This is a genomic window from Xanthomonas nasturtii (assembly GCF_001660815.1).
In the GTDB taxonomy this organism is placed as follows: Bacteria; Pseudomonadota; Gammaproteobacteria; order Xanthomonadales; family Xanthomonadaceae; genus Xanthomonas; species Xanthomonas nasturtii.
This window is the reverse complement of sequence record NZ_LYMI01000003.1, coordinates 1-57671: the sequence shown is the minus strand read 5'-3', so window position 1 is coordinate 57671 and position 57671 is coordinate 1. Positions and strand designations below refer to the sequence as shown.

The following is a 57671-nucleotide window of genomic DNA, read 5'->3' as shown; positions in this document are numbered from 1 at the left end:
GGCCACCCACATCTGATGCTGACCGACATCGCAGGCGATGATGGTGTCGGCCGGGGCCACTTCGCTCAGGCGCTTCAGCAGCGCCGGGGCATAGATGTCGGTACCGGGCGCGTCGTAACGCGCGCCGAATTTTTCGCGGTTGGCAAAACAGCGCGTGCGCCAGGCCTGGCAGTTGCCACGTGCCGCACTCAATGCTTTCAGACTGGTTGCCACATCGCCGGGCACCGCGATATCGGCGGTGCGCAGCTTGGAGATTTCATACGCGTCGGCATCCAGATGGATGACGCGCGCAAACGGGGCAAACTCGCTCAATTTGCCGGTGGCACGGTCGTCGAACCGTGCGCCCACCACCACCAGCAGGTCGCATTCCTGGATGGCCATATTGGCCGCACGGGTGCCGTGCATGCCCAGCATGCCCAGGTAATCCGGATGCGCATGCGGCAACGCGCCCAGGCCGCGCAAGGTCAGCGCGGTCGGGATGCCGGTGGCTTCGACGAAGCGACGGAATGCATCCACAGCGCCGGCCAGTGCAATCCCGCCACCGCCGTACACCACCGGGCGCTCGGCACCGGCGATCGCCGCCAGTGCGTCGGCCAGTTTCGCATCCGCCGGTGCCGGCGGCGGCAACACCGCGGCCGGAACATGCACCGGCAGATGCGAGGCATCGGCCACCTGCACGTCCTTGGGCAGGTCGATCAGCACCGGCCCGGGACGTCCTTCGCGCGCGATGCGAAACGCCTCGCGCACCATTGCCGGAAGGTCCTCCACACGCCGCACCAGAAAGCTGTGCTTGACGATCGGCATGGTCATGCCGAACACGTCCAGTTCCTGGAACGCGTCGGTGCCCAGCAACGGCGTGGCGACCTGGCCGGTCAGGCACACCATCGGCACCGAATCGAGCATCGCGTCGGCGATGCCGGTGACCAGGTTGGACGCGCCGGGGCCGGAGGTGGCCACGCATACGCCGACCCGGCCGCTGGCACGTGCATAGCCATTGGCAGCGAGTGCGGCGCCCTGCTCGTGACGGACCAGGATGTGCTTGAGCCTGGAATCCACCAGGGCGTCGTAGAACGGCATGATGGTGCCGCCCGGATAGCCGAACAGCGTTTCCACGCCTTCGGCTTCCAGGGCCTGCGTCAGCCAGCGCGCGCCGTTGCGGGGCGCGCTGTGTGCGGAGGTGTTCATGCGTTGCGGACCTTCGGTTTAAGCGGTGGGGGAGGCGGCGGCGTTACGCCGCCTGTTGATTCGCGGGTGCGGCGGCGGCCTGCTGCTGACCGTTGAGCCACACCATCTTGGCGCGCAGCTTCTTGCCCACTTCCTCGATCGGGTGCTCCAGATCGGCCTGCTTGAACTTGCTGTAGTTCGGCAGGCCGGCTTCGTACTCGGCCACCCAGTTCTTGGTGAAGGTGCCGTTCTGGATGTCGGTCAGCACGTCCTTCATGCGCGCCTTGGTGCTGGCGTCGATCACGCGCGGGCCGCTGACATAGTCGCCGTATTGCGCGGTTTCGGAGACGAATTCCAGCATGCGGGTGATGCCGCCTTCATAGAACAGGTCCACGATCAACTTCAATTCGTGCAGCACTTCGTAGTACGCGATTTCCGGCTGGTAGCCGGCTTCCACCAGCACTTCGAACCCGGCCTGCACCAGCGACGAGGCGCCGCCGCACAGCACGGCCTGCTCGCCGAACAGATCGGTTTCGGTCTCTTCCTTGAAGGTGGTCTTGATGATGTTGGCGCGCGCGCCGCCCAGGCCGCCGGCATAGGTCAGCGCGAACTGCTCGGCCTTGCCGCTGGTGTCCTGGTACACCGCATAGATGCACGGCACGCCGCGGCCGATTTCATATTCGCGACGCACCAGCGCGCCCGGGCCCTTGGGCGCGACCAGCACCACGTCCAGATCGGCGCGCGGGGTGATCATGTCGAAATGCACGTTCAGGCCATGCGCGAACAACAGACAGGCACCCTGTTTCATGTTCGGGGCGATGACCTCTTCATAGAGCTTCTTCTGCACCATGTCCGGGGTCAGGATGGCGACCAGGTCGGCGCTCTTGACCGCCTCTGAGGGCGCCACGACGGTGAAGCCGTCGGCCTGGGCCTTGGATTCGGTCGGGCCACCGGCACGCAGGCCGACAGTGACGTCGAAGCCGGAATCGCGCAGGTTCAGCGCATGCGCGCGGCCCTGGCTGCCGTAGCCGATGATCGCGATTTTCGGTTGGGTGTCGTTGCTCATGAAGGTGTCCTTGCGGGGTTGGCAGTGGAGATTGCAGTGGAAAGAGATCAGCCGGCAGTGCAGACACTGGCCGGCTGAGCAAAGCGGGGATGCGCGACGGCACTGCACATGCAGACGCTGCCAGCAGCGCAGGGATGGGCGTTGCTGGTAGATGTTCTGGCGATGTTGGTGATGTCGTTCATGTCATTCGAAACTTTTGGTGGTCCCTGAAACGCGAAACCCCGCGCCGTTGCCGGTGCGGGGTCTGATCGAAGCCTTGTGTGTCTGTTGCCTACACGAAGTCTCGTCCCGCACCGGTTGGCGAGGTAATAAGTACGAGCACGAGAAGCGAGGCTGCCAACGCGCCGGAAGGCGCGGACATCAGGGCGTTCGAGGTGGTGGGGCGGTGGTGCATGGAGCTGAGATAACCATCGCGGCAGCCAGGGTGTCAACCCTTGCGCATGAAACCGCTGCATCGATCTGCAGAGATGCGTGCAAAGCCGTGCGGCAGCAGCATGGTTACCACTGAAACAGCATCGGCCTGACACAACAAGCGCCGACGGCGGTCACCATCTGCGCGGCATTCAACGTGCCGGGCAGCGTGTACCGAACGAGGCAGCCCGGCCCGCTGGTATGGTTGGCGTCTCACACGTTGTGTCCGGGGATTTTCTGTCATGCGTTGCGTACCTGTGTTGTTGGTGTCTGCCTTGGCGCTGCTTGCGCCACCTCTCAACGCTGCCGATCGGATCACCGGGCAGCCCTTCGCCACCCGTTCGGAAGTCATCGCCCCGCACGCGATGGCCGCCACCTCGCAACCGCTGGCCACCCAGATCGCGTTGGATGTCATGAAGAACGGTGGCTCGGCGGTGGATGCGGCGATTGCCGCCAACGCCGCGCTGGGCCTGATGGAGCCGACCGGCAACGGCGTAGGCGGGGACCTGTTCGCGATCGTGTGGGACCCCAAGACCAGCAAACTTTACGGTTACAACGGCTCGGGCCGCTCGCCCAAGTCGCTGACCCTGGCCGAGTTCCAGCGGCGCGGCCTGAAGGACATTCCGCCGACCGGCCCGCTGCCGGTGTCGGTGCCGGGCGCGGTGGACGGCTGGTTCGCCCTGCATGAGCGCTTCGGGCGCAAGCCGATGGCGCAGAATCTGGCGCCGGCCATCCGCTACGCGCGCGAAGGCCATCCGGTGGCCGAAACCATTGCCTATTACTGGGACCGTTCGGTGCCGCGCCTGTCGCAGTACCCCGGCTTCAAGGAGCAGTTCACCATCGACGGCCACGCCCCGCGCAAGGGCGAGCTGTGGAAGAACCCGAACCTGGCCAATACGCTGCAGCAGATCGCCGATGGCGGCCGTGATGCGTTCTACAAGGGCGCCATCGCGCGCACCATCGGCGCCTATTTCAAGGCTAATGGCGGCTACCTCAGCTACGAGGACATGGCCAGCCATCAGGGCGAGTGGGTGGAGCCGGTCAGCACCAACTATCGCGGCTACGACGTCTGGGAACTGCCACCCAACAGCCAGGGCATTGCCGCCTTGCAGATGCTCAATATTCTGGAAGGCTACGATTTTTCCAAGATCCCGTTCGGCTCGGCCGAGCATGTGCACCTGTTCACCGAGGCCAAGAAGCTGGCGTTTGCCGACCGTGCGCGCTTTTATGCCGACCCGGCGTTCCAGCCCGCACCGCTGGCCAAGCTGGTGTCCAAGGACTACGCGGCCCAGCGCCGCGGGCTGATCTCCATGGACAAGGCACTCAAGGAAGTGCAACCGGGCACGCCCAAGCAGCTGGAAGAGGGCGACACCATCTACATGACCGTGGCCGATGCCGACGGCATGATGGTGTCGCTGATCCAGTCCAACTACCGCGGCATGGGCAGCGGCATGGCGCCGCCGGGGCTGGGCTTCATCCTGCAGGACCGCGGCGAGATGTTCGTGCTCAAGAAGGATCACCCCAACGGCTACGCGCCAGGCAAGCGGCCGTTCCAGACCATCATCCCGGCCTTCGTCACCAAGGACGGCAAGCCGTGGCTGAGCTTCGGCGTGATGGGCGGGGCGATGCAGCCGCAGGGGCATGTGCAGATCGTGATGAACCTGGTGGACTTCCATATGAATCTGCAGGAAGCCGGCGATGCACCGCGTATCCAGCACGAAGGCTCCACCGAGCCCACCGGCCAGGCCACCGCGATGAGCGATGGCGGCGAGGTCAACCTGGAAACCGGTTTTTCCTACGACACCATTCGCGGGCTGATGCGCAAAGGCCACCGGGTGATCTTTGCCGACGGCCCGTATGGCGGTTATCAGGCGATCGCGCGCGACCCGGCCAACGGCGTGTACTACGGTGCCTCGGAAAGCCGCAAGGACGGCCAGGCGGCCGGATACTGAGCGCACTCACGTAAATGCGGGCGCTACTCAATTCCTTGCGCAGCGCGCCGCTAATCAAGTGATGGAGCAGGAGCCCTCATGAATTCGATGCAACAGCCCGACCCGCCGTCGCAGACCCAGGCGGCCCTGCTTCCGGACGCGCCGGTCGCCTTGCTGCGGCTGTCTGCCGAGGCCTGCCTGGTGGCCTGCAACCGCGCCGGCCTGGATGTACTGGGCAAAACTTCAGCCGAACTGCAGGGTGCGCCGGCGTCGGTGTTATGGGGATTGAGCGCAGCCGATCTGGTCGGCGAAGACGGCGTGTGGGCCGCCCCGGGCGACGACCCGGCCCGGCGCGTGCGCTACGTGCGCGATCGCGAGCACGGCGGCTGGATGCTGTCGCTGCCGCACGTGGAAACCGCGATCCTGCTGCGCGAGGCCACGCGGCTGGCCGATGGCAGCCGCCCGGTGCCGATCTCGCCCCTGTTGCAGCCGTTGGTGGCGCGCCTGCACGCCGAACATGAAGACCGCACGGTGCTGGAGCGCACCGCGCAGGCGCTGGCCGGCTGCGAACTCGAACTGCTGTTGCCGCCCGGGTTGGCGGACACCGACATGGGCCGCCGGCTACAGGCCGGCTTCGGCAATCTGGCCGAAGCGATCCGCCAAGCCGTGGCGCTGTCGGTGCAGATTGCCGCCGAAGTGCCGCCGCTGGTGGCCGAAAATGACGAGATGGTGCGTCAATCGCAGGCGCAGACCGAGGCGCTGGACGGCGCACGCACGGCCGTGGAGCGGTTGTCGTCCAGCCTGCAGGACGTTAATGCTGAACTGGCGCAAGTGATCGCGCTGGCGGCCAGCGCCGACGACAGCGCGCGCCAGGGCGTGGCCGCGGCGCACGCGCTGGGCCAGGCCATGCATGAAGTGGAACGCCGTGCGGCACGTGCGGGCGAGGTCATCGAGGTCATCGACTCGGTGGCGTTCCAGACCAATATCCTGTCGATCAACGCCAGCATCGAGGCCGCACATGCCGGCGATGCCGGCCGCGGCTTTGCGGTGGTCGCCACCGAGATACGCCGTCTGGCCGAACGCGCCGCCGCGGCGGCACGCGACGTGCGCGCGATCCTGGCCGAGACCAGCGCCGCAGTGGGCGAGGGCGCGGCCTCCGCGCGCGGCACCGAAGCAGTGCTCGATGGCATCACCCGCGTCCTCGGGCAGGCCAGCAGCGCGATGACCACGGTGGCCGGGCGCATCCAGGCGCAGGACGGCGAGATCCGCGGGATCGAACGCGCGGTGGATGGCGTGGTGGCCCTGGGCCGCAGCAATCTGCAGCACGCCGCGCATGTGGCCGAACGCAGCGAAGCGCTGGAGCGCGGTACCGAAACCCTGCGCGATTGCGTGGGCTTGTTCCGCTTGCCGCCGGACCCGCTGCAGGTGCCCAGGCACGCGCGGGTCAAGGAACTGGCGGTCGCCACGGCCGGCAAGATCGGCACCGCCCTGGCGCAAGCCATTGCGCGCGGTCAGATCGACGAAGCGGCGTTGTTCGCGCGGACCTATACGCCGATCGCCGGCGTGGAGCCGCCCAAGTTCAGTACCGACTTCGACGCGGTCTGCGATCAGGTGTTGCCGCCGCTGCAGGAGCCGTTGCTGGATGCGCACCCGTGGATCGTATTCGCCATCTGCGCCAATCCCGACGGCTACGTGCCCACCCACAACCTGCGCTTCACCCAACCGCTGACCGGCGATGCCAAGCGCGATCTGGTCGGCAACCGCACCAAGCGCAAGTTCACCGACCGCGTCGGCCGGAGCGTCGGTGCGCACACCGACCCGTACCGCCTGCAGGTCTATCGCCGCGACACCGGGCAGATCATGTTCGACCTGTCGGCCCCGATCTTCGTCGGTCGCAAGCACTGGGGCGGCTTGCGGGTGGGGTACACCCTGGAGTGACCGTCCGCATCCGGCCGGGCCCTGGCTGTCGTGCGTCAACGCGGCAACCCAAAAAAAGCCGCCGGAATCGGCGACAGGGAGCGCGCGCAGGTTTCTTGTTGTAGTGCAGGCAGGCTAGTTGCACGGTGTGCCGTGGAAATGTCTGCGCATGTCACCGGGGAAGTGCCGAGCGTTGCGTTCAGCCTAGGGTGGTGTGCAGCGCTCCGGCGGATGTGGCCGCCGTCACCACATTACCGATGTGTTGCAGGCCGCGATCTGGTTGCGTTAACAAGTGCCGCGAACCCGAGGGCGCCGTTTGTTCCATCGGCGGGAAACTCACGCCGCGCGGTTTGCCTTCGGATTTAGATCGACCAGAGCAATGCGGCCTGCCGTATGGCCCCGCGTGCTTTTCAGGTTGCTCTGCAGCATTGCGCATGCGTGTCTGCCGCCAGCGGAGGCGATGTGGTTTAATCGCCGCCGAAGTGGGGGTACCGCGGCGTGCTGCGGTTGAGATAGTCCCTTCGAACCTGATCCGGCTCATACCGGCGTAGGGAAGCTTCGTTAGATGCGAGGGTCCGTGCCTGCACGGTCACCTGAGTGTTGAGCGCCGCCGCTTCGTCCGCACTGCGACTTCTTCGCAGAGCCAGCGCCATTGGTGCTGGTTTTCCAGCACACAGGACGAACGCCATGCATGCCGCGCCCACCGTTTTGCAGCAACAAGCCCAGTCGCTGTCCCAGGCTGTGACCCAGCCGATTCCCGGTTCACGCAAGATCTTCGTGCAAGGCTCACGCGCGGATCTGCAGGTGCCGATGCGCGAGATCGCGTTGACGCGTACGCCCACCTTGTTCGGTGGCGAAGACAATCCGCCGCTCAGCGTCTACGACACCTCCGGGCCTTACACCGATCCACAGGCGGCCATCGATCTGGCTGCCGGTCTGGCGCCGCTGCGCACGCAATGGATTGCCGAGCGCGGCGATACCGTGGCGCTGGACGGATTGAGCTCCAGCTTCGGGCGCGGCCGTGAGCACGATGCGCGGCTGGATGCGGTGCGCTTTCCGGCGCGGCGCTTGCCGCGGGTGGCGCGCGAAGGCGCCAACGTCACCCAGATGCACTACGCGCGACGCGGCATCATCACCCCCGAGATGGAGTTCGTGGCGATCCGCGAAAATCAGCGCCTGGACGCGGTGACCGATGCGATCTTGCGCAAGCAGCATCCGGGCGAGTCGTTCGGTGCGGCGATCCAGCACCGCATCACGCCGGAGTTCGTGCGTGACGAGATTGCACGCGGCCGCGCGATCTTGCCCAACAACATCAATCACCCGGAAAGCGAACCGATGATCATCGGGCGCAATTTCCTGACCAAGATCAACGCCAACATCGGCAACAGCGCGGTGTCTTCGGGCATCGCCGAAGAAGTGGAAAAGCTGGTGTGGGCGATCCGCTGGGGCGGCGATACGGTCATGGACCTGTCCACCGGCAAGCACATCCACGAAACGCGCGAGTGGATCATCCGCAATTCGCCGGTGCCGATCGGCACGGTACCGATCTATCAGGCACTGGAAAAGGTCGACGGGCGTGCCGAAGAACTCACCTGGGAGATCTTCCGCGACACCTTGATCGAGCAGGCCGAACAAGGCGTGGATTACTTCACCCTCCATGCCGGTGTGCTGTTGCGCTACGTGCCGCTCACGGCCAAGCGTGTCACCGGTATCGTCTCGCGCGGTGGGTCGATCATGGCCAAGTGGTGCCTGGCCCATCACAAGGAAAACTTTCTTTACACCCACTTCGAAGACATCTGCCAGATCATGAAGGCCTATGACGTGGCGTTTTCGCTGGGCGATGGCCTGCGCCCGGGCTGTATTGCCGATGCCAACGATGCGGCGCAATTCGGCGAGCTGGAAACGCTGGGTGAGTTGACCACGCTTGCCTGGAAGCACGATGTGCAGACCATGATCGAAGGTCCGGGCCATGTGCCGATGCAGTTGATCAAGGAGAACATGGACAAGCAGCTGCGCGAGTGCGGCGAGGCGCCGTTCTACACCCTGGGGCCGTTGACCACCGACATCGCGCCCGGCTACGACCACATCACCAGCGCGATCGGCGCGGCCATGATCGGCTGGTTCGGCACGGCGATGCTCTGCTACGTCACACCGAAAGAGCATCTGGGTCTGCCCAACCGGCAGGACGTGCGCGACGGCATCATGGCCTACAAGATCGCTGCGCATGCGGCAGACCTCGCCAAGGGGCACCCGGGTGCGCAGGTACGCGACAACGCCTTGAGCAAGGCGCGTTTCGAGTTCCGCTGGGACGACCAGTTCCACCTTGGCCTGGATCCAGAGAAGGCCAAGGAGTTTCACGACGAGACCCTGCCCAAGGACGCGCACAAGCTGGCGCACTTCTGCTCGATGTGTGGGCCGCACTTCTGTTCCATGAAGATCACCCAGGACGTGCGCGATTACGCGGCCGAGCACGGCATGGCCGCAGAGCACGCGGTGTCGGCGGGGATGCAGGAGAAATCGACGCAGTTTCTGGAGCAGGGCGCGCAGGTTTATCGCGCCTTGTGATGCGTTACATGCAGAAGTTTCAGAAAGTAATGCGGTGCCCGCTTAGCAGAAATTCAGCTTAGTGCTGTGCAGATCCTGTCGCGGTGCGCAAGTGCCGCGGTACTGCTGCGTTGCAAGCGATTACTGCGGATCAACGTTTCAGCGGATTTAGCTGAATCGCAGATAAAAAAACGCGCCAGAAGGCGCGAAGGGTACGTCGTAATTATTTGAATTCGTCGGCGAGAGAGAGAGAGCCTGACGCTGCCGCCTGTTGTAGGAAGCAACGAGGCATAGCGTAAAATTTGCACCAAATGGATGCATGACACAGTTGGTCGTACTCCTTTGCTGAATTTGGCGTTTCGCGCATTGCGTGATGCGCTCTTTCGTAGTTCTTGCATGTCGATGCGTGTTTTTTTGCCAATGAGTGTTCCTCCCGCTAATGCAGTGCCATCGGGCCGGCTACGTGTCGGCCAGTGCGTGGTCGACATTGCCTCGCGCGAAGTGCATGCACCGGGCGCCAAACGGCCGCTACGCCTGGCGCCAAAATCCCTGGCCGTGCTTGTGACCCTGGCGCGACAGCCAGGCCAGGTAGTCACACGCGAGCAGCTGCTTGCCGAGGTGTGGCCCGATACCTTGCCGACCAACGATGTGGTGACCCAGGCGGTCACGCAGCTGCGCAAGGCACTTGCCACGCATGGCGGGCAGCGCTCGGAGCATATCGAGACGATTGCCAAGACCGGCTATCGCCTGATGGCGACGGTGGCATGGGAAGCGCAGGCACACGCATCGACAACGCTGCCGCAGGACAACCTTGGTTCACGCGCGCCGGAGTGGGCAGAAACCGGCAATGGTGGGGCGTCTGCCCCCAACCCCTCCGGTGGCGGCGCCCAACCCTCCCCAGGCGCATCCGGCCAACCCGTAGCGCCGATAGCAGCGGCGTCGCTGGCATCGCGGCAGCGGCGCTGGATGGCGCTGGCCATCGCCAGCGCGGCATTGTTGGTGGTGCTGGGCCTGGCGGTACGTACCGTCTGGCTGCGTGCCCCTGCTCCTGAGGCCGCGCAGGCGTCTGCCGTACTGGGCAGCCCCAAGCGGCCGTATCAGGTGATTACCGCAGGCGGCGGCTTCGATCTGACGCCAAGCCTGTCGCCGGATGGCGCGATGGTGGCGTATGCCTCGCTGACCCGCCATCGCCCCGGCACCTCGATCCTGGTCAAGACCACGGACAACGCCTACCCGCGCGTGCTGGATACGCCTGCGCCGGGCGTCTCCGATCGCCTGCCGGCGTGGTCGCCGGATGGGCGCGAGATCGCTTTTTCCAGAAAGGCGCCCGATGGCAGCTGTCGGGTCATGATCGCCGCCGCCACAGTGGCTGCGGCGGCACGCGAAGTGGTGCGGTGCGACGGCGCGGACATGCTGAGTTTCAGCTGGTCGCCGGATGGGCGCGCGCTGGTGTTCGGCAGCATGACCGGCACGCGCGGCGCCGCACGCATACGGCGCCTGGATCTGGAAACCGGGCGGTGGCAGACGTTGGACTATCCCGCGCAATTGCATGACTTCGACTACGCGCCGCGTTATTCGCCCGATGGGCATTGGATCGTGTTCCTGCGTAATCCGCAGCTGGGCGATCTGTGGCGGATACCCGCCCAGGGCGGCAGTGCCGAACGACTCACCTACGACAATGCCGATATCCGTGGCTGGAGCTGGTTGCCCGATGGCAGCGGCCTGATCTTCGGGCGTCGTGTGGACAGCGAGGCGCGCTTGTATCGGCTCGATTTGCACGACCGCAGCCTGCACGACCTGGGCGTGGACGATGCGCAGGCGCCGGACGTGGCGCAGGGCCATCTGGTGTTCGTGCAACGCAAACCGCAATTCGGCGTGTATCAGGTCATTGCCGACACCATGAATGGTGGCTACATCCGGCGCCGCCTGTTTCCTTCCGGCGGGCGCGACGATCAGCCGATGATCGCGCCGGATCGGCGTCAGTTGATTTTTGCGTCCAACCGGTCTGGCACGTATGGATTGTGGTGGGGCGATGTCACCAAACCCGGCTCGGTGCGCCTGATCGAAGGGCTGCGTCCGGATGCGCGTCAGGCCGCCGACTGGTCTGCCGATTCGCAACGCGTGCTGGTCAGCGGCAGCGATGCCGGCGGGCATGCGGCGCTGTTCGAAGTGACCCCGGGCAGCGGCAAGGTGGTGCGACTGCCGGTGCCGCAGCCGCGCCCGTTGCAGGCGATCCACCTTCCCGATCCCGACCAACTGCTGGTGCTTGCCGCCGCAAACGACGGGCATACCTTCGCCACACTGTACGACCGGCGCAGCAGTCCCTGGCGCGCGCTGGCATCCCTGCAGGATGTTTCGCAGATGCGGCTGGACCGGGGCAGCGGGCAGGTGTTGCTCACCCGGCTAAGTGGTGGCGGGTTATGGCAAATCGCGCCGTCGCTGGACGCCGGGACCTTGCAGGTGATCGACCCGCGGCAGCCATCGCGCTGGCGTTATCGCAGCTGGGCGCCGGGCATGCATGGTCAGCTGCATTACCTGACCTCCACCGACACTTGCGCGACGTACGACGGTGAGCTGCGCAGCGGTCGCGGGCAGTGCCTGGATGTGGCCAAGTTCACCACGATCAATGGTTTCAGTCTGGACCAGCACGATGGCGCGCTGTACGTCGCCCTGGCCGAAGAAGATGGCAGCGCGATTGCCTACATGCCGCTGCCGCAGCGCTCTTCGGCACCTGTTGGCGTCATCGCCAACCTGTTGTGGGCGTTGAGAAAAATTGCTTCGTAAGTTTTTCGGAAAGGCTTCGTCGCAATTTCGGTACAGCTTCGTCAGAACTTCCTGACTGACGCCAGATTCGGCAAAACACTACGCCCTCTTTTGTACAAGGGGCTGCCAACATGCAACAGGTCATCACCGCCGACCGCGGGCTTGCGGTCGCGCTGGATAGCGCCAGCGAGTCGACATCGACCACCTGTCTGGCAGTCTCGCGGCTCGGCAGCATCCGTACCAGCGCAGCGACCTTCACCGTATGGGTGCAGTTGCGCGGACGTGCATGGGTGGAATCCAAGGAAGGCCGCTTCCGTTTGCGTGCCGGCGACTGGATCGCGTTCGACAAGGACTCACACCCCACCGTGCAGGCAGACCGCAGCGCACTGTGCGTGGGCGTCAGCCTGGATGGCGACAGCCTGCAATCGCTGACCGAGTTGACCGACGCCACGCTGTATCCGGGCCGCAGCCAGTTGGCGCGCAACGATTTGCGCATTGCGTTGCGGCTATGGCGTAACGCTGCCGCGCAGAGCGGTAGCGCATCGGCACGCCCGCTGCTGCTGCATCTGGCAGCGATGCAGCGCGACTTCACCGAGCAGGAGCAGCGTTGTCCGGGGCGCTCGCGTAGCCGTCGTCGTCAGGTGTTCGGCCGCATGCAGCGTGCACGGCTGTATCTGGAAGGCAACAGCGACAGGGTGGTGCGTATCAGCGAGTTGGCGCAGCTGACCAACTTCTCCAGTTGGTATGTCTCCAAGACGTTTCAGAGTCTGTATGAAGAGAGCCCGCAGGCGTTGTCGGCACGCCTGCGCCTGGAACGCGCATCGGATTTGCTGCGCGATACCTCGATGATGATCGGCGAGGTTGCGGCAGCAAGCGGCTTCGACAATTGCTGCAGCTTCGCACGGGCGTTTCGTGCGCGTTTCGGTGTCTCCGCATCGCATTACCGCGACCAAACTTCGAATCCGCCAGATTCGGCAAAGCCAGGGAACGTGACGCGCAAAGCGACGGCGTTCACGCAATCGTAATTTGCACGGGGGCGCTTAACGCGCCACTAACGAACCCTGGAGAGATTGATGAACCTTCGCACCTCCGCAGTGCGGCTGGGCCTGTTGCCCGCCGGTATTGCGATCGCGTTGACGCCGGCTTTTGCCGCCAACGCACAAGAGCAGTCCGCCCCGTCGACCACGACGCTGGACCGCATCGAAATCACCGGCTCGCGCATCCGCTCGGTCGACCTTGAAACCGCACAGCCGGTGTTCACTGTCACCCAGCAGGACATTCAGAAGTCCGGCCTGGTGAGCGTTGGCGACATCCTCCAGAACCTCTCGATCGCCGGCACCCAGACCTTCAGCAAGGCAGCAGTGCTGAGCTCCAACGCGGAGCAGGGCGGCCAGTACGTCAATCTCTACAACCTGGGTGAGAACCGTACCCTGGTGTTGGTGAACGGCAAGCGTTGGACTAGCAGCCTGGCTGGTTTGAGCGATATGTCGACCATTCCCAGCTCGTTGATCGAGCGCATCGAAGTCCTGAAGGACGGCGCCTCGGCGATCTATGGCTCCGACGCAGTGGCCGGCGTGGTCAACATCATCCTGCGCCAGAACTACGAAGGTGCCGAAGCGTCGGCGTACTTCGGTCAGAACGGCCGCGGCGACGGTTCCAAGGAGCAGTACTCCTTCACCGCAGGCACCACCAACGAGCGCTCCTCGCTGGTGTTTGGCGTCAACTACACCCAGGAAGATCCGGTGTGGGCCAAGGACCGCGCGCTGACCCGTTACTCCTCCGGGCCGAACCATATCGAAGACAGCTTGAGCGCGACCGGCCCGTGGGGTCGTTTCAACGATCCGCGTGCAGTGGGTACGCCTGGCGCTGGCAACTATCTCGATACCGACGGCAATGTCGTCGGTGCTGGCGAGGGTGCATGGTCCCCCAACCAGTGGGTGCTCAACCATACCGGTTCGTTTGATGGCAAGGGCGTCGGCGCCGATTCGCGCAGCCTGTCGAACTATCACGTTGGCGCTGGCGTGGATGACTACTACAACTCCGTCGACCAGATGATGTTGCAGCAGTCCAGCAAGAACAAGTCGGTCTTCACCAGCGGTAGCTACAACATCACCGACAGCATCACCTTCAAGTCGACCGCGATGTACTCCGAGCGTGAGTCCCTTCGTCAGATTGCCGGCTACCCGCTGCAGGCGACCTCGCAGCCGCAGTTCCCGGTGGCAATCAGTGGTAGCAGCTACTACAACCCGATCGGTCAGGACATCAATAGCTGGTTCCGCCGTACCATCGAGTTGCCGCGCACCACCGAAAGCAACGTCAAGTCCACCCACTTCGACGCCGCGCTCGAAGGCGTGTTCGACGTCGGCAGCCACGGCTGGAACTGGGACGTGGGCTTCAACTACAACAAGTACGATGTGACGCAGGTTTCGCGCGGCAACATCAACTTGCTGGCGTTGCAGAAGGCACTGGGTCCGTCGTTCCTCAATGCACAGGGTCAGGTGCAGTGCGGTACCGCAGCGGCTCCGATCGCGCTGGGTACCAGCAATGCGCTGGGCCAGTGCACCCCGTTCAATATCCTGGGTGGCCCGTCGGCCTCCACGCCGAACGCGCTGCAGTACATCAATGCATTGGGCCAGGCCACGCAGCAGAGCCTGAGCAAGCAGTGGACCGCCAACATCACCGGTGGCCTGTTCGACTTGCCGGCGGGTGAGCTGGGCTTTGCGGCCGGTTTCGAACATCGCGAGATCAGCGGTTACGACTACCCGGATCAGCTGTCCAGCGCCGGTTACACCACCGACCTGGCCGCACAGGCAACCGAAGGTCGCTACCAGACCAACGAAGCCTATCTGGAGCTGTTGATTCCGGTGTTGAAGGATCTGCCGGGCGCCAAGGAACTGTCGTTCGACGTGGCTGCGCGTTACAGCAACTACAGCCGTTTCGGCGACACCACCAACAGCAAGTTCAGCTTCACCTGGAAGCCGATCGACGACCTGCTTGTGCGTGGTACCTACGGCACCGGTTTCCGTGCGCCGACGCTGGCCGACACCTTCGGTGGCGGCTCGCAGACGTTCGACACCTTCACCGACCCGTGCGATGCCACCTTCGGCTCGCTGGGCAATGCGGGTGTGGCAGCACGCTGCGCCGGCGAAGGCCTGCCGGCTGGTTTCCGTCAGACCGATACTGCAGGCAACCCGGTGACGCGTCGCGACGTGCAGGGCAATGCCCCGTTCAATTCGGGCGTCGGCAATGCCGAACTCGAGCCGGAAAACAGCATCACCCGTACCGTCGGTATGGTGTACAGCCCGCATTGGGTGCAGGGTCTGGATTTCTCGCTGGATTGGTACCGCATTTCGATTTCCAACATCATCACCGCGCTCTCGGCCAATGATGTGTTGAACAACTGCTACCTCAACAGCCTTGCCAGCTACTGTGCCGACTACGGTCGCGACGCGGTCACCGGGCAGGTCACCACGCTGAGCCGCGGCAACGTCAACCTGGGCCGTCTGGAAACCGAAGGCTACAACTTCGGTGTGCGGTACCGCATGCCGGAAACCGCGTACGGCAAGTTCGCTGTCAACCTGGATACCAACTACCTGGCGACCTACAAGTCGCAGGCAGAAGCCGGTGCCCAGTGGGAAAACTCTGCCGGCTACTGGAACTTCCCGCGCGTGCGCGCCACCTTGGGCCTGGACTGGTCGCTGGGTGCGTTGTCGGCCAACTGGAACCTGCGTTACTACGGCGGTTTCCGCGACTACTGCTGGGACGCAGCGGCTGGCATTGAATGCAACGATCCGGGCTACCAGACTTCGAACCCGGCATGGGGTGGCGGTACGGGCGCCAACAAGAAGGGCTCGATCTCCTATCAGGACGTCTCGGTCACCTGGCAGGCTCCGTGGGATGGCAGCGTGACCGTTGGTGCCCGCAATATCTGGAACAGGCAGCCGCCGATCACCTATTCGATCACCAACAGCAGCACCGCGGCGATCGATCCGATGCTCGACTACGACCGCTTCCTGTTCGTGCAGTACAACCAGCGCTTCTGATCACCGAAGCGTTGTAAGTGAGTCGAAAAAGCGGGCCGAAAGGCCCGCTTTTTTTGTGTTTGTCACTGATCGTCTCTCAACGCTGCGTGCCTATGCGACGCGATGATGATCAGGAACGTGGTTCGCTGCCGGTACGGCGCGTACAAGATGCTTCCAGAGCTTTGTCGCAAACGCATCGCGCACGACACGGCACGTGCGCGCGTGGTTTACCATCGTCCGGGTGCGCAGGTAAGAATTCGATCGCCGCAACACCAGGTTGATTTGGACAGCAGTGACTTCAGGCACTGCATGCCAGCGGTTCGTTGCTGATCGCGCGGTTGCTGACGTTGCCATAAGTCAGTGCGCCTCCGACGCCCGTCATGCATCCTACGGGTGTCCCGTGACGGCGAAATGCCAAAGAAAAAGGCGCGATGTCATCGCGCCTTTTCGTTATTTCCATCGCTGCCTTCACCGCCGCCGCTTACGCCTCAGCAAGCCCCAGCAACGTATCGGCCTGTTCGCGCCAGGCCGGTAGACGAGCGATGACGCCGACCTTGGTCAGATACTCTTCGTCCACGGCTTCGCCACTGGCCAGGGCCGTGGCCACATGCACTGCACCGGTGACCCAGAAGCTGCGCAGGCTGGAGCGTTGCGGATGGCGATGGAACGCCACCGCTTCGATGATCGGCATCGGCAGGCCCCACAGGCCGAGCAGGTACGCGCCGGCTTCGGTGTGGCCCAGGCGTTCGTCGCCGCCTTCGGCTGGCGGCTCGCGCTCGTCGCGCACGCCGGGCAGCAGCAGGCCAATGTCGGCCAGCAGCGCTGCGGTGGATCCAAGTTCGGCGCTGGTCGGCGGCAGCACCTTGGCGGCCAGGCGCGAGGAGAGCAGGGCGCGGCGCTGCATCGCACTGCGCTCGGCCGGGGTGAGCGTCTGGATCGAAAACACTTCGCTGGCCAGCACCAGATCGCGCAGCGTCGCCACGCCCAGGCGGGTCACAGCCGTGCGCAGATCGGTGATGCTGCGGCCGCCGGAAAAGAACGCCGAATTGCACAGTTGCAGCACCTTCGCCGCAATCGCCGGGTCGCCGGCGATGAGCTTGGCGATGTCGGCGGCATCGGCGCCATCGTCTTCTTCCAGCGCGTGCATCAGGCTCAGATACAGGTGCGGTGGCGAAGGCAGTTTTTCGATGCGCCCGATAGCCGCGCGCAGGCGCGGGTTGCTGAGCAGATCGCGCAGCTCCTCCAGGCTGGTCACCGCTTCAAGCAGCACTTCCGGTGCCAGCGGCATCGGCAGGAAACGATGCGCAACGCCGATGATGCGGGCCGGCGGCGTGCGTTGGCCGTCCTGCGCATCGATCAGGGCGACACGAATGGTGTCCGGACGCAGCGTGCGGATCTGCCCCAGCAAGGTGGCGGCAGTCAGGTCCGGCAAGATCGGTGCAACGATGACCGCGTCGAACGGCGACAGCGCGGCAGCTTCGATCGCCGAATTCCCATCGGCCACCTGCTGCGCCTGCCACTGGTCGCCGAGATCGGCAACGTAGTCGACAAGGTCGGACGGAAGACTGGCTTCGTCCCCAACAAACAGAATACGCAAGACACTTCCCCAGAAGTCACCGGTGACAGACACCGGCCAAACGCTGTCGGCAATGTACCCAATCTGCCGCCGGCGGTCACCGGGATCACGCCAAAAGCGTGATCCCGATCGCCCTGCATGTGCAGGGCTGCATCACGGTCGATGGATCAGGGTGCGTCGGAATTGTAGCGTTCCACCGACTCCACCAGAATGCGCTTGGCCTCGGCCGCACCGCCCCAACCGTCCAGCTTGACCCACTTGCCCTTCTCCAAATCCTTGTAATGCTCGAAGAAATGGCCGATGCGTTCCATCCAGTGGCTGGACACCTGGGCGATGTCTTCGATATGCGCATAGCCGGAGAAGATCTTCTCGATCGGCACGGCCAGGATCTTTTCGTCGCTTCCGGCCTCGTCGCTCATGCGCAGCACGCCGACGGGACGGCAACGCACCACCGAGCCCGGCACCAGCGGCAGCGGTAGCACCACCAGTACATCGGCCGGGTCGCCATCGCCGCACAGGGTGTTGGGAACGTAGCCATAGTTGCAGGGGTAACGCATCGGGGTGGAGAGGATGCGGTCGACGAAGATCGCGCCGCTGGCCTTGTCCACTTCGTACTTGACCGGCTCGGAATCCTTTGGGATTTCGATGACGACGTTGATTTCTTCCGGCAGGTTCTTGCCAGAGGTGACCAGTTCAAGGCCCATGCGGGTAGCTCCAAGGCGTCAGCAGTGTGTGGAGCGCGATTCTACGCGTTCGGCTGTTGCGATGCAGCGACACTGAATGGGCAATGTTCTGACCGGCGCATGCGGCATAGCCCGCATTCATCACGGGCGTCTTCCCGATCGTTGCGGCCTGAGCCGCGGCGCACGCTGAAGGCTCATCCACTGCATAGGAAGTGCCATGTCCAGGCTCGCGCGTCTGCTCCTTGTCTTGCTGCTGTCCCTCACTGCCCAGGTTGCCGCTGCGGCAACGCCCCCGCCGACCTACGTGGATGCGGTGGACTGGCCGGCCAATGGCGAGGGCTGGGAAGCCTTCATCGATCTGGAACAGCGGCTGGAGCGCGATTTCGACAATATCTGCGGCGACACCTTTTGCGGTGGCGAATTCAGCGACTATCAGCCGTTGCGCTTCCGTTGCTCGGTCCATCGCGTCACCGGGGTGGTGCGTAGCTGCATCTGGACCTTCGGCGCCAGCGAGGTCAGCGTCGACCCCCGCAGCGGCTACCTGCGCTCGGATAGCCGCGTCTGGCGCTGCACAGCGCCCCTGAAGGCCGGCACCCGCCTGGACGAGATGTATCGCACGCTGGCAGTGACCAACCCACTGTTCGAGCCGCTGCCGGGCGGCGCGCCGCCGATCTACGACGGTTTGATCGGCTGCCTGTGATGGCTGGCCGAGGCACGGGCTCTGCAGGGCAGGCTGGGCTCTCCAGCCAGAGCCTAGCCCGCGGCGGCGGGCGGGGGTAGGCGCCACCTCGCCCGGCGAGAGCATCGAGCGTATCCCTCAGGCCGCAGTCGCGGATCGGGCCGGCCCAGCGCATTTTCGTAGGCGGGACAGGCGTTGGCGGTGATGCAGGTGACGGGATACCGCTCAGCAATCCGCTGCAGGCGACGAGACCTGCAGCCTTCTGTAACGCACGGCCGCAGGTCTCGTCGCCTGCGGCCACCGCGCCGTTACAGCAGCGGCACGAGCAACAAGGCGACGATATTGATGATCTTGATCAGCGGGTTGATCGCCGGTCCCGCGGTGTCTTTGTACGGGTCACCGACCGTATCGCCGGTGATGGCGGCCTTGTGCGCCTCGCTGCCCTTGCCGCCGAAATGGCCGTCCTCGATGTACTTCTTGGCGTTATCCCAGGCGCCACCGCCGGTCGTCATCGAAATTGCCAGGAACAGGCCGGTGACAATCGTGCCGATCAGCAAGCCGCCCAACGCGCGCGGCCCGAGCAGCACGCCGACCACGATCGGAACCACCACCGGCAGCAGCGAAGGCACGATCATTTCGCGGATCGCCGAGCGCGTCAGCATGTCGACGGCGCGGTCGTACTGCGGCTTGGCGGTACCGGCCATGATGCCGGGGATCTCGCGGAACTGGCGGCGCACTTCTTCCACCACTGCGCCTGCTGCGCGGCCGACTGCTTCCATCGCCATCGCACCGAACAGATACGGAATCAATCCACCGATCAGCAACCCGATGATCACCGTGTGGTCGGACAGGTCGAAGGCGAAGACCTGGCCGGGATTGGCAGCCTGCAGGTTGTGCGTGTAGTCGGCAAACAGCACCAGCGCCGCCAGCGCCGCCGAGCCGATGGCATAGCCTTTGGTTACGGCCTTGGTGGTGTTGCCTACCGCGTCCAGCGGGTCGGTGATATCGCGCACTTCCGGCGGCAGCTCGGCCATTTCGGCGATGCCGCCGGCGTTGTCGGTGATCGGCCCATACGCATCCAAGGCAACGATCATCCCGGCCATCGACAACATCGCCGTGGCGGCGGTTGCAATGCCGTACAAGCCGCCGAAATGAAACGCCCCCCAGATCGCCGCACATACCGCGATCACCGGCAGCGCGGTGGATTTCATCGAGATGCCGAGCCCGGCGATGATGTTGGTGCCGTGACCGGTGGTGCTGGCCGATGCCACGTGCTGCACCGGCTTGTATTGGGTACCGGTGTAGTACTCGGTGATCCACACGATCAGGCCGGTGAGCACCAATCCGATCAGCGCGCAGGCATACAACGCCGTGGCGCCGTGGACGTTGTCGCGCATCAGCGATTGGGTGATCGGCCAGTAAGCGAGCGCTGCCAGCACGCCGGAGACGATGACGCCTTTATAGAGCGCGCCCATGATCGAACCCCCGGCTTTGACCTTGACGAAGGCTGCGCCCACGATCGAAGCGACGATCGACACGCCACCGAGCACCAGCGGATACAGCACCGCGTGCGGGCCCGTTTCGGCAAGCGTCAGGCTGCCGAGCAACATCGTGGCGATTACGGTGACCGCGTAGGTCTCGAACAGATCTGCAGCCATGCCCGCGCAGTCGCCGACGTTGTCGCCAACATTGTCCGCAATCACCGCCGGGTTGCGCGGGTCGTCCTCGGGAATGCCGGCTTCGACCTTGCCGACCAGATCCGCGCCTACGTCCGCACCCTTGGTGAAAATACCGCCACCCAGGCGCGCGAAGATCGAAATCAACGACGACCCGAACGCCAGCCCGACCAGTGCATGCAGATTCTGCTCCAGTGGCAGCCCCATCGCTTGCAGCACGGCAAAATAACCGGCCACACCGAGCAAGCCGAGGCCGACCACCAGCATGCCGGTGATGGCGCCACCACGGAATGCGACATCCATCGCACGGCCGATGCCATGCCGCGCCGCCTCTGCGGTGCGTACATTGGCGCGCACCGAGACGTTCATGCCGATATAGCCGGCCAAGCCCGACAACACCGCACCCAGCGCAAACCCGATCGCGGTATACCAACTCAGAAACAGCCCGACCAACACGAACAGCACGGCGCCGGCAATCGAAATGGTGAGGTATTGCCGGTTGAGGTAGGCGCGCGCGCCTTCCTGGATCGCGGCGGCGATCTCCCGCATGCGTGCGTTACCGCTCGGCTGCGCGACCACCCAGCGCGCCGAGACGATGCCATAGACGATTGCCAACACCGCACAACCCAGCGCAAGCCACAACCCGTAGTGTTCCAGCATGACCCCTCCCAAAGAATGGATGTCGTCCGGTCGGAACGAACCAAGGGCGATGCACACGCAACGAGTGGACTGACGAATACGGACTCGACGGCCACGATGACCGTAACGCGCGTCGCGATGTTCATGTGGCCGGATCGCGATCGAGTATGCGCCGCCCCAGGTGTGGCTGCCACCACCACGGCTTTGGCGCGTCGTTCAGTCGCGGCGTGACAGCCTGCGGCCCAACGTGATCCAGCCGATCCAGGAGTGACTATGTCGAACCATGCCGCGTCAAAGTATGCCGTGACGATCGCTGCAGTGCTGCTCAGCGCCCATGCGCTCGCTGCCGAACCGACGCCGGAAATGAAACAGCGTCCAGCCGGCACCGCGCAAGCGGTCGGCGCCGTGCACACCCTGCGCCAGATTCCCGAAGCGTGCGCGCGCCTGGAAGGCGTGTTCACCGGAAATGCTGCACAGCCGTATACGTTGTCGGTGGTGCGCAGCAGTCCCACCTGCCAGCCACGCGCACGCTTCGTGGATTTCGCCAAGGCCACGCCCAGCGTTGCATCGGGCTGGATCTTCAACGACGTGATCCGTGTCCCCAGCGCAGCCTGCCCGGCGCAGCAGGCGGTGGTACGCGTCTGGCGCAAGCCGGTTGATGCCAAACCGCAGCTTGATGGCCAAGGCCAGTCGCGCATCTATCTGGAAGACGCCAAGCAACAGGCCGCTGCAGGAAAGATCCCGCAGGTGCCGATGTTTGCTGCACAGATGTCGGTGGAAGGTAAGGCTTGTCAGTAGCTACATAAAAGGCAAGAGCGGCCTGCCAGGCGATGAGATTGGAGAGTGTGCCGCTCTTGCGCGATGCGGCTGCTACTCCACCTCATCCCTGAATCCAGGCCCTTTTTCATTACCCCATAGAATCATTCGGACCAGACCAATCGCATCGGCTCCACGGTAGACATCAGCTAGATGAATTACCTGATGCGCGGCCGGTTCGCGAACTACCGCAGGATCGCAGACAAGGCTCCATGCCCGCTTAGTCCATGCCATTGGGACTGGAACCCAGTCATAAGTCTTGGCGTCGTGTTCCATGCGGTTATCGCGCCAGGCGCGATAAGATTCGACCTGTCGCATCTTGTTTTTTTTGCAATCAAAGTCGGTCGTATAAAGCAAATACTCCGGCTGGTCCGGTGCCAGGCTTTCTCTTGCTTCGGCAATTCTTGTGCGTTTCACGTTGGCAGAGATTTCGGTTGCATTTGCATCGACGAGATATACAATTCTTTCAGGTGCCTCTTTTGCGCCAAAGACGACAAACCAACAGCGCAATGAATTCTCGTGGCATGTCCTGGCCTTAGGTTCTTCGCCTGGGTCGCCTAAGAACTGAAATGCTTCGGCACAAAACGGAAGGGCTAAAATTGGTGAAAATGCTGCAGCAATGATTTTCGTCCAGAGTTTCATTGGCTTTCCTAGCGATTTAATTGGTCTTGACCGGGCAATCTGAGGCGTCATTGTGGGAATTTTGTTTCTGCAGCGTCTTTAATTTCTATTATGGTGAAAATGTCATGTACCTGTTCTACGCGAGCCTTGCTGGATTTGTAGATTGGTGACGAAGTGATGGTGTTGTTGAACCAGTCGATATCATGGCGAGTTTGGCCTGTTTCATTTCTAATAATGACATTCACTTTGTATGGAATTTTAGCTATCAGCAAATAGCGGCCTGGTTTGAGGCCTCGAAACTCATAGTTCCCATCCGCTGAAGTGATGGCGCGCGCTGAATATGGTAGAACTCTGCCATCAATGAGCATCATGCCGAGCGAAGGGTCTTTGCTGTACTTTTTTTCCCACGCTCGCATATACGATGACATTGGTAAAAGTGTAACAAGCTCATATCGCGCAACAAATTTTTCTTTTTTTCGCAACATTCCTTTGTTGATACTCATCTCCAGCTTTCCCCGAAGGCTGCCGCTTCCAGGTTCGAGCAAGCGCTCAGCCTCCTCTGTGTCGAACCTCGCCTGCAAGGATGCGTTCGGTGCAGGTTCGAGGACCACAGCAGTAGCGGGGCTGGCGGAAAAGGCGAGTGCCGTCACCAGCGATAAAATTGAAACATACATATAGCTTTTCATCGAGAAACGTCCGTTTTCAAGAGTTAAATGTGCGTGTCCAAGATTGCCTTGGCATTATTGGATTGTCCATCTTTAGATTCAAGTGTTGAAGTGCTGGTTATGGCTTGCTCTTTCCAATCTGCAAGCTTCTTCGCCACCGCCACATTCTTCAGGGTCACATACTTGGGCAGGCCGTCGTTGCCGTAGGCCAGCGGCGCTTCGCCCTTGATCAACGGGGCAAAATAGCGACGGGCACGCTCGGTGATGCCGAAGCCGTCCTTGCGCAGGAAGCTGGGCGGCATCTTCTTTTCGTGATTGGCCACCTTGTGCAGCGGGGCGGGCACGATCTTCCAGCGATAGGGGGCGTCGCTGACGCGTTCGATCACCGGGATCACCGCGTTCATGCCCTTCAAAGCGTATTGCACGGCGGCCTTGCCGACGGCTTGCGCCTGTTCCCAATCGGTCTTGGAGGCGAGGTGGCGTGCGGAACGTTGCAGGTAGTCGGGCAGCGTCCAGTGCACCTTGTAGCCAAGTTCCTGTTTGACCTGTGCGGCCAGGAACGCGGCGACGCCGCCGAGTTGTGCGTGACCGAACGAGTCGGCTGCGCCGCCTGCGTCGGCGACGAACTTGCCGTGTGTGTCCTGGATGCCTTCGCTGGCCACCACCACGCACCAGCCGACCTTCTCCACCACCTGCTTCACCTTGGCCAGGAACGCGGCCTGGCCGTAGGCACGTTCGGGCAGCAGGATGATCTGCGGTGCGTCGTCGGGGCCTTGCCCGGCCAGGCCTGCCGCGGCGGCAAGCCAGCCGGCGTGGCGGCCCATCGCTTCATAGATGAAGACCTTGGTGGATGTGTCGGCCATGGCGGCGACATCCAGTGCGGCCTCGCGCACCGACACCGCGGTGTACTTGGCGGCCGAGCCGAAGCCGGGGCAGGTGTCGGTCACCGCCAGGTCGTTGTCGATGGTCTTGGGCACGCCGATGCAGTGCAGCGGGTAGCCGTAGGCCTTGGCGAGTTGCGAGACCTTCCACGCGGTGTCGGCCGAGTCGTTGCCGCCGTTGTAGAGGAACCAGCGCACGTCGTGCGCGCGCAGCACGTCCAGCAGGCGCTCGTACTTGGCGCTGTCTTCTTCCAGCGATTTGAGCTTGTAACGGCACGAGCCGAAGGCGCCGCCGGGCGTCTGCGCCAGTGCCGCAATGGCCGCGGCCGATTCCTTGGAGGTATCGATCAGCTCCTCGCGCAGGGCGCCCAGGATGCCGTTGCGGGCAGCCAATACCTTGATCTTGCGCGCGCGCGCTTCGGTGATGACGCCGGCGGCGGTGGCGTTGATGACGGCAGTGACGCCGCCGGATTGGGCATACAACAGGTTGCCAGTGGACATAGGGGACGGGCTCCTCACATGGAAACATGGCGCAGGGGACAGTGCCGGGACATTCCCCGGATGCGGTAAGCTGCACGACCATACGGTCGGCGTCGGCGAAGGCTCGAGTCTAACGCCGCCAACCGCAACGCGTTTTTATTCGAAAGTGGAGTCCACTGATGCGATTGGTTCTGTTGGGACCGCCCGGTTCGGGCAAGGGCACCCAGGCGACACGTCTTAAAGACACCTTTGAGATCCCGCACATTTCCACCGGCGACCTGTTGCGCGCCGAAGTGGCCGCCGGCTCGCCGCTGGGTCTGAAGGCCAAGGAAGTGATGGCACGCGGCGATCTGGTCTCCGATGACATCCTGCTCGGCATGCTGGAAGCGCGCCTGGGCCAGGCCGATGTGGCCAAGGGTTTCATCCTGGACGGCTACCCGCGCAACGTGGCCCAGGCCAATGCGCTGGATGCATTGCTCAGCAAGATCGGTCAGCCGCTGGATGCGGTGGTACAGCTGGACGTGGCCAGCGAGTTACTGGTCGAGCGCATCGCCGGGCGTGCCAAGGCCGAAGGCCGCGAAGACGACAACCCGGAATCGGTACGCAAGCGCCTGCAGGTCTATACCGATTCCACCGCACCGGTGATCGGCTTCTACGAGCAACGCGGCAAGCTGGCGCGCGTGGATGGCGTGGGCTCGCTGGACGAAGTGCTGGAACGCATCAGCAAGGCGCTCGGCCGCTAGGTCAACACGGACCGGGCGCAAGGCCCGGTCCCTCGCAGTCGCGGCGTCTGCCGCGCTGCCATTGGCGCCCGCGATGGGTTCGCCCAAAAGAAAAACCCCGGGCGTACAAGACGACCGGGGCAGAATAACGCCAGTAATGGGCTTGCTCAGAGCCCCGACAGCATGAGCTCCCTGGGGATTTGGCCTCTTGGGGAGTAGGACCAAAGGGGTGCTGCGACTGGCGTTCAGCATAGTGATGGATGTGACACAGTTCGCATATCGGGAAATTCCCGACAGTACGGTAGGATTTTCCTGACAACCGGGCTGGCGGCAGGTGGAATGTCCCGCAACTCCGGAGATCGGCGACAATGTGCGGCATGACCAAACTCCACATCCTCGGCATCGCCGGGACCTTCATGGGCGGTGTTGCCGCTCTGGCGCGTGAGCTGGGCTGGCAGGTGGAAGGTAGCGACCAGGCCATCTATCCGCCGATGTCCACCCAGCTGGAAACGCTGGGCATCGCGCTTGCACAGGGGTACGCGCCCTCCAACATCTCGCCGGACGCCACCGATGTGGTGATCGGCAATGCGCTGTCGCGCGGCAATCCGGCGGTGGAAGCCGTGCTGGATGCCGGCCGCCGCTATACCTCCGGTGCGCAGTGGCTGGCCGAGCGGGTATTGCCGGGTCGCGACACGCTGGCGGTCGCCGGCACCCATGGCAAGACCACCACCACCACCATCCTGAGCTACCTGCTGGAGGCGGCCGGGCGTGCGCCGGGCTTCCTGATCGGTGGGGTGGCCGAAGATTTCGGCGTGTCGGCGCGGCTGGGCCAGGGGCGCGAATTCGTGGTGGAAGCCGACGAGTACGACACCGCGTTCTTCGACAAGCGCAGCAAGTTCGTGCACTACCGGCCGCTGGTGGCGATCCTCAACAACCTGGAATACGACCACGCCGATATCTTCCCGGACGTGGCGGCGATCCAGCGCCAGTTCCATCATCTGGTACGCACGGTGCCGGCGCGCGGGCGGCTGATCGTCAACGGTGAAGACACGCACCTGGCCGATGTGCTGGCGATGGGCTGCTGGACGCCGGTTCAGCGGTTCGGGTTCGATGCGGCGTTTGACTGGAGCGCGCGCCTGATTGTAGCCGATGGCAGCGCGTTTGCGGTGCTGCACCGTGGTATGGAAATCGGCCAGGTGCAGTGGCCACTGGTCGGGCGGCATAACGTGCTCAACGGGTTGGCGGCGCTGGCGGCAGTGCATGCGGTGGGTGTGGATCCGGCAACGGTGATGCCGGCGTTGGCGCAGTTCCAAAGCGTCAAGCGGCGGCTGGAAGTCATCGGCAGCGCGCATGCGATCACCGTGTATGACGACTTTGCGCACCATCCCACCGCCATCGCGACCACGCTGCAGGGCTTGCGTGCGAAGGTCGGCGCGGCGCGCGTGGTGGTGGCGATGGAGCCGCGCAGCAATTCGATGCGGCTGGGCGCGCATGCGCATGCGCTGGCGCCGTCGCTGCAGGACGCCGATGCGGTGGTGTTCCTGCATCGGCCGGAGCTGGCTTGGGATGCGGCGCCGATCATCGCGCAGGTCCGTGGCGATGCGCGCGTGGCGCAGGACGTGGATGCATTGCTGCAGACCCTGGGCGAGATCGTGCAGCCGGGCGACCACGTGGTGTTCATGTCCAACGGCGGCTTCGACGGTGCGCCGCGTCGCTTCCTGGCGCAGCTGTCGTGATGGCGCCGATTTCCGACACTGCCGACACCAACGCGTTGCCGCTGTTTCCGCTGCACAGCGTGTTGTTGCCGGGCGCGGCGATGGGGCTGCGCGTGTTCGAGCGCCGCTATCTGGATCTGGTGCGCGAATGCGGGCGCAACGGTACAAGCTTCGGTGTGTGTTTGATTCTGGATGGCAACGAGGTGGGCGTACCGGCAACGCCGGCGGCGTTCGGCACCGGGGTGCGTACCGAGGATTTCGATGTCGGCGCCGACGGCGTGCTGGTGCTGCGGCTGCGTGGCACGCGTCGCTTTCATGTGCAGCGCTCGCGCATCCGCGACAACGGGTTGTTGGTAGGCGAGGTGAGCTGGTGCGAGCCGGACCCCGACGACGAGTTGCGGCCCGAGCACAGCCTGCTGGCAACCGTGCTCGAGCGCTTGCTCGAAAAGGTGGGTGGTGAATTCGCATCTGTCGGTCCAGGGCTGCTGGATCAGTCTGCGTGGGTGGGCTGGCGGCTGGCCGAGCTGCTGCCGTTGACCGAGCAGCAACGCTTGTCGTTGTTGCAGCAGGACAGCCCGCATCAGCGCCTGGAACAGTTGCTGGCCTGGATGCCCTGAGCGAGCGCGGCCAGTAACCTGACGCGGCCAATCAGCAGGCCCCGCCGGGCATCGGGTGCGGAGGCCGCGAACGCCGACAGGTGATGCATGCAGATTCCATCCATCGGTCGCGCCTGACGGATGATCGCTCAGGCCTGTTTCGCTCTCGCGAGACAATCGCTGGGATCCCCATCACCGCGCTTGCACCGCCGCAACGGCACACTTGACGCGCTTGAGTGCGCTATCGATGGCATCCACGCACTGGATGCGCGCAATGGCGAAACGCGTTTCAGTGAAGGAGTGAGCCTTGATCATCGATGTCAAACCGCGTGTGGCGGATGTATTCAACCAGGTCGGGCGGACCCTGGCGCTGTTGTTTGTCTGGGATGTGTTGATCACGATCGTCTATTACGTGCTGCCGTTCCGTGCGCCGGCGTTGCCGCTGACCATCTTCGGTTCGGCACTGGCGTTATTCCTGGGTTTTCGCGCTAATTCCACCTATCAGCGCTGGTGGGAAGGGCGGGTGCTGTGGGGCCAGATGATCAACGCATCGCGCAATCTGGTGCGTTTGAGCGTAAGCATTCTGTCCGCACCGGAAGCGGCTGCATTGGGCCGCACGATCGCGTTGCGTCAGATTGCCTACGTCAATGCGTTGCGTTGCCAGTTGCGTCGGTTGCCGGTTGCCAGGGCTCTGCAGCCGTGGCTGGACGCCGATGAAGTGGCGGCAGTGATCACCCGCACCAATGCCGCCAACGGCTTGCTCGACACCACCGGGCGCAGCGTGGAACAGGCGCGGCGCGATGGCTGGATCGACAGCATCCAGCAGGCCAGTGTGGAGCGCATCCTGGTGGACATCGCCAACGCCCAAGGCGGCATGGAACGCCTGAAAAACACGCCGCTGCCGTATCAATACCGCTTCTATCCCAACCTGTTTACGCGGCTGTTCTGCGTGCTGCTGCCGATCGGGCTGGTGGAAACACTGCAATACGCCACACCGGTGGGATCGACCGTGGCCGGGCTGATGTTTTTGGCGGTGCTGAAGATCGGCGATGAGCTGGTCGACCCGTTCGCCAATACCATCCACGACCTGCCGCTGGACACCATGTGCCGCACGGTGGAGATCGATGCGCTTCAGGCGATAGGTGAGCAAGCGCCGGAGCCGATGCAGCCGGTGGACGGCGTGTTGTGGTGAATGCATCGCGCCTTCGACCTGCCCGGGTGGGAACATTCAAACGGCTTTGAAGCGCAAGTTCTTGATTGCCGTAGGTGATTGAACGGTGCGGATGGGGCAGTTGTAGAGCGGCTGGTCTGCGGCCTGGCTGCAGGGCCAGTCGAGTCGGTCGGTGCACTTAGCTTTCGATCAAACAGCCAGCAAAATTGGTGGTGAGGTGATTTCGTTCTTCAATAGAGCCGCCAGCCAACTGTGTGGCGCGGTGTCCTCACCGATTGCGGGACCGTTGGCGGCATGGATGCCGCCAACGAGCCCCATGGACGGGTTAACGGCGTGTCCCGCGAGCGGTGAGGGCACCGCGCACTCGATCGACGCTGCGCCTTTGCTGCGTTTTCAACAAGCAACCAGTAGCGGTCTGGCGCGGATTGCCGACCGCCACCTACTGTTGCCCGATCGCTCAGCGGCGCGGTTGTGGCGGATCTGATGCAGCAGGCTTGGACGCAGTGGTTTCCTTCTGCGGTGCAGCGTTGTCCTCGCCACGCACCGCATTGCCCGAGGTACTGTCGATCAGGATCACCGGCACCTGCGAACGACGCCGCTGCTCCACGCGATGCGGCAGCGGGCCGAGTGCATCGCGCAATGCGCTCAATGCCGGATCGACTCCACGCAGCGGGTACCACAGGCCGATCAGGCTGAAGTGGCGGCTGTAGCGCAAGGTCTGCGTGCTGCCCACCCATAGCGGTTGCGTATCCGGCTGCAAGCGTGCGGCTGCGGGCCACAGGCGCAGCACGTGCACATGGCCGGGCGCGGCGTGGCGCACCATCAGCAGGGCTTCGACCTGGGTGTCCAGCGTGGCCGGCAGGATCGGCACCTCGTCCGGGCGGCCGCTGACATCCAATAGATGCAGTGCCTGCTCCCAACCGGCCTGCGGTTGTGCCCGCCACCCACGCGCTTCGAGCTGGCGTTGCAGCGGCGCCAACGGGCCGGCCACCTGCACGTCCAGCGGCCAGCGTTGGTCGTCGTCGAATTCGTTACGGCGTGCCGGCAGCAGCCGCCATTGCCCCTTCCACCAGTCGCTGGCGGGCAGGTCCATCAGCAGTGGCGGTGGCGGTTCGAACTTGGCCAGCTTGGTGTGGAGATTGCGCGGCGCAAAGAAGATCGCGCAGCCCACGAATACGCCATAGAAGATCCACGACACCGGCTTGACCCAGAACGCGCGGGTGGCGCGGCGGCGGTACGCAATGCCCAGCACCAGTAGCCAGAAGATGCCGAACAACATGCCGCCGACCACATCGCTGAGCCAGTGCGCGCCCAGGTACAGCCGTGCGAAACCGATCAGCGACACGATCGCGCCACTGACCAGATACGGCCATACCCGGCGGCGGCCGGGCAACTCGCGCGCGATCAGCAGTGCGAAAAAGCCAAAGCCAATCGTGGCCATGGTGACCGCCACCGACGGAAACCCGAAGCCGCTACTGGCTGCCGGCGGGCGTACCACCTGCACGGTGGCGCCCAGCAACTGCGTCAGGGCAAGGCCGAACGCCAGTGCAATCACCCAGTGCGCCACCGCCATCCAGCGACGGCGCCAGGCCAGGTAACCCATCGCTGCGGCGATGGCCGGCAGCAATACCTGCCAGTCGCCCAGCGAGGCCAGCGCGACCATCGGGTAGTCGGCCAGCGGGTTGCGCAGCGCCAGCATCAGGTCGTGCACGGCCAGGTCCACGCGTAGCGGTTCGCCATGCGCCAGTACCACCATCAACAGCACGAACCAGCCCCAGCCCAGCAGCAACAGCATCAGCGCCATCATTGCCAGCGGCACCGATTCGCGACGGCGCGGGTCGAACACGCTGACCGACCAATTGCCCAGCACCGGATGCCGATGCGACCACTCCAGCAGGCGCGCCAGCAGCGCATCCAGATGCCCGGCCGACCAGCGGTACGAGTACAGCACGATCGCCCAGGCCAGCCCGATCACGGCGGCCATCAGCGTCACCACCACGAACAGCCGCCCGGCTACCGCGGCCACTGCGTCGTAGGCGGTGCCCAGCACCCAGCCGGGCACCAAAAACAGCAACGCCCACGAGATGCAGGCCAGCCCGCTGGCGATCAGATAGCGCTTGAACGGCATGTGCGACATGCCGGCAATGGCCGGCACGAACGGCCGCACCGCACCCACATACCGCGCGATCAGAATGCTCTTGAAGGCATTGCGCCGGAACAGCAGTTCGCCGCGTTCCAGCAATTGCGGGTAGCGCCGGAACGGCCAATAGGTGTGCAGCTGGTGACCCCAGCGATGGCCCACCCAGAAGCTCAGCACATCGCCGACAAAGGCGCCCAGCGTGGCGCACACCACCGCGTACGGCCCATTGATCTGCCCGAGCCCGATCAGTACGCCGATGGCGAACAGCAACGGCAACGCCGGGACGATGGCGCCCAGCACGATCACCGCATCACAGAATGCGATGGCAAAGATCACCACGCCAGCCAAGGTGGGGTGGTGTCCGATCCACTCCAGCGTGGCGTCGATCCATGAGTTCATCTCCAAATTATAGGTGGGCGCGGCGGCAGCTGACTTGCGCCGTCCTCACATCGGGCTGTCGGCTTCACCTGCGGTTGCGGCCGCGCACGTGCCGCATGCACAGATGCGCGCGGCGAGACAGGACGGCCGCCTACAATGGGGGATGAGTCACGACCCCACCGGCGATCTGCCGCTGAAGTCCGATACGTTCGGGCGCATTTTGTTGATCCGCGATGGCGAACGCATGTTCGTGCGTCGCGACCTGAGCGTGGCGCCGTGGCTGTTGCGTGGCGTGGCCTGGTGGTTGGCACGGCGCGAGGCGCTGGCCTTGCGCCAGCTCGACGGCTTGCCGCGCACACCGCGGCTGCTGCACTGGGACGGGCAGCACCTGGACCGCAGCTATCTGGCCGGCGCTGCGATGTACCAGCGCCCGCCGCGTGGCGACCTGGCCTACTTCCGCAGCGCGCGCCGGCTGTTGCAGCAGCTGCATCGCCGCGGCGTTGCGCACAACGATCTGGCCAAGGAAGCCAACTGGCTGGTGCAGGACGACGGCAGCCCGGCGGTGGTCGATTTCCAGCTGGCAGTGCGCGGTAACCCGCGCGCGCGCTGGATGCGCCTGCTTGCCCGCGAAGACCTGCGCCACCTGCTCAAGCACAAGCGCATGTACTGCCCGGCCGCACTGACCCCGGTGGAACGCCGCGTGCTCAAGCGCACCTCCTGGGTGCGCGAGCTGTGGTTCGCCACCGGCAAACCGGTCTATCGCTTCGTGACCCGCCGCATATTGCATTGGGAAGACAACGAAGGGCAGGGGCCGAAGCCCTGAGCGGCGGGGATTGGTTGCTCGGGATTTGGGATTCGTAAGAGCGTATTGCTCGAGCGGTGGTCTGGTCGCTTGTAGTGGTGAAGGCGATAAGCTTTTACGAATCTCCAATCACGACTCCCAAATCCCATGACGTTAAACGGCAAAACCCTGTTCATCACCGGTGCCTCGCGCGGAATTGGCTTGGCGATTGCGTTGCGGGCGGCGCGCGATGGGGCCAATGTGGCGATTGCGGCCAAATCGGCGGTGGCCAATCCCAAACTGCCCGGCACCATCCACAGTGCGGCCGCGGCGGTGACTGCGGCCGGTGGGCAGGCGCTGGCGCTCAAGTGCGATATCCGCGAGGAGGATCAGGTGCGCGCGGCGGTGGCGGCGACGGTCGATGCCTTCGGCGGGATCGACATCCTGGTCAACAACGCCAGTGCGATCTGGTTGCGCGGAACGTTGGACACACCGATGAAGCGCTTCGACCTGATGCAACAGGTCAACGCACGCGGCAGTTTTCTGTGCGCACAAGCGTGCCTGCCGCACCTGCTGCAGGCTGCCAATCCGCACATCCTCACGCTGGCACCACCGCCGTCCTTGAACCCGGCATGGTGGGGCGCGCACACCGGTTACACGCTGGCCAAGATGGGCATGAGCCTGGTCACCCTGGGGCTGGCAGCAGAATTTGGCCCGCAGGGCGTGGCGATCAATGCGTTGTGGCCGCGTACCGTGATCGCCACCGATGCCATCAACATGCTGCCCGGTGTGGATGCGGCGGCCTGCCGCCGGCCGGAGATCGTGGCCGATGCGGCGCACGCGGTGCTGACGCGCGAGGCGGCTGGCTTTCATGGCCAGTTCCTGATCGATGAGCAGGTGCTGGCCCAGGCCGGCGTCACCGATTTGAGCGGCTATGCGGTCGACCCGTCGCGTGCGTTGTTGCCGGATCTGTTTCTCGATTGAGCGCGGCGACCGTGACGGCCCGTGCGGCTGGCTGGAGACGGAGGGCGCTTGAGCATCGGCGCGCAGGTGCCGCAATTGAGAGTGTAGGTGCGGCCCACCAGCGGCCGTGCCGTGGCGGTCCAGCAGCCTCACGTTTTATCTGGAGCGAGCACAGGGAGTTCACAGGAGGGTTTGCTACCGTGCGCGGCTGAAAACGTTTCCAACAGGGATGTGTCGCGCGTGTCTCCGAAGTTCCGTGTGTTCGTTCTGGCCGCTTGCGTGTCTGTCCTGGCGGCCGCCTGTGGCGGCAAGTCGCAGCAGGCTGCAACCGATGCCGAGGGTGCGGATACCACATCGACTGAAGAACAGCTGGATTTCCTGCAAGGCGTGACTGCCAAGCTTGGCGCCTATATCGACTGCTTCAACCGCGTCAACGCGAAGGTGCACGCCGGCGCCAGGTCCTACACCGGCTGGATGCAGGACCCGTTCGCTGGCCCGACCGGTGGCGAGTCCGGCATGACCGGTCCGTACGATATCGACGCGTATGACATGAAGCAGTGCGATGCACCGGTCGGCGCGGCCGCTGCGGCCAAGCCTTCGCTGCCGGCACTGGACAAGGCGGCGCGCGACTATCGCGCGGCCTTGACGGCGCTGCAGCCGATCAGTCACGCGCTGGCCGATTACTATACGCGTCAGGATTACGAAGACGACCAGTTCGCCAAGGGCAAACAGCTGCATTCGCAGTTGATGGAGGCGCTGTCCGCCTATGCCGATGCCAGTACCGCCTTCAGCGCCGAACTGGACCTGCAAAACGACGCGGCGCAGCGCGAAAAACTCAGGACGCTGGAGCAGGGCGAGGGCCGCACGCGCGCGTACTACCGGCTGGCGATGATGCGCGACGCCAAGGAGATCGCCGATGCGCTGGAACAGGAGCCGTTCGACGTGGCACGTGTCAACGCGATGCTGGACGGCTTCAACCGTCTCTCCGATGAGGCACACGCACAGGTGGCCGACCAGGAGCCGGGCAAGCTGAGTTGGAACAGCTTCGAAACCGCTGCAGAAACCTTCAGCAGGCAAGCCAAGGCGCGGGTGAAACGGCTGGTCGAAAAAACACCGTATAGCAAGCTGGAGCAGGGCTGGCTGGATAACCCCTTGCTGGCGCCCGAAGGCGCGTCGCGCAGATTGCTGGACACCTACAACGTGCTGGTGTCCGAAAGCAATCGTCAGTCATCACTGTTGTCCTCAGCCATCGCGCGCGTGCCGGGCGACCGGCTGCGCTAGATACCTTTCGGCCGCACGCTGCGGCGGCCATCTTCTTCAACCATCAATGGAACACAAGATGACCCACCACTATCGTTATGCGCCACTCGCCACGGCGATCGCTTTGGCCGCGCTGCTTGCCGGCTGCCAGAAAAACGCACCCGCCGCCGCGGTGGAAGGTGCCGACAAGATCAATGCCTACATCACCTGCTTCAACGGCGTCGAGCAGCCGATCCATGAGAGCTACCAGCAATACATCGGCTGGATGCAGGACCCCGAGGCGGGTCCGACCGGCAAGGAAAGCGGTATCCATGCACCGGGCACGGTGCTGTCGCATCACGTGGACGAATGCGGCGCGCCGATGACCGCGGCGTTGGCGCAAACGCCGGCCAACCCCGCGCTCGACCCGGTGGCCAGGACCTATCAAGACCGCTTCACCACGCTCAACGACCGTATCGGGGAAGCGGTGCGCTACTACGACCGGCAGGATTATCTACGCGACGACGGCAAGGGCATGAAGGCACTGCACGCGCCGCTAATGCAGGCCTATCAGGCATTCTTCGAAGCCGGCGAAGCCATGAATACCGCGCTTGAACATAATGAAGACACGCGTCGCCAGGCGCAGATCGATGCGATTGAAAAGGAAGAAGGCCGCAGCGCTTCCTGGTATCACTTGAAGATCATCGGCGAAGGCAAGCAGCTGGTGCAGGTACTCGACAACGACACGCCGGACCTTGCCGCAGCGCAGTCCCAGCTGGCGCGCTACCAAGGCATTCTGGAAGAGGCGCAGAAGGCCAAGATCGGGCAGGGCGATGCGATGTGGGGCCATATGGAACGTTCCGCCGACAAGCTGGCGCGCGAGTCGGGGCGGTTGGTCGAGCGTATCCGCACCAAGACACCATTGAACAAGAGCGAGCAGATGCTGCTGGAAAGCGGCTCGCTCCCACCGGGCGGCACGCGCCAGGCGGTGCTGGCCAGTTACAACGATCTGATCGACATGAGTAATCGCATGTCGCATTGAGGCTGTGCGCTTTTCGCTGCCGCGTTGTGGATCGGATCGAACAGGTGAGTGGCAAGTTTCAAAGGCACCGCTATTTCGAGTAATAGCGGAATTGGATTTAGTTCGAAGCCGAGTCGGTCGAGGGCCTGCAGCCAAGCGACAGATCATCCGCTCTACGACTGATCTATCCGAACTATTCATCACTATTCGGTGGGGCCTTGGGCTGTGGAAAGCCGCGAAGGAGTGCGTTCGTCGTACCAGGGCCGCAGCACCGCGTTAGCCGTTGGAGATCTCCGGCAGCGGCTCGGCGCATTGCCGGCAATAGCGTGCGTCCGCCGCGTGGCCTTCCAGCCCGCAGCGGGCGCAGTTGCGCACATCGCGTTTGCCGGTGTGGCCACCCTCGCGCAGTGAGCTGGCCAGCTCGGCGGTATAGATGCCGGTGGGCACCGCGATGATGCTGTAACCGATCAAAATCAGCGCCGAAGTGACGAAGCGGCCCAGTGTGGTCTGTGGCACCAGGTCGCCGAAACCTACCGTGGCCATGGTGACGATGGCCCAGTACATGCTGGTCGGGATGCTGGTGAAACCGTGTTGCGGGCCTTCGATGATGTACATCGTGGCGCCGGCGATCACGGTGATGGTGAGCACGGTGAACAGGAACACCAAGACCTTGCGCCGGCTGCGCCAGAGCGCGTCCAGCAGCTGCCCGCTTTCTTCGATATAGCGGGTGAGTTTGAGAATGCGGAACAGCCGCAGGATGCGCAGCACGCGTACCACCAGCAGCGTCTGCGCACCGGGCACGAAGAACGACAGGTAGCTGGGCAGGATCGACAGCAGGTCGATCACACCCCACACGCTGAGCGCGTAGTGCAGCGGGCGCCGCACCACCGCCAGCCGCAGCGCGTACTCGATGGTGAAGAGCACGGTGAATGCCCATTCCAGCGGCACCAGCCAGTGCGCTGCATGCGAATGGATGCGCGGCACGCTGTCGATCATGATCACCACCACGCTGGCCAGGATCGCGGCCACCAGCATCAGGTCGAAATTGCGCGAGGGGCGGGTGTCGTGGCGGTAGATGATGTCGTACCACTGCCGGCGCCAGCCGTTGTCGGTGGCGGGAGTGAGTTGAGGATCGGAGAAAGGGCGCATGCGCACATTGTGCCGCAGGCCGGCGAATGCGCGAGAATGCAGGTTCTCCCTTCGTTTCTGCGACCCACCACCATGAGCACCGCTGCCGATTCGCCCCTGTCCCTGGCGCACTACTACCTGCCGGTGTATCGCCCGCGCCAGGTGGTGCTGGAGCGTGGCCAGGGCAGTCGCGTGTGGGACGATCAGGGCCGCGACTATCTGGATCTGTCGTCTGGCATCGCGGTCAGCGGGCTCGGCCATAACGACCCCGATCTGATGGCTGCGCTGACCGAGCAGGCCGGCAAGCTGTGGCACACCAGTAACGTGTTTTTCAGTGCGCCGCCGTTGAAACTGGCCGAAGAGCTGGTGACCGCTTCGCGTTTCGCGCACAAGGTGTTCCTGTGCAATTCCGGCACCGAGGCCAACGAGGCCGCGATCAAGCTGGTGCGCAAGTGGGCCAGCAGCCAGGGCCGGCCGGCAGACAAGCGCGTCATCGTGACCTTCCGCGGCAGTTTTCATGGGCGCACCCTGGCGTCGGTCACTGCGACCGCGCAGCCCAAGTACCAGGAAGGCTATGAGCCGCTGCCGGGCGGCTTTCGCTACGTGGATTTCAACGATGTGGCGGCGCTGGAAGCGGCCATGGCGAGCGGCGATGTGGCGGCGGTGATGGTGGAGCCGATCCAGGGCGAGGGCGGGGTGATGCCGGCCGCGCCGGGCTTCCTGAGCCGCGTACGCGCGCTCTGCGACCAGCACGATGCGTTGCTGGTGCTGGACGAGATTCAATGCGGCATGGGCCGCACCGGCACGCTGTTCGCGCATTGGCAGGAACAGGTGACGCCGGACATCGTGACCCTGGCCAAGGCGCTGGGAGGCGGTTTCCCGATCGGCGCGATGCTGGCCGGGCCCAAGGTGGCCGACACCATGCAGTTCGGCGCGCACGGCACCACCTTCGGCGGTAACCCGCTGGCCGCGGCGGTGGCGCGCGTAGCGCTGCGCAAGCTGGCGTCGCCGGACATTGCGGCCAATGTGGAGCGTCAATCGGCCGCATTGCGCGCAGGGCTGGAGGCATTGCATGCCGAGTTCGGCCTGTTTGCGCAGATCCGCGGACGCGGCTTGATGCTGGGCGCGGTGCTGGTGCCGGCGCATGCCGGTCAGGCGGGGGCGATCCTGGACCTTACCGCCACGCATGGCTTGCTGTTGCTGCAGGCGGGCCCCGATGTGCTGCGCTTTGTGCCGGCGCTCAATCTCACCGATGCGGAGCTGGCCGACGGTTTGGCGCGTTTGCGGTTGGCGATTGCCGAGTATGTCGCGCAGCCGTGATGGATGCCTGCGTCATGCGCAATGCAGGATGATTGGGCTTGGCGTGGGGTGAGCGTGCGCAGTCTGGTGGGCGTGATTGCGCGGGCTGTTGATCGTTTGCTTTTGAGGTTCTGGCGTAATTTGGGGGCTCAGCTCGCTGCTGTGAGTTGGTTGTCTTCCGCCGTACCCTCACCCCAACCCCTCTCCCGAGGGGAGAGGGGCTGAAGGCATCGCTGTGCTGTCTGGTGGCGCGCGCTGCTTCGTCGGAGCTGCATGCAGTACCGCTGTTCGCTGCGGTTTGCGACGCTTCCGATCCCCGATCCCCGATCCCCGATCCCCGAATCCCGAATCCCGATTCCCGATTCCCCAATCCCGACACTTATCCCAAGCCGTGCCGCTTCAATACCCGCCGTACTGCGCGGGCGTCGCGCACGGTGTCGGCGTGCAGGCCGGCGGCGCGTGCGCCGCGCACGTTGACGAACAGGTCGTCGACAAACAGCGTGCGCTCGGCGCGTTGGCCGAGCTGCGCAAGCGCGCGCTGATACACCTGCACGTCTGGTTTGCGGCCGCCGAGTGTGCCGCTGCATAGCACGCGGCCCTGCAAGAGCGGGAACAGCGGCGGCACGATCCGCTCGATCGCGTCCATCATCAGCGGGCCGTTATTGGTGAGCACCGCCACCGCCGTGGTCGCCGACACCGCCAGCACCTGCGCCACGACCGATGGGTCGGCGCGGCAGGCGGCGATGCGGGCCGCGACCCAGGTGGCGCGATCGACCGTGTGCCCGAGCCCCTGGCTCAACTGCGCCAGATACGCCTGCGTGTCGATCGTGCCGGCATCGTAGGCGCGCTCCAGACCTTGGGTGAACAGCACCTCGTGCACCCGCTGCGGTGCGCAGCCCGCTGCTGCCGCAAGCGCGGCCATGCGCCGTGGCCGCGCGTAGTGCGCGAGCACACCATCGAAATCGAGCAACAGCAGCGACGGTGGTGCGGGCGGCATAGGCGTGCTCGTGCAGTGGCTGCGCAGCGTTGTCGATTCGTGGCGGCATCGCAAGCGCGCAAGACCTGCTATGCCCGAAATCGCGTAGGTAGGTCGCCGAGAGACCTATTCAGAGTTTTGAATTCGGTAGGAACCTACCCGCCTGCGCCGACCCTACCCTCCGCACCGCGGTTGCGGCGGAACTGTGCTGGTTATGGTCGATGCATGCCGCATTTGCGGTGTCGGCCGGTCTCGGGGGAGCGCCCGGTCACTCAGCACGCTACACGTCTCCAGGGGTTTGAGTGCATGCGAAAGTGCCTGAATACCGATCACCTGGCGGCCTCGGTCGCCGCCATCCTCAGCACCACCCGCTCGCGCCACATGCTGGCGTCGATGACCTTGTTGCTGGCCGGCGCACACAGCCTGCCCGCCGTGGCGCAGGACGCGCGCACGCTGGATGCGGTCAGCGTGGTGGGCACCGGTTCCACGCGCACCACCGCGTCCATCTCGGTTGCCGAGATCCAGGCGCAGGTGCCCGGGGTGGCGCCGCAGCAGCTGTTGGCCAGCCTGCCCGGCGTGAACGTGCAGACCACCGACCCGTTCGGGCTATACGAGTTCGGCGATTCGATGACCATCCGCGGGTTTTCCGCCAACCAGATCGGCGTGACCCTGGACGGTATTCCGATCGAAACCTTCGACACCCGCGAAGGCGGGCCGATCACCCGTTACGTGTCCAGCGAGAACCTGCTCGACGTCACCGTGTCGGCCGGCTCGGGCGATGTCACCCAGCCCTCGTATCACGCACTCGGCGGCGCGATCCGTTACACCAGCCTGCCACCGAAGGGGGGTGACGGCTGGAGCGGCAATCTCACCCAGACCATCGGCTCGGACGATCTGGTGCGCAGCTTCGTGCGCCTGGATACGCCGGATTGGTGGGAAGGCGGCCCCAGCGCGTACCTCTCCGCCTCGCGCACGCAGGGCGGGGTGTGGGACATGGAACCGGCCACGCAAAAGAGCGACCACTTCGAAGCCAAGATTCGCCAGGCCTGGGACGCGGGCAGCCTGACCCTGGGCTGGATCTACAACAACCGCAAGGACTACGACGTGCAGTCGTACAACTCCGACGGTTCGGTGGCGTGGGATCTGCACGAACGCATCACCGGCAACCCGGAAGTGGATGCCGAGCATTACAGCCAATGGCAGAACGGCCGGCGCGATTCGCTGCTCAGCTTGCATGGCGATTTCCTGTTCAACGATGCGATCGGCTTCACCTTCACCGGCTACTACGAAAACAAGCACGGCTACGGCGTCGGCGGCACGCCGCCGAGCACGGCCACCGGCTTGTACAACGATGCCATCGCCGGCACGCCGGGCCGCACCGACATCGCCATCAACGACCCGCAGATTGTCGATGCCAACGGCAACGTCACCAGTGTCGGTGCGATGACCCGGCGCGAAGAAATCATGGGCGGCGATCGCTACGGCGCGACCACGGCGGTGTCGTGGGAGACCGAGCACAACAAACTCGAAGTCGGCGCGTGGTACGAAAACTACGATTTCGATCAGGTGCGCCCGCTATACAACCTGGACCCGGCCACCGGCGCGCTACTCAAAGGCTCGCTGCCGATCGTCATCTACTACGACAATCATTTCTCCACCGAGGTGAAGCAGCTCTACATCAAGGACACGCTGCGTCTGCTCGATGACAGGCTCACGATGGAGTTCGGCGCCAAGGGCCTGGATGTCAAACGCGACTACAACGGCATCGCCAACCTGGACGATTTCAATATCGGTGTGCGGCGCAATGTGACCATCAACAACAGCGACTGGTTCCAGCCGCAGGTCGGTGCTAGCTTCCAGCTTGCCGAAGGCGTGCAGGTGTTTGCCAATTACGCGGAGAACTTCAGTTCCGCACCGCGGCTGGCGCTGACCTCGGGTGCGTTCAACCCGGAGATCGCGCCGGAAGAATCCACCAACATCGATATCGGCATCCGCGCCGAATCCACGCAGTGGAGCGGCTATATCGCCGCCTACAAGATCGATTACGAAAACCGCATCATCGCGCTCACCGACCCGGACCCGCTGGTGGTGGCGCCCACCGTCTACGCCAACGTCGGCGATGTGCAGACCTACGGCGCAGAAGTCTCCGGCATGTGGAAACCGGCGCCGGGCTGGCGGCTGGGCGCCTCGCTGACCTGGAACACATCCGAATTCCAGGACAACTACTTCGGCCCGGTCAGCGGCAACCTGGTGCAGGTGGAAGGCAACGAAGTACCGGATTCGCCCAAGCTGATGTTCAGCCTCAACGGCGGTTGGGAAGGCGAGCATTTCTTCGCCAACCTCGACACCAAATACACCGGCAAGCGCTACGGCGACACGCTCAATACCGATCAGGTGGACGCCACCTTCATCGTCAACGGCAGCGTGGGGTACCAGGGTGAAGACAGTGGGTTTCTTGCCGGCGGGCGGTTGCAGCTGTCGGTCTACAACCTGTTCGACAAGGACGATGCGATCGGTGCGGTATTTCCCAACGAAAGCTCCGGGTCGTATCAGCTGATCGCACCGCGCCAGCTGTTCGCCAGCCTGGCCTACAAATTCTGAGGTGCAGCCGTCGCCGGCACGCATGCCGGCGACGCGCGTTTGTCCATGACATGCAGGGGAAATGACGTTGATGCAAGGTAATCACACGGGAACGATGACGCGGCGGCAATTGCTGGCGCGCATTGGCATGACCGCTGGCGGCGCGATGATGTATCAGGCGATGAGCAGCCTGGGCATGGCGGCCGAATCCAGTTTCAAGGGGCCATTGCAGCTGGATGGCGACCCCAAGGGCGCCTCGGTCCTGATCCTGGGCGCCGGGCTGGCCGGCATGAGCGCCGCATTCGAACTGCGCAAGGCCGGTTACCGCGTGCAGGTGCTGGAATACAACGACCGCCCCGGCGGGCGGAACTGGACACTGCGTGGCGGCGACCGCTACACCGAGTTGGGTGGCGCCGCGCAGCACTGCCAGTTCGATGACGGGCTATATCTCAATCCCGGCCCATGGCGCATACCGCATCACCACAAGGCGGTGCTGAGTTATTGCAAGCAGTTCGGCGTGGCATTGGAAGCCTTCAACCAGGTCAACTACAACGCGCTGCTGCATAGCGAAAAGGGCTTCGGCGGCAAACCGCAGCGTTTTCGCGCCATCGACGCCGATTACAAGGGCCACGTGTCCGAGTTGCTGGCCAAGTGCACGCAGCAACATGCCTTGGACAAGAGCGTGAGCCGCGAAGACCAGGAAGTGTTGCTGGAATCCTTGCGCACCTGGGGCGCGCTCGATCAAAAGTTCGGTTACGTCAAAGGCAAGGACAGCAGCGAGCGGCGCGGCTTTGCGCGGTATCCCGGTGGTGGCTTGTCGGGCAAGCCGGAGTTCTCCGACCCCTTCAGCGTGCAGGACGTGCTGCACTCGCGCCTGTGGACCACGCTGGCGGCCGGCAACAACTACGAAATGCAGACCACCATGTTCCAGCCGGTGGGCGGCATGGACCAGATCGGCAAGGCATTCGCGCGTCAGCTCGGCGATGCCATCACCTATAACGCCAAGGTCACCAAGATCGATCAGGACGGCAGCGGCGTGCGCGTGTCCTGGCAGGACGCAGCGCGTGGCGGCGAAGAACGCATTGCCAGCGCGGATTGGTGCATCTGCACGATTCCGTTGTCGGTGCTGAGCCGTATTCCGGTCACCGCCGGCGACGCGATGACCACGGCGATCGGCAAGGTGCCGTACGCGGCATCGGTGAAGGTCGGGTTGCAATTCAAGCGCCGCTTCTGGGAAGAGGACAAAGCGATCTATGGCGGCATCAGCTATACCGACCTGCCGATCACCTTGATCAGTTACCCCAGCACCAACTACCACAGCCCCGGCAAAGGGGTGCTGCTCGGCGCCTATGTGTGGGGGCTGGATGCTTACCAATTCACGTCGATGACGCCGGAGCAGCGCGTGCGCAAGGCGGTGGAATACGGCACGCAGCTGCATCCGCAGTATCCACGCGAATTCGAAAACGGCATCGCCGTCGGTTGGCACCGCGTGCCGTTCGCACATGGCTGCTTCGGCATGTGGAGCGAGCAGGCACGCGCCGAGCATTACGAACCGTTGTGCCAGATCGACGGGCGCCTGGCGCTGGCCGGTGAGCATGTGTCGTACATCCCGGCCTGGCAGGAGGGCGCGATTCTGTCTGCGCACGATGTCGTTGGCCGCCTGCATCGCAAGGTCATTTCCGGGGGAGGCCGCGCATGAGCCTGTTGCCACGTCTGTTTGCTGCGGCCGTTGCGCTGGTCATCGGCGCTGCGCTGCTTCCGCCCGGCCTGTGCGACGCGCAGGCGCAAAGTTCCGACGCCACGGCGCTGTATCCGCAGAAGGGGTTCGCCACCGCCTCCGGCGAGCATGTGTACCGCGCGGTCTGCCAGGGCTGCCACATGCCCGCCGGCAGCGGTGCGCAGGGCGCCGGCGAATACCCGGCGCTTGCCGGAAATCCCAAGCTGGCGGCTGCGCCCTACGTCACCATGATGGTGCTCGACGGTCACGCCGGCATGCCGGGATTCAGCGATATGCTCACAGATCGGCAGGTGGCCGAAGTGGTGAGCTATGTGCGCACCCATTTCGGCAACGACCATGCCGAGCGTGTCACTGCCGACGACGTCAAGCTGCTGCGCCACTGATTCTCTCTTCCAAGGAGTTGCCATGTTCCGTCCCGCCGTCAATGCCCTCGTCGCCACCGTCGTGCTGTCTGCAGGCCTCAGCGCTGCAGATGCTGCCGAGGTGATCCGCCACAAGATTCCCAACAGCGATTTCCCCATTGCCGCAGCGGTGGAAATTCCCGCCGGCAAGGCTACGGTGTATGTCAGCGGCAAGGTGCCGGCGGTGATCGACACCAGCGCAGCGAAGGATTCGGCTGCCGCCTACGGCGACACCAAGGCGCAAACGGTGAGCGTGTTGAAGCAGATCCAGGAACAGCTGAAATCGCTCGGCCTGGGCATGGGCGATGTGGTGAAGATGCAGGTGTTTCTGGTCGGCGACCCGGCCATGGGCGGCAAGATGGATTTCAACGGGTTCATGGAAGGGTATCGCCAGTTCTTCGGCACCAAGGAACAGCCCAACCTGCCGGCGCGCTCGGCCTTCCAGATCGCGGCGTTGGGTAACCCGCTGTATCGGGTCGAGATCGAAGTTGTCGCTGTGCGCCCCTGAGCCCGCGTTACCGTCCTGCTGGAGGTTGTCATGAAAACTGCTCTTTCGCGCCGCACGTTTCTCCGCGACTCCGCGCTGTTTGCCGGCGCCGCCGGTGCAGGCAGCTTGCCGCTGTTGGCCAGCGCTGCCGAACGCTCCGCTGCCATCGCGCCGACACCGGCAAGTGCATTGGCGCCGGTCATGATCGGCTCCAACGAATTCCCGGATGGCCCGTCCGCCGCTGCAGTGAAGGCCATTGCGCAGATCGCACCGCAAGGCGGGCGTTACCTGCGCGAGGTGCAGATGGAATTGATGACCACCTTGGCTGCCGAACTCAAGCTGCCGGTGGATCATCTGATGGCCTACGCCGGCTCCACCGAGCCGCTGGACTACACAATGCTGGCATTCACCTCGCCCAGCGCAGCGCTCGTCACCGCCGATCCCACCTACGAATCCGGTTGGCGTGCGGCCGCACGCAATGGCGCAAAACTGATCAAGGTGCCGCTGCGCAAGGACTTTTCGCACGATGTGCAGGCGATGTGCGCGGCCGACGCCAGCCCCGGCGTGATCTACATCTGCAATCCCAATAACCCCACCGGCTCGGTCACTGCGCGCAAGGATCTGGACTACGCATTGGCGCACAAGCCCAAGGGCAGTGTGCTGGTGGTGGACGAGGCCTATATCCACTTCGCGCAGAGCACCAGCAGCGTGGTCGACATGGTCGCCGCCGGCGAGGACGTGGTGGTGTTGCGCACCTTCTCCAAACTCTACGGCATGGCCGGCATCCGCCTGGGCTATGCAGCCGCGCGCCCGGAGCTGCTGGCCAAGCTGATGTTCTATGGCGTCAACAGCCTGCCGGTGACCGCTGCCGCCGCAGGGTTGGCCAGTTTGCGCGACCCTGCATTGGTGCCGCAGCGGCGCGCACGCACCGCCGCCACCCGCAAGGATGTGCTGGAATTTCTCGGCAAGCACGGCTATGCCTGCACTGCATCGGAGAGCAACTGTTTCATGGTCGATGTGCGGCGGCCGGCGGCAGGCTTCAAGGACGACATGGCCACCCATGGCGTGTTCATCGGCCGCAGCTGGCCGGTGTGGCCAACCTGGTCGCGGATTACGGTGGGCACCGACGCGGAGATGGCGCGCTTCAAGCAGGCATTCGTGCAGGTGATCGCCGGCAAGCGTGGCCCGCTGCCGGTGCCGGCGGTTGCCTCTGCAGTGATGGATCCGATGGATGGGTTTTTCCATTACGCGTGATGCAGGCGTGAGTCGGCGGCTCGGTCGCGTAAGGCCGTGTCCTCCGCAGTGACTGCCGATGCGCATTCCACGCAGGTGGCGCGCTTGATGCGTCGATGATTGCGCCGGCGCGCGATATTGGCAGTATCGTTGCGTCTCACCAGGCCACACTGCCGCACCGGCGCCGCGTGCGATATGGTTGCGATCTCTTAGTGCAGGAGTGTTCCCTTGAAGCTGTTTTCCACGATTGCCGTGTGTGCCCTGGTGCTGATGGCGCCTTCGGCCTGGGCGCGCACCTGCGCGGTGACCATCACCGGCAACGATCAGATGAAGTTCGACCAGAGCGCGATCAAGCTGGCACCCGACTGCACGCAGGTGGAGCTCACGCTCAAGCACTCCGGCAAGATGGCCGCCACGGTGATGGGGCATAACTGGGTGCTGACCAAGTCCGCCGACTTCCAGGCGGTGGCCAATGCCGGCGTGCGTTCCACCATTGCCGACAGCTATCTGCCCAAGGCCGACGCGCGCGTGATCGCGCACACCAAGGTCATCGGCGGCGGCGATAGCACCACGGTCAGCTTTCCCACCAGCAAGTTGAGCAAGGGCGGCGATTACACCTTCTTCTGCTCGTTCCCCGGCCACTGGGCGATGATGAAGGGCACGCTGATGTTTGGTTGAGCTGTCACGTGCCGCAGGTGTGCGTGGCCGCGGCAGGAGTGAAGTGTGAGGGGGGGCTGACGCGCGGTCGCGTCGCATGCTCCAGGGCGATCGCGACCGGAGTGGGCGGCAGCGCCAACCAGCGCCGTGGACGCTGCTTCTAGTTTCGGCGTTGGCGCATCAGCGTCAGCGTCTTTCGCCGAACGCTGTGCAGGCTGCTTTTTTAGCTGGCTTTTCCGGTCAAACGGTTAGTCTACTCGTAGCGTGGCAAGGCGATTGCGTTGGCGTCCCGCGCAAAATGGTTGTTGATGAACGACCTGAGCGCCGGCCGGCTGGCCAGGCGGATGACCTTGCGCAGCACTGCCAGCCCGAAGCGGGTATGCGGCCACAGCAGGCGCGGGACCAGCTTGGGAATGTTCTGCCCCTGTTTGACGAAGGGGCGCATGATGCGTTCGTAGCGCGCGAAGGCAGTTGCCGGCGTGTCCGACCTGGCAAGCTCTCCGGCAAGGACGTAGGCACCCACGATCGCAAGCGTGGTGCCGATGCCGGACAGTGCGGTCGGGCACCATGCCGCATCGCCGGTCAGGACCACCCGACCGTTGGACCAGCGGTCCATGCGTACCTGGCGCAGCACATCGAAGTAGAAGTCGTCGACGTCCGTCATCGCATCCATGATGCGCGGAAACTCCCAACCCAGCGCAGAGAACTGCGCACGAATGAAGGCGCGCTGCTGCGCCACGCTCCAGCTGTTCTCGTGACCGGGTCGCTTCTGGATGCCGAGATAGACTCCCAACTTGCCGCCGCGCGCAGGTTTTACCACCGCTCCCCGGCCTCCCAGCGTGTTGTATTGCCGCGCATAGACGCCGTCGCTGGCGATCTGCGGAATGCTGAAATAGGCAATCGTCAGGTCCATCCAGCGCGGCCGATTCTCTGCGGGAAAAACCAGCTCCCTGGTGTGCGAGCCGACGCCCTCGGCGATCACCACAAGCGCATAGGTTTCCTGGTGGCCGCCGGCAAAGGTGACCTGGACGCCGCCGTCGCGCTGCTCAACGCGTGCGATGCTGTCACCGAAGCGGAAGCGGACTCCTTGCGCTGCTGCGGCCTCGTAGATGATCCGGGCGATATCGCCGCGGCGGATTTCCATCTCCGCAGTCGGGCCGCCGTCGGTGTCGGAGTGCGCCGCTTCGAAGCGGCCGACCACGTGATTGTCTTCGGTGACCCAATCGGTGCCGCGCTCCCGGGTGCTGCGTTCGAGCAGCAACGCCTCCAGGCCCATCCGGCGCAGCACGTCTCGCGCGGTGCCGCGCACGTCCACGTTTTGTCCGCCGTCACGGAACGCGGGTGCGCGCTCCACGACTTCAACATCGCGGCCATACCTGGCAAGCCACCAGGCCGTGGTGGTGCCGGCAACGCTGGCGCCAGTGACAAGGATGCGAGCAGCCATGCTGTGATCTCCCGATAAAGATACATCATACATGATGTATCTTTATCGGCGGAAGCCAGCGCCGGTGCTGGCGGTCAGCCTGGCGCCGTCTCCGGACTGCCGGGCCGATCCGCTGTGCGCAACAACCCGCGCTGCAAGGCCTGCGCCAGCGCGCTTTCTCGGCTGCGTGCGTCGAGTTTGCGGTAGAGGTTCTTCAGATGGAATTTGACCGTGTTTTCCGACAGGTGCAGGCAGCGTGCGATCTGCTTGTTGGAATAGCCGCGCGCCAGTTGCGCCAGCACTTCCAGTTCGCGTTCGCTGAAGATGTCGCCGGCCGGATCGTCGCCGCCGCTGAGGCGTTCGAGCAAGGCCTGGATGGTCAGCGCACGTGTGGTGCCGCCGACGGTGTGCGGGTCGTGCTGGCGTAGCGAACGCAGCATCGCCTTGGCCGGCAAGCCCAGTTCCACGATCGCCTGCCAGCTTTGCGTCAGCGCGACATGCTCCAGCGCGCTGTACAGATGCGGCAGGGCAGCGACCAGTTCGCCGCGTTGCTGCAGTACCAGCGCGATGCGCGCGCGGGTGCGTGCCAGGTGGCAGGCATTGTCGTTGGCCAGGCAGGCCTGTTCGATCTGTCCAAGGATGGTCAGCGCTGCGCTGCTGCGCCCGGCCAGGCGATGCCAGCGCGCAAGTGCGAAGCCCATCGCCGCGCGGTCGTGCCAGCGGTGTGGCGAGCGCAACGTGTGCGCCAGGCCGGATTCGCCGCCGGTACGTGCGATGAGCACATCGATCGCGGCGTTGCCCGGATGCTCCAGCAACAGCATCAGCCGCCATGCCGCAGCCAGTTCCGACAAGCGCGCCAGCTTGCGCCCGTGCGCGATCTGCTCGACATGCTCCAGCAACAACAATGCACTGCGCCCGCTGTGGTCGCGGAGGCGCTCCAGCCCCAGCGCGGTGCCGTATCCGGCGGCCAGTACATCCATGCCGCCGTCGTGTTGCTCCAGCAATTCCAGCGCCGGATGCAGTAGATCGGCAGCGTCGTCGTGGTGCCCGCGTTCGTGGTGCAATTGCGCGAGCAGGCATTGACCGGCGGCTTCCAGCACGCGATCCGGTTGCGGGGTGCGTGCGCACCAGCTCAATGCCTGCTGGTAGCAGGCTTCTGCATCGCTGAGCCGGCCGCGATAGAACAGGCTCTGGCCCAGCGACAGCACTGCCTGGCTGGCCCCCAGCTCGCTGCCGCCGCGCTGCATCGCGTCGCGCGCGTTGAGTGCGTAACGCTCGGCCACCGCGAATGCGCCCTGCGCAATCGCGGTAATCCCGCAGATGCACAGCAACATGCCGCGGCCGAGATGGTCGTCTTCATCCAGCGCGTTGGCCTGGGCGGTGATCTGGGTCAGGCCATGCGGATTGCCGCAGATTTCATCCAGACGGTCGCGCAGCAACGCTACCACCACGGTGTAGTCACGCTGCAGCGGCTCGCGCAATGCGGCCGGAAAATCGCGGAAGCGCTCCAGCAACAGCCGCGCATGACTGAACTCGCCGAGCTTTACGTGCAGATGCGCCTGGGTGAGATTCAACGCAGGTGTGTCGCGGATGGTGCGGTGGTCGAAATGGCGCAACAGCGCACGCACTGCATGGGTGCCGTGGGTCAGCAATAATTGCCAGGTGCCGGCGCGCGCGATGTAGCTGGCGGCAAGATCGCCACAGCCCCCGCGTGAGGCATGCCGTACCGCTTCGGCCAGATGCTGATGGTCGCCGAACCAACGCGCCGCGCGTTGATGCAGCTGCCCGCTCTGGCCGGGATGTTCGCGCTCGAGCAGCTGCTGCAAGAAGTCGGCAAACAGCGGGTGATAGCGGAACCACTCGCGTTCGCCATCCAGGGGGATCAGCAGGCCATGAAAATGTTCCAGCTGCGCCAGCAGCCGGCCGCTGTCGTCGCGCTGGCGCACCGAATCGGCGAGCGATGCGCTGATGCGTTCCAGTGGGCTGGTGCGTAGCAGCAGGTCGCGGGTGTCCGCGTCCAGATCGTTGACCACCTGTTCGGCCAGATACGCCGCAACCTGTGCGCTGCGTCCGGAGAAACGCGCCGCAACCTCTTGCTGACGTTGCGCGTCGCCTTCCAGCCAGAGCCGCGCCAGATGCAGCGCCACCGGCCAGCCTTCGGTATAGCGGCGCAGTTCGTCCACCACCGGCGCCGGCACGTGCGGGCCAAGTAACGCTTGCGCTTCCGCCTCGTCGAGCGCCAGTTGCGCGCTACCGACGCGGCTGAGCTGGGCTTGCAGATCCAGCCGTGCCAGCGGCAGGTTGGGCACACGCCGGGTGGCAAGCACTAAATGCAGGCGTCCACCGCTGTGTTCGATCAGGCGCAGCACCACTTCGTCGACAAGGCTGCTGCCGAGCCGGTCGTAGTCGTCGAGAATCATGCTGATGCGGCGCGGCGCGGCGCGCAGTGCGCGAAGCAACATGGTCGCCGCTTCGCGCGGGTCCTGGTCGCGGTGGTGCAGCACCGCAGCGCACAGCGCGTGGTCGGCGCCAGCGCTCTGCAGCGCCAGCGCAAGATGGCTCAGGAACCGCGCCGCATCCGCGTCTTCTTCGTCCAAAGACAGCCACGCCGCCGCGCCATGCTCGCGCGCACTCAGTTGCGCATGCCACTGCGCCAGCAGCGTGGTCTTGCCGAAGCCGGGTGGGGCAAGCAACAGCGTCAGCGGGCGTGCCTGGGCCTGATCCAGCGCAGTCAGCAGCGCGCCACGCACTACCGCACCGGGGCGCGGCAACGGCGGCTCCAGCTTGCCGGCAAGCAGCCAATCGGGAGTGACGGGGTCGCGCGACGGTGACGGGCGCGGGGTGAGCAGCGCAACAGGCTTGAGCATGAGGCGAGGGCGGCCCTGGCAAGCGTCGGCAGCGCGCCGGCTCGACACGCTGCAGATCGTGGTGAAACAGCGGCAATGCAGGTGCATCGCCGGAATCGGCGACGACGGTGCAGCGCTGCTTCAAGGGTCCCCACCCATGCCCGTCCCTGAGCACCTTTCAGAAACATATGACAGCCACACGACAAAAGCAAAGCATGTGGCGCCGAGTTGACGGCGGCATCCCCACGGATGCGCCGCCCCGTGCGCATGGTCGAGAAACATTAGAGCGCGCCTGGCGGTGATTGGGGCCAGGCAGACACAGCGGCACATCACCTTTGCGACGCCGACAGGTGTTCCTGCAACACGCACAGGTCCGCGGCGGCTTTCGCCATGAACAGGCCGCAGCGCACGCACAACCAAGCCCTTGACACTCAGGGCAACGCGACTAGGCGCAAGCACCTAGCGCAACAGCAAGTCCGCCACGATCACACCGCGCCGTGCCGCGCCCCGTGAGCCGCGAACGCTCCCGCAATCGCCAATCCCCGATTCCCGATTCCTCAGCGCGCCACTTCCGCAAACGCTTCGCGCGCAGCTGCCAGCGTAGCTTCGATCACCGCCTCATCGTGCGCGCTGGACATGAAGCCGGCCTCGTATGCCGAGGGCGCCAGGTACACGCCCCGCTGCAGCATGGCGTGGAAGAAGCGGTTGAAGCGGGTCACGTCGCAGGCGGTGGCCTGCGCATAGCTCTCTACGATCTCGTCGGTGAAGAACAGCCCGAACATGCCGCCCACCTGGTTGGTGGTGACGGCGATACCGGCCGCGCGTGCGGCATCTTCCAGGCCTTCGCACAGCACGCTGGTGGCTTCGCTCAGGCGCGCATGGAAGCCGGGTTCCTGCACCAGTTCCAGCATCGCCAGGCCGGCGGCCATGGCGACCGGGTTGCCCGACAAGGTACCCGCCTGGTAGATCGGCCCGGCCGGAGCGATCTGCTCCATCAGCTCGCGACGGCCGCCGTATGCGCCCACCGGCATGCCGCCGCCGATGATCTTGCCGAAGGTGCTCAGGTCCGGCGTCACCCCGTACAGCGCCTGCGCCCCACCCAGCGCGACGCGGAAGCCGGTCATCACTTCGTCGAAGATCAGCAACGCGCCGTGCCGCGTGCACAGCGTGCGCAGATGCTGCAGATAGCCTGCCAGCGGCGGAATGCAGTTGGCGTTGCCCACCACCGGCTCGATGATCACCGCTGCCACGTCGGCGCCGATCTCGTCGAACAAGGCGGTGGCGCCTTCGAAGTCGTTGAAGCTCAGCGTGGCGGTGAGCTCGCTCAAGCCCGCCGGCACGCCCGGCGAGGTCGGTACGCCCAGGGTCAGCATGCCGCTGCCGGCCTTGACCAGGAACGAGTCGCCGTGGCCGTGATAACAGCCTTCGAACTTGATGATGCGATTGCGCCCGGTGGCGCCGCGCGCCAGGCGCACCGCCGACAGCGTGGCCTCGGTGCCGGAGTTGACCATGCGTACCATCTCGCAGGAAGGCACCAGCCGGTTGATGGTCTGCGCCATGGTCACTTCGGCCGCGCAGGGCGCACCGAACGACAGCCCGTCGCGGATCGCGCGCTCCACCGCTTCCCGCACGGCCGGGTGGTTATGCCCGGCAATCATCGGGCCCCATGAGCCCACGTAGTCGATGTAGCGGTTGTCGTCGACATCGAACAGGTACGGGCCATCGGCACGCGCCACGAAGAACGGCTCCCCCCCGACCGACTTGAACGCCCGCACCGGCGAGTTGACGCCGCCGGGGAGCAAGGTCTGCGCCTGGGCGAACAGTGCGTGGGAGCGGGTGTGGTTCATGCGCGCAGATCCTTGAGAAATACCGATTGGGGGACATCGACGCCCGGCGGCGGGCATCGCGTCCGCCATTGTCAGGCCTGCGGCCTCGCGCGCCTACCCGCAGAACACCCGCCTACCCGTCGGAGTGGGCGGGTAGGGCAACCCGGCTGCCTATGATCGAACGCGACGGCATCGACAGTTTGGGCATCAGCTGATGGCGCGCAGTCATTGGCGCTCCGCTGTCGATCTTCAGAAAGTGTGATTCCGGTGGCCGTCGGCCCCCTTCATTTAGCCGCCTTGCCGGCAGTTTCCATCTTGGGGAGAAAGCATGAACCGTCGTATCCAGAAGCGTGCCCTGGCGTTGGCGCTGGTTGTGGCCATCGGCAGTGCACACGCCCAATCGACCACCGGCAGCATCGTCGGCAGCGTAGGGCAGGGAAGTGGCACGAGCGTGCTGGTGGAAAACAACAGTGGCCTGAGTCGTGAAGTGCCGGTGGACGCACGGGGCCGCTACACCGCCGGCAATCTTCCGCTGGGCACGTACAAGGTCACGGTCAAGCGCGATGGCGCGGTGGTGGAAACCCGGGAGAACGTCAGCATCACCGTCGGCGCCAACACCGATGTGTCGTTCGCTGCCAACGCTGCGGGGAGCAGCGTGCAGACGCTCGACAGCGTCACGGTCAGCGCCGCGGGCCTGACCACCATCGACGTCAGCAGCGTCGACACGCGCACCGTGATCACCGCAGAACAGTTGCAGCAACTGCCGCTGGGCCGCACCGCCGAAGCGATCGCGCTGCTGGCACCGGGGGTGGTGGTCAACAGCGGCGGCTTCGACAACGGCCCGCTCGGCGGCTCGCTGCCCAGCTTCGGCGGTTCTGCCGCCAGCGAAAACGCCTATTACCTCAATGGCTTCAACACCACCACCATCAGCAACAACCTGGGCGGCCTGACCCTGCCGTACGGCGCCATCGACCAGCAGGAAATCTTTACCGGCGGCTACGGCGCGCAGTACGGCCGCGCCAACGGCGGTGTAATCAACCAGATCGGCAAGCGCGGCACCAACGAGTGGAAGTTCGGCGCCGCCGTCATCTGGGAGCCCAATGGCCTGCGCGCCAACCAGCGCGATATCTACTGGCGCCCGGACAGCCAGGGCAGCACGGTCAACAATGCCGCCTACCGGTATGCGCGCGCGGCCAACGGCCTGTACCAGCCGGCCAGCGAGGCCGAAGCCAACCAGACCACCTACAGCGCCTACGTCGGCGGGCCGATCATCCAGGACAAGCTGTTCTTCTTCCTTGCCGCCGAGCAGGTGGATTCGGACGGCGTGCGCGTGGGCACCAACCGCGACACCGACAACGGCCGCACCGGCGGCCTCACCGACTACGACTACAAGCAGAAGCGCTGGTACGCCAAGGTGGACTGGAACATCACCGACAACCACCTGATCGAGGTGACCGGTGCCAGCGATGAGGCGGAGACCAACGGTTCGATCTATCGCTACGACTATGTCAATCGCACGCGCGGCAGCTATTTCACCGACGAATCCACCTGGAAGACCGGCCCCACGCTGTTCACCGGCAAGTACACCGGCTACCTGGGCGACAACCTCACTGTGACCGCGCTGTACGGCAAGATGCGCACGCCCGACGAGCTGACCCCGTTCAATTACAACGCGGCCAGCGGCCCGGTGATCAATAGCGCCGCACTGCAAAATCCGGCCTATACCGGCGGCACGCCACGCATCGGTAGCCAGCTGGTCACCTCGGTCAGCTCGCCGGACCGTGCGTACAAGAAAGACAATCAACGCCTGAATCTGGAATGGCGCCTCGGCCACCACACGCTCAATTTCGGTATCGACAACCAGAAGTCAGAAGGGATCGACGTTGGCTCGGTGCTGTCCGGCCCCGGCTTCGCCTGGACCTACGGCCAGACCAACGACCCCAATGGGTTGGCCACCGGCGGGTTGGTCAGCCAGTCTGCCAACGAAGCCGGCGGCATCGGCGCGCCAAGCCCGGGCCTGGTCGATCCGGTCAACGGGTCGAGCGGCTATTACGTGGTGCGCAATATCAACACCAGCCTGTATTCGTACGAAGCCAAGCAACGCGCCTACTACATCGAAGACAAGTGGCAGGTGACCGACAACCTGTTGCTGAGCATCGGCCTGCGCAAGGACGAGTTCACCAACTACACCCCGTTCGGCGACCCCTACATTGAAGTGGACAATGCCTGGGCGCCGCGCTTGGGCTTCAGCTGGGACGTCAACGGCGATTCCAGCCTGAAGGTGTTCGGCAACGTCGGCCGCTACTACCTCGGCCTGCCGCTGTCGGCGGTGAGTCTGTTTACGCCGGCCACCACGACAGACACCTATTTCACCTACAGCGGCATCAACGCCGATGGCACACCGGTCCTGGCGCGGCAGCTGGGCTCGGCGGTGTCGGCCAATTCGCGCTTTGGCCGCATCGCCGATGTGCGCACCGCAGTGGCCAAGGATATCGAGGGCGAAAATCAGGACGAAGTCATTCTCGGCTTCACCAAACAGCTGGACACCGGTTGGGTGTTGGGCGTGCGCGGCACGCATCGCCGTCTCAATGCGGGCATCGACGACCAGAACTATGATGTCTCCAATACCGCGTTGATCGATGCGGCGGCGGCGCAGGGCGTCACCATCGACTTCTCAAGAGTGGCTGGTGCCTCGTTGATCAATCCGGGCCAGACCAACACCTGGGGTGTGATCGGCACCGATGGGCAGTTCCACGAAGTGTCGGTCAGCCGCGAAGCGGCGGGTTTCCCGAAGTTCAAGCGCAATTACTCGGCGGTGGAATTCAACCTGGAGCGTCCGTTCGACGGCAAGTGGTACGCCAAGGTCAATTACGTCTGGTCGCACAGCTACGGCACCACCGAAGGTCAGGTGCGTTCGGACCTGTGGCGCACCGGCGGTGCACTGGGCAGCTATCAGGGGCAGGCATCGGTCTCGACCACGCAGAGCTGGGACCACGCGGCATTGATGGAGCACTTCAACGGCGATCAATCCAACGATCACCGCCATCAGCTCAAGCTGTTCGGCTTCTATCAGTTCAACCCGCAATGGGGCGCTTCGGCCAATTTCAGCCTGATTTCCGGTGCGCCGCATAATTGCCTGGGCAATTACTACGGCACCGAGTACAGCGGTCGCGATCCGGCCGGCTACGGCGGCAGCGCCATCACCGGCGGGCCCTACCACTACTGCTACAACCCGGAAACCGGCACCGGTGTGGCATCGCCTCCGGGCTCGCAGGGCCGCCTGGGCTGGATCGCCCAGCTGGATATGGGCGTGACTTACAAGCCGGCGTTTGCCGACGGCAAGCTGGCGTTGCGCTTCGACGTATTCAACATCACCAACGAGCAGACCGCGACCAACATCTATCCGTTCTCGCAGCTGCCCGATAACACCACCAACCCGCTATGGGATCAGGTCGTGGCCTATCAGGCACCACGCTCGGGCCGGGTAACGTTGAGCTACGACTTCTGATCGGATCACGCGGCAAAGGCAGTCCCGGCAGCGACGCGTGAAAGCACGCGTCGCTGTTTTTTGGATGCACGTGTAGAGCGGTTGATCGGTGGCTCTGCTGCACGCCTCGCCACTTGCTATCGCGTGCAGGTGAACTGCGTACTTGAATGCACTTGGTTTTTGAGGCCAAGCAATGCGACGTACAAATAGCGTTAGTTGGAATCGGATTATGCAGCTTGGATGATTGAGCTTAGGAGCTTAGGAGCTTTACGGTCTGCTCCTTGGCTGCAGGGCCCTTGCCCGCCCACCATCGCAGGACACGCCGTGAATCCGTCCCTGGAGGCTCTGGCGCGGCATCCATGCCGCTCAAGGTCCCGCGACGGTGGGCGAGCAAGGACCAGGAAAGTTGGTCGTTGCGCATGGCTTTCGATCAAACAGCCAGCAAAATTTCTGGTGCGGTGATTCTGTTCTTCAATAAAGCCACCAGCCAACGGTCTGGTGCGGTGTCCTCACCGATTGCGGGACCGTTGGCGGCATGGATGCCGCCACCGAGCCCCCATGGACGGGTTAACGGCGTGTCTCGCGAGCGGTGAGGGCACCGCGCCCTCGACCAGACTTGAAGATAGCCAAGTGATCGCGATACGCACAGTGCAGGCGCCTCGACCTGATGGCTTAGTACGGAAAGGTCAGGCGCAGAGCGGATGGCGTGCGACTTTGCTGCAAGGTCCTTGCCCACTCACCATCGCAGGACACGCTGCAAGTACGTCCATGTAAGCTCTGGCGCGGCATCCATGCCGCTCAAGGTCCCGCGACGGTAAGCGGCCAAGGACCAGTCAAGTTGGTCGTTGCGCAGAGCATTCAACAACGTAGCCAACAAATTGTCCGGTGCGGTGATCGCATTCTTCAATGAAGCCGCCAACCAACTGTCGGGCGAGGCCCCGCGCACTCGACGCACCCGGCTTTCAACCCAATCACTGCCGCGAAAGAAATCTTGCTGTCTTGAAACGGATGACACAGCCAGATCAATCATCTCAACGCTTGCAGAACTACCTTGCAAACCCTGCGCGATACGCCTGCACTGCTGCGACCGGATCTGGCGCCGCATAGACGCCGCTGACCACCGCAATCAGGTCGGCACCGGCAGTCACCAACGCAGGCACCTGCGCAGGCGCGATGCCACCGATCGCCACGCGCGGCAGGTTCAGTTCTTCAGCCTGCTGCAGCAGCGCAGGCGTTGCGCGCCGGGTGGTCTGCTTGGTGGTGGTGGGGAAAAACGCACCAAAGGCGACATAGCTGGCGCCCGCTGCGGCTGCGTCGCGCGCGCGCGCGATCTCGTCGTAGCACGACACCCCGATGATGGCCTGCTCGCCCAGCAGCGCGCGCGCTGCCGCCACCTCACCATCGTCTTCGCCCAGATGCACGCCCTGCGCACCGACCTGCGCGGCCAGCTGCGCATCGTCGTTGATGATCAATGGCACGCCATGCGCTGCGCAGGCCTCGCGCAGGGCGCTGGCTTGGCGCAGTCGCAGCGCCGCGCCGGCCTGCTTGTTGCGGTATTGCAGCCAGGCGATCGACGCCAGCAGCGGTGCCGTGCGCAGCAGCAGGCGCTGCGTGTCGGGCTCGTCCGGGGTGATCAGGTAGACGCCGCGGACGTCAAGGCGGTTGGGCATGGCAGCGCTTCCGAAAGCGGTGGATGGAATGGGACAATGCAGCCCCACCGTTGCATGACCGCGATTATCCGATGAGCGAGACATCCACGACCACCTACCGCACCTGGATGTGCGTCGTCTGCGGGTTTCTCTACCATGAGGCCGACGGCATCCCCGAAGAAGGCATCGCCCCGGGCACCCGCTGGCAAGACGTCCCGGACACCTGGACCTGTCCCGATTGCGGCGTGACCAAGGACGACTTCGAGATGGTGGAAGTCGACTGAGCGCCGTGAAGGCCACGCTGTCCGGCACCCACGTGCTGCGAGGGCGCCGCTGGTGTAGCAAGGCAGGCCGGCGGCGCATCTGATTGAGATCCGCAAACGATGGACCTGTCTCGCCAAGCCCAGGCGGCATCCGCGCGACCGAGGAGTTGGGTATTTAGGGCCTGTTAACACATCCGAAGTCCATCAACGACAAGGATGAAGCTTAAGAATCCGAGGAACATGACATCCAGCTTTTCGAAGCGCGAGAAAATCCGGCGGTAGCTCTTCAAGCGACGAAACAGCCTCTCCACTTCGTTGCGCCGCTTGTACATCTCTCGGTCGTACTCCCAGGGCTCGACCCGATTGGCTTTTGGCGGGACCACCGGGACGTAGCCAAGATCAAGCGCTAGTTGGCGCG

General features: G+C 64.3%; 40 protein-coding genes, 2 pseudogenes and 1 riboswitch (1 of these 43 running past the window's edge). Of the genes and pseudogenes, 25 read left to right on the top strand and 17 right to left on the bottom strand.

Annotated elements, in window-relative coordinates; all coding sequences use genetic code 11:
• Both ilvG and ilvC read right to left on the bottom strand, forming a co-directional pair.
• Positions 1 to 1185, bottom strand: partial view of an acetolactate synthase 2 catalytic subunit gene (gene ilvG, locus A7D16_RS01615; RefSeq protein ID WP_064629223.1) — the 5' portion only. The gene continues 537 nt to the left of window position 1, outside the view; only the first 1185 of its 1722 coding nucleotides appear in the window; the start codon lies at positions 1183 to 1185; its stop codon lies beyond the left edge, outside the window.
• Positions 1186 to 1228: 43 nt separating this feature from the next.
• On the bottom strand, positions 1229 to 2230 hold the full coding sequence (gene ilvC / locus A7D16_RS01610) for a ketol-acid reductoisomerase (protein WP_064629222.1): 1002 nt from the start codon (positions 2228 to 2230) through the stop codon (positions 1229 to 1231).
• Positions 2231 to 2883: 653 nt separating this feature from the next.
• Here ilvC and ggt point away from each other — a divergent pair.
• The 6 genes from ggt (at position 2884) to A7D16_RS01580 (ending at position 15839) form a co-directional block, all read left to right on the top strand.
• Positions 2884 to 4593, top strand: coding sequence for a gamma-glutamyltransferase (gene ggt / locus A7D16_RS01605; RefSeq protein ID WP_064629220.1), 1710 nt, complete (start codon positions 2884 to 2886; stop codon positions 4591 to 4593).
• A gap of 78 nt (positions 4594 to 4671) precedes the next feature.
• Positions 4672 to 6510 (top strand): methyl-accepting chemotaxis protein, encoded by a 1839-nt coding sequence (locus A7D16_RS01600; RefSeq protein WP_064629217.1) that lies wholly within the window; start codon positions 4672 to 4674, stop codon positions 6508 to 6510.
• Between the two features lie 453 nt (positions 6511 to 6963).
• Positions 6964 to 7061: riboswitch (TPP riboswitch) on the top strand.
• Positions 7062 to 7176: 115 nt separating this feature from the next.
• On the top strand, positions 7177 to 9054 hold the full coding sequence (gene thiC, locus A7D16_RS01595) for a phosphomethylpyrimidine synthase ThiC (RefSeq protein ID WP_064629215.1): 1878 nt from the start codon (positions 7177 to 7179) through the stop codon (positions 9052 to 9054).
• Between the two features lie 423 nt (positions 9055 to 9477).
• Positions 9478 to 11817, top strand: coding sequence for a winged helix-turn-helix transcriptional regulator (locus A7D16_RS01590; RefSeq protein ID WP_082925688.1), 2340 nt, complete (start codon positions 9478 to 9480; stop codon positions 11815 to 11817).
• 110 nt (positions 11818 to 11927) lie between these two features.
• Positions 11928 to 12821 (top strand): helix-turn-helix domain-containing protein, encoded by an 894-nt coding sequence (locus A7D16_RS01585; protein WP_064629211.1) that lies wholly within the window; start codon positions 11928 to 11930, stop codon positions 12819 to 12821.
• 48 nt (positions 12822 to 12869) lie between these two features.
• Positions 12870 to 15839 (top strand): TonB-dependent receptor plug domain-containing protein, encoded by a 2970-nt coding sequence (locus A7D16_RS01580; protein WP_064629209.1) that lies wholly within the window; start codon positions 12870 to 12872, stop codon positions 15837 to 15839.
• A 460-nt stretch (positions 15840 to 16299) separates the two neighbouring features.
• Here the strand turns inward: A7D16_RS01580 and A7D16_RS01575 are convergent, their stop codons facing one another.
• Both A7D16_RS01575 and ppa read right to left on the bottom strand, forming a co-directional pair.
• Positions 16300 to 17448 carry an HDOD domain-containing protein gene (locus A7D16_RS01575; protein WP_064629207.1) on the bottom strand — a complete coding sequence of 383 codons (1149 nt, stop codon included), beginning with the start codon at positions 17446 to 17448 and terminating at the stop codon, positions 16300 to 16302.
• Between the two features lie 113 nt (positions 17449 to 17561).
• The gene (ppa, locus tag A7D16_RS01570) at positions 17562 to 18098 is read right to left on the bottom strand and encodes an inorganic diphosphatase (protein ID WP_064629205.1); all 537 of its coding nucleotides are present in this window, start codon (positions 18096 to 18098) and stop codon (positions 17562 to 17564) included.
• A 196-nt stretch (positions 18099 to 18294) separates the two neighbouring features.
• On the opposite strand from ppa, the gene A7D16_RS01565 reads away from it, so the two are divergent.
• A complete protein-coding gene (locus A7D16_RS01565; protein WP_064629203.1) occupies positions 18295 to 18777 on the top strand; it encodes a hypothetical protein in 483 nt (160 codons plus the stop codon).
• A gap of 287 nt (positions 18778 to 19064) precedes the next feature.
• Here A7D16_RS01565 and A7D16_RS01560 read toward each other — a convergent pair whose 3' ends face one another.
• A complete protein-coding gene (locus tag A7D16_RS01560) occupies positions 19065 to 21092 on the bottom strand; it encodes a sodium-translocating pyrophosphatase (RefSeq protein WP_064629201.1) in 2028 nt (675 codons plus the stop codon).
• 252 nt (positions 21093 to 21344) lie between these two features.
• On the opposite strand from A7D16_RS01560, the gene A7D16_RS01555 reads away from it, so the two are divergent.
• Complete coding sequence (locus A7D16_RS01555; protein WP_064629199.1) at positions 21345 to 21869, top strand: hypothetical protein; 525 nt, start codon at positions 21345 to 21347, stop codon at positions 21867 to 21869.
• 72 nt (positions 21870 to 21941) lie between these two features.
• Here the strand turns inward: A7D16_RS01555 and A7D16_RS22810 are convergent, their stop codons facing one another.
• From A7D16_RS22810 to A7D16_RS01550, 3 genes and pseudogenes are all read right to left on the bottom strand, one after another.
• Positions 21942 to 22529, bottom strand: a complete 588-nt coding sequence (locus A7D16_RS22810; protein WP_153043105.1) for a hypothetical protein — start codon at positions 22527 to 22529, stop codon at positions 21942 to 21944.
• Positions 22530 to 22576: 47 nt separating this feature from the next.
• Complete coding sequence (locus A7D16_RS22805) at positions 22577 to 23194, bottom strand: carboxypeptidase-like regulatory domain-containing protein (protein WP_153043104.1); 618 nt, start codon at positions 23192 to 23194, stop codon at positions 22577 to 22579.
• Between the two features lie 110 nt (positions 23195 to 23304).
• Positions 23305 to 24555: pseudogene (locus A7D16_RS01550) on the bottom strand (6-phosphofructokinase); the annotation flags it as partial.
• A gap of 158 nt (positions 24556 to 24713) precedes the next feature.
• On the opposite strand from A7D16_RS01550, the gene A7D16_RS01545 reads away from it, so the two are divergent.
• The 4 genes from A7D16_RS01545 (at position 24714) to A7D16_RS01530 (ending at position 28759) form a co-directional block, all read left to right on the top strand.
• Positions 24714 to 25277 carry an adenylate kinase gene (locus A7D16_RS01545; RefSeq protein WP_064629197.1) on the top strand — a complete coding sequence of 188 codons (564 nt, stop codon included), beginning with the start codon at positions 24714 to 24716 and terminating at the stop codon, positions 25275 to 25277.
• A gap of 347 nt (positions 25278 to 25624) precedes the next feature.
• Entirely contained in the window at positions 25625 to 26992 is a 1368-nt protein-coding gene (gene mpl, locus A7D16_RS01540; protein WP_193395424.1) for a UDP-N-acetylmuramate:L-alanyl-gamma-D-glutamyl-meso-diaminopimelate ligase, read from the top strand.
• Positions 26992 to 27588 (top strand): LON peptidase substrate-binding domain-containing protein, encoded by a 597-nt coding sequence (locus tag A7D16_RS01535; protein ID WP_064629195.1) that lies wholly within the window; start codon positions 26992 to 26994, stop codon positions 27586 to 27588. The genes mpl and A7D16_RS01535 overlap by 1 nt, the downstream gene beginning before the upstream one ends.
• A 286-nt stretch (positions 27589 to 27874) precedes the next feature.
• Positions 27875 to 28759 carry a bestrophin family protein gene (locus tag A7D16_RS01530; RefSeq protein ID WP_064629191.1) on the top strand — a complete coding sequence of 295 codons (885 nt, stop codon included), beginning with the start codon at positions 27875 to 27877 and terminating at the stop codon, positions 28757 to 28759.
• A gap of 436 nt (positions 28760 to 29195) precedes the next feature.
• Here the strand turns inward: A7D16_RS01530 and A7D16_RS01525 are convergent, their stop codons facing one another.
• Positions 29196 to 31277 (bottom strand): bifunctional DedA family/phosphatase PAP2 family protein, encoded by a 2082-nt coding sequence (locus A7D16_RS01525; RefSeq protein ID WP_064629189.1) that lies wholly within the window; start codon positions 31275 to 31277, stop codon positions 29196 to 29198.
• 142 nt (positions 31278 to 31419) lie between these two features.
• Between A7D16_RS01525 and A7D16_RS01520 the strand changes: the two genes are divergently transcribed.
• From A7D16_RS01520 to A7D16_RS01505, 4 genes are all read left to right on the top strand, one after another.
• Positions 31420 to 32079: a serine/threonine-protein kinase gene (locus A7D16_RS01520; protein ID WP_064629187.1), complete on the top strand. Its 660-nt coding sequence runs from the start codon at positions 31420 to 31422 to the stop codon at positions 32077 to 32079.
• Between the two features lie 126 nt (positions 32080 to 32205).
• On the top strand, positions 32206 to 33021 hold the full coding sequence (locus A7D16_RS01515) for an SDR family oxidoreductase (protein ID WP_064629185.1): 816 nt from the start codon (positions 32206 to 32208) through the stop codon (positions 33019 to 33021).
• A gap of 219 nt (positions 33022 to 33240) precedes the next feature.
• The gene (locus A7D16_RS01510) at positions 33241 to 34281 is read left to right on the top strand and encodes a YiiG family protein (RefSeq protein ID WP_064629307.1); all 1041 of its coding nucleotides are present in this window, start codon (positions 33241 to 33243) and stop codon (positions 34279 to 34281) included.
• Positions 34282 to 34339: 58 nt separating this feature from the next.
• Positions 34340 to 35281, top strand: a complete 942-nt coding sequence (locus A7D16_RS01505) for a YiiG family protein (protein ID WP_239686925.1) — start codon at positions 34340 to 34342, stop codon at positions 35279 to 35281.
• Positions 35282 to 35536: 255 nt separating this feature from the next.
• Here A7D16_RS01505 and A7D16_RS01500 read toward each other — a convergent pair whose 3' ends face one another.
• The gene (locus A7D16_RS01500) at positions 35537 to 36409 is read right to left on the bottom strand and encodes an ion transporter (protein ID WP_064629178.1); all 873 of its coding nucleotides are present in this window, start codon (positions 36407 to 36409) and stop codon (positions 35537 to 35539) included.
• Positions 36410 to 36481: 72 nt separating this feature from the next.
• Between A7D16_RS01500 and A7D16_RS01495 the strand changes: the two genes are divergently transcribed.
• On the top strand, positions 36482 to 37708 hold the full coding sequence (locus A7D16_RS01495; protein WP_064629176.1) for an acetylornithine transaminase: 1227 nt from the start codon (positions 36482 to 36484) through the stop codon (positions 37706 to 37708).
• Between the two features lie 358 nt (positions 37709 to 38066).
• Here A7D16_RS01495 and A7D16_RS01490 read toward each other — a convergent pair whose 3' ends face one another.
• Positions 38067 to 38684: an HAD-IA family hydrolase gene (locus A7D16_RS01490; protein WP_064629174.1), complete on the bottom strand. Its 618-nt coding sequence runs from the start codon at positions 38682 to 38684 to the stop codon at positions 38067 to 38069.
• 297 nt (positions 38685 to 38981) lie between these two features.
• On the opposite strand from A7D16_RS01490, the gene A7D16_RS01485 reads away from it, so the two are divergent.
• The 6 genes from A7D16_RS01485 to azu all read left to right on the top strand — a co-directional run bounded on the left by A7D16_RS01485 (position 38982) and on the right by azu (position 45780).
• Positions 38982 to 41264, top strand: a complete 2283-nt coding sequence (locus tag A7D16_RS01485; protein ID WP_193395425.1) for a TonB-dependent receptor — start codon at positions 38982 to 38984, stop codon at positions 41262 to 41264.
• A gap of 70 nt (positions 41265 to 41334) precedes the next feature.
• Positions 41335 to 42942: a flavin monoamine oxidase family protein gene (locus tag A7D16_RS01480; RefSeq protein WP_064629306.1), complete on the top strand. Its 1608-nt coding sequence runs from the start codon at positions 41335 to 41337 to the stop codon at positions 42940 to 42942.
• A complete protein-coding gene (locus tag A7D16_RS01475) occupies positions 42939 to 43364 on the top strand; it encodes a c-type cytochrome (RefSeq protein ID WP_064629171.1) in 426 nt (141 codons plus the stop codon). The genes A7D16_RS01480 and A7D16_RS01475 overlap by 4 nt, the downstream gene beginning before the upstream one ends.
• A gap of 22 nt (positions 43365 to 43386) precedes the next feature.
• Positions 43387 to 43890, top strand: a complete 504-nt coding sequence (locus tag A7D16_RS01470) for a RidA family protein (RefSeq protein WP_064629170.1) — start codon at positions 43387 to 43389, stop codon at positions 43888 to 43890.
• 30 nt (positions 43891 to 43920) lie between these two features.
• The gene (locus A7D16_RS01465) at positions 43921 to 45123 is read left to right on the top strand and encodes a pyridoxal phosphate-dependent aminotransferase (protein ID WP_064629169.1); all 1203 of its coding nucleotides are present in this window, start codon (positions 43921 to 43923) and stop codon (positions 45121 to 45123) included.
• A gap of 207 nt (positions 45124 to 45330) precedes the next feature.
• Positions 45331 to 45780 carry an azurin gene (azu, locus tag A7D16_RS01460; protein WP_064629168.1) on the top strand — a complete coding sequence of 150 codons (450 nt, stop codon included), beginning with the start codon at positions 45331 to 45333 and terminating at the stop codon, positions 45778 to 45780.
• Positions 45781 to 46012: 232 nt separating this feature from the next.
• Here azu and A7D16_RS01455 read toward each other — a convergent pair whose 3' ends face one another.
• The 3 genes from A7D16_RS01455 to hemL form a co-directional block, all read right to left on the bottom strand.
• On the bottom strand, positions 46013 to 47203 hold the full coding sequence (locus A7D16_RS01455) for an FAD-dependent monooxygenase (protein ID WP_064629166.1): 1191 nt from the start codon (positions 47201 to 47203) through the stop codon (positions 46013 to 46015).
• Between the two features lie 74 nt (positions 47204 to 47277).
• Positions 47278 to 50049, bottom strand: a complete 2772-nt coding sequence (locus A7D16_RS01450; protein ID WP_064629163.1) for a LuxR C-terminal-related transcriptional regulator — start codon at positions 50047 to 50049, stop codon at positions 47278 to 47280.
• A 536-nt stretch (positions 50050 to 50585) separates the two neighbouring features.
• Positions 50586 to 51875, bottom strand: coding sequence for a glutamate-1-semialdehyde 2,1-aminomutase (hemL, locus tag A7D16_RS01445; protein ID WP_064629161.1), 1290 nt, complete (start codon positions 51873 to 51875; stop codon positions 50586 to 50588).
• Positions 51876 to 52182: 307 nt separating this feature from the next.
• Here hemL and A7D16_RS23430 point away from each other — a divergent pair, with 307 nt between their 5' ends.
• Positions 52183 to 55362 carry an outer membrane beta-barrel protein gene (locus A7D16_RS23430; protein WP_064629159.1) on the top strand — a complete coding sequence of 1060 codons (3180 nt, stop codon included), beginning with the start codon at positions 52183 to 52185 and terminating at the stop codon, positions 55360 to 55362.
• A 715-nt stretch (positions 55363 to 56077) separates the two neighbouring features.
• Here the strand turns inward: A7D16_RS23430 and A7D16_RS23585 are convergent.
• Together A7D16_RS23585 and thiE are read right to left on the bottom strand one after the other, a co-directional pair.
• Positions 56078 to 56371: a hypothetical protein gene (locus tag A7D16_RS23585; RefSeq protein ID WP_153043103.1), complete on the bottom strand. Its 294-nt coding sequence runs from the start codon at positions 56369 to 56371 to the stop codon at positions 56078 to 56080.
• 16 nt (positions 56372 to 56387) lie between these two features.
• Entirely contained in the window at positions 56388 to 57011 is a 624-nt protein-coding gene (thiE, locus tag A7D16_RS01435; protein ID WP_064629157.1) for a thiamine phosphate synthase, read from the bottom strand.
• 23 nt (positions 57012 to 57034) lie between these two features.
• Here thiE and A7D16_RS01430 point away from each other — a divergent pair, with 23 nt between their 5' ends.
• The gene (locus tag A7D16_RS01430) at positions 57035 to 57274 is read left to right on the top strand and encodes a rubredoxin (protein WP_064629154.1); all 240 of its coding nucleotides are present in this window, start codon (positions 57035 to 57037) and stop codon (positions 57272 to 57274) included.
• A gap of 164 nt (positions 57275 to 57438) precedes the next feature.
• On the opposite strand, the pseudogene A7D16_RS01425 reads toward A7D16_RS01430, so the two are convergent.
• A pseudogene (locus tag A7D16_RS01425) lies at positions 57439 to 57671 on the bottom strand (IS5/IS1182 family transposase); the annotation flags it as partial.

Bases quoted from the DNA above. Each gene is read 5' to 3' on its own strand.
- ilvC (WP_064629222.1), bottom strand. From the start codon at position 2,230: ATGAGCAACGACACCCAACCGAAAATCGCGATCATCGGCTACGGCAGC.
- ggt (WP_064629220.1), top strand. From the start codon at position 2,884: ATGCGTTGCGTACCTGTGTTGTTGGTGTCTGCCTTGGCGCTGCTTGCG.
- A7D16_RS01600 (WP_064629217.1), top strand. From the start codon at position 4,672: ATGAATTCGATGCAACAGCCCGACCCGCCGTCGCAGACCCAGGCGGCC.
- thiC (WP_064629215.1), top strand. From the start codon at position 7,177: ATGCATGCCGCGCCCACCGTTTTGCAGCAACAAGCCCAGTCGCTGTCC.
- A7D16_RS01585 (WP_064629211.1), top strand. From the start codon at position 11,928: ATGCAACAGGTCATCACCGCCGACCGCGGGCTTGCGGTCGCGCTGGAT.
- A7D16_RS01580 (WP_064629209.1), top strand. From the start codon at position 12,870: ATGAACCTTCGCACCTCCGCAGTGCGGCTGGGCCTGTTGCCCGCCGGT.
- ppa (WP_064629205.1), bottom strand. From the start codon at position 18,098: ATGGGCCTTGAACTGGTCACCTCTGGCAAGAACCTGCCGGAAGAAATC.
- A7D16_RS01565 (WP_064629203.1), top strand. From the start codon at position 18,295: ATGTCCAGGCTCGCGCGTCTGCTCCTTGTCTTGCTGCTGTCCCTCACT.
- A7D16_RS01560 (WP_064629201.1), bottom strand. From the start codon at position 21,092: ATGCTGGAACACTACGGGTTGTGGCTTGCGCTGGGTTGTGCGGTGTTG.
- A7D16_RS01555 (WP_064629199.1), top strand. From the start codon at position 21,345: ATGTCGAACCATGCCGCGTCAAAGTATGCCGTGACGATCGCTGCAGTG.
- A7D16_RS22810 (WP_153043105.1), bottom strand. From the start codon at position 22,529: ATGAAACTCTGGACGAAAATCATTGCTGCAGCATTTTCACCAATTTTA.
- A7D16_RS22805 (WP_153043104.1), bottom strand. From the start codon at position 23,194: ATGAAAAGCTATATGTATGTTTCAATTTTATCGCTGGTGACGGCACTC.
- A7D16_RS01545 (WP_064629197.1), top strand. From the start codon at position 24,714: ATGCGATTGGTTCTGTTGGGACCGCCCGGTTCGGGCAAGGGCACCCAG.
- mpl (WP_193395424.1), top strand. From the start codon at position 25,625: ATGTGCGGCATGACCAAACTCCACATCCTCGGCATCGCCGGGACCTTC.
- A7D16_RS01535 (WP_064629195.1), top strand. From the start codon at position 26,992: ATGGCGCCGATTTCCGACACTGCCGACACCAACGCGTTGCCGCTGTTT.
- A7D16_RS01525 (WP_064629189.1), bottom strand. From the start codon at position 31,277: ATGAACTCATGGATCGACGCCACGCTGGAGTGGATCGGACACCACCCC.
- A7D16_RS01520 (WP_064629187.1), top strand. From the start codon at position 31,420: ATGAGTCACGACCCCACCGGCGATCTGCCGCTGAAGTCCGATACGTTC.
- A7D16_RS01515 (WP_064629185.1), top strand. From the start codon at position 32,206: ATGACGTTAAACGGCAAAACCCTGTTCATCACCGGTGCCTCGCGCGGA.
- A7D16_RS01505 (WP_239686925.1), top strand. From the start codon at position 34,340: ATGACCCACCACTATCGTTATGCGCCACTCGCCACGGCGATCGCTTTG.
- A7D16_RS01500 (WP_064629178.1), bottom strand. From the start codon at position 36,409: ATGCGCCCTTTCTCCGATCCTCAACTCACTCCCGCCACCGACAACGGC.
- A7D16_RS01495 (WP_064629176.1), top strand. From the start codon at position 36,482: ATGAGCACCGCTGCCGATTCGCCCCTGTCCCTGGCGCACTACTACCTG.
- A7D16_RS01490 (WP_064629174.1), bottom strand. From the start codon at position 38,684: ATGCCGCCCGCACCACCGTCGCTGCTGTTGCTCGATTTCGATGGTGTG.
- A7D16_RS01480 (WP_064629306.1), top strand. From the start codon at position 41,335: ATGCAAGGTAATCACACGGGAACGATGACGCGGCGGCAATTGCTGGCG.
- A7D16_RS01475 (WP_064629171.1), top strand. From the start codon at position 42,939: ATGAGCCTGTTGCCACGTCTGTTTGCTGCGGCCGTTGCGCTGGTCATC.
- A7D16_RS01470 (WP_064629170.1), top strand. From the start codon at position 43,387: ATGTTCCGTCCCGCCGTCAATGCCCTCGTCGCCACCGTCGTGCTGTCT.
- A7D16_RS01465 (WP_064629169.1), top strand. From the start codon at position 43,921: ATGAAAACTGCTCTTTCGCGCCGCACGTTTCTCCGCGACTCCGCGCTG.
- A7D16_RS01455 (WP_064629166.1), bottom strand. From the start codon at position 47,203: ATGGCTGCTCGCATCCTTGTCACTGGCGCCAGCGTTGCCGGCACCACC.
- A7D16_RS01450 (WP_064629163.1), bottom strand. From the start codon at position 50,049: ATGCTCAAGCCTGTTGCGCTGCTCACCCCGCGCCCGTCACCGTCGCGC.
- hemL (WP_064629161.1), bottom strand. From the start codon at position 51,875: ATGAACCACACCCGCTCCCACGCACTGTTCGCCCAGGCGCAGACCTTG.
- A7D16_RS23430 (WP_064629159.1), top strand. From the start codon at position 52,183: ATGAACCGTCGTATCCAGAAGCGTGCCCTGGCGTTGGCGCTGGTTGTG.
- A7D16_RS23585 (WP_153043103.1), bottom strand. From the start codon at position 56,371: ATGATTGATCTGGCTGTGTCATCCGTTTCAAGACAGCAAGATTTCTTT.
- thiE (WP_064629157.1), bottom strand. From the start codon at position 57,011: ATGCCCAACCGCCTTGACGTCCGCGGCGTCTACCTGATCACCCCGGAC.
- A7D16_RS01430 (WP_064629154.1), top strand. From the start codon at position 57,035: ATGGAATGGGACAATGCAGCCCCACCGTTGCATGACCGCGATTATCCG.